The organism is Chryseobacterium indologenes (genome assembly GCA_016025055.1).
Taxonomy (GTDB): Bacteria; Bacteroidota; Bacteroidia; order Flavobacteriales; family Weeksellaceae; genus Chryseobacterium; species Chryseobacterium indologenes.
In genome coordinates, this window is sequence record CP065590.1 from 519,042 (window position 1) to 576,712 (window position 57,671).

Genomic DNA, 57,671 nt, shown 5'->3' on the forward strand with positions numbered 1-57,671 from the left:
GGACATCCACGGGAAAACAGGAAAATAAACATAAGCAGGATAATCGGTACTAAAAAGAAGATCAAGAATATAATTGATCACCGGTACATCTGCATTAATGCCGCTCACCTCTCTTGAAACGAGTGCTACCAGCAAACCAATTACCAGAATGACATACTTATTTTTAACATACTCTCTAATAAAACCAACAAAAAGCAAAGACATTCCCGCCAGCTGTAAAATATCACCCAGTTGCACCAGATACACATATTGTTGTTCTATCGGGGCATTCCATCCGTATTTCTGAATAAAATTATCAGGAGCAAAGCCAAAGATGAAAGGGATCATAAACTTCATAAAGTTCATAAAAAGTCCGGCTAGTACAAGTAAAACTCCCCGTTTTAAAGCACTGCCGAGGCTTTGGTGGCTTGAAGTCATAAAGGTAATTCCCATACAAATCAGAAAGATAGAAGTCCCTCGTCCAAGGAAAACGATAAAACTTCCTATAGTGGTTTCCGATTGTGATTTTACATTGGCATAAATAAGCAAGGTATGTATAATAATCATTCCCAATACACTCATCCCCTTTATTAAGTCCAACGCAAGTATTCTTTTATTGTATTGTTCCATAGTGTTTAGTTTTTTAAAAACAGATTGATAAATAATATGTACAGAGGTATTTCTCTTAACATTTTTTCATGTATTATTTTAAAATTTTATTTATTCTAAATAAAAACAAATATACAGATAAAATACACATCATTGATTTTTCGATTATATTTTCATAAAAAATTAATAAAGCTCTCACAGAAAGAAGCACCAGTCACTTGTTCTTTCCTTTTGAATCATCTATCTTTGAACTTACCTAAATCACTTAGTTGAATGAATGCAGACTTACAAGCTTTCAGAAAAAATATTCCATGGATAATCAGCGACTCTGATCATTTGGAGTTTTCAGAAATGGAAAAAGGAATTACATTATCTGAAAAATTTACAGAGACATTTCCTGTTCTTACCAATCTCATCAATAATGCAAGAGTACTGGACCTAAAGATTAACGGCCAACCTTATTATCTCCTGTCATGGACTAATAAGGATAATGAGAGCTGTGGTTGGTTAAATAAAATTGAACAAGATTCTTCTCCCTTACCGTTTATCGAAGAGCATCAGTTATTGTTAAATGAAATAGGCGGTATTCAGGAATCTTATCAGCAGCCGGACCGGGCTTTTACCAATAATCAGAATTTCCTGTTTCTCGGATCTGCCTGTTCAACAGGAATTGAAGGTTGGGAGAATTATTACGAAGAAACCTGCGGTCAGGATCAGAAATCACCTATTGACTACAATAGCCTCATCAGTTTTGCGGAAGAAGTTAATGGCAATTTAACATTATATGATCCAAAAACAAAGAGAATTTTACTTTTTGCTCCTGGTCATGCTTTTGAAAATGTTAAGTCTTTGAAAAATCAACCTGAGTATACATTTTATACCATTAATTCCGTCCCTACTTTTGTAGATTACGTAGAAACTTTAGCAACTGAATGGAAAGAAGAAATCAGAACAAGTATATAAAAAAATCTCCTGCTTAATACAGGAGATTTTCAAATCAATTATTTAGTCGTTTTAGGCAATTCCGGCGGGCGCATTTTATATTTGTAGCTGTTCAGAGTTTTCAGAAATGCTACAATATCAAAGACCTCATCGTCTGTTAAATTAAGTTTTTCAATCATTCCGGATTTATGTGGAAACTTCGGATCATTTACCTGGTCTCCTTTCGGAGTTTCCCTTCCCATTCCAGCGTTGTACATCATAACAATATTGGCCAGCTCAGGGAAAAGTCCATTATGCATATAAGGCTTATTCTCTGAAACTTCTCTCAGTGTAGGTGTTTTAAACTTTCCTACATCTTCATTTTTTTGGGTTACAATATATCTTCCCAGGTCTTCATATTTCTTTCCATAGTAGGTAAGTCCTAAGTTATGAAATTTCTGATCTGAAAAATAGGATGTATTGTGGCAGTTAATACAGTTTGCTTTGGTTCGGAATAAGTGAAGTCCGTTAAGTTCAGAATCATTTAAAGCATCTTTTTTCCGGATACAAATTTGTCAAATTTTGAAGGTGGGCTTATCAAAGAACCTTCAAATGTGGCAATAGCTTTGGTGATCTTCTCTTCTGTAACTTCTCCATTTCCGAAGGCTTTTTCAAAAAATGGCTTATATCCCTTAATTTTCCTGATATTTCTTGTAGCAAGAGACATATGAAGATTCATTTCCACAGGATTTTCAATGGGTGCTTTTACCTGTTCTTCCAATGTTCCAGCGCGGCCATCCCAGAAAAAAGTTTTAGCATATCCAATATTCACCAAAGTAGGTGCATTTCTAACTCCCGTCTGACGATCATGACCGAAAGAAACCCTGCTTCCATCTGACCAACCGATTTCAGGATTATGGCAGTTGGCACAGGAAATCTGCCCACTCTTTGAAAGTCTCGGATCGAAGAAAAGCATTTTTCCAAGCTCCATCTTATCTTCTGAATACGGATTATCTTCAGGGAACTTCATTTTGGGTAATGGCCCGATATCCTGAAAACCATCTTTGGCTTCCGGAAATAAATGAGGTGCTGGCCATTTTGACTGGTCACCACTGCTATATAATGTACGCAGTTCTTCAAGGCTATATCCGGTAGGCTTCACCGAAGTATAACTTAATAAACATACTGCTCCTATAATCGCTAAGAAAGCGAGATACCTGTCTTTCATTTCTTTTTAGTAATAAACATTCAGTCCTACAGAGGCCATCTGATTGGCAGCTCCATTGTAATCTACTGCATTTTTATAAGTACTGTTCATTATCCAGATTTGTGTGAAATTTCCAAATAATTCATACCTGATTTTACCGTGGTCAAATATATATCCGGCATTAAAAGCAAGTCCTAACTTAGATGTTGCATCATATGCAAAATCGGGTTGAGCAATCTTTGTTACAAAGATATTCTCTTTTGAACTTTGATAAGGCTGATAATTGAATTCTTTTTCTAACGGAAGATAAAGGGTTTGTGTAATTCCCACAGACAATTTATGAGATGGCATCAGGACAAATTCCTTTTCAGCTCCCAGTCTATAATTAACATAAGAAAGTCTTCTATTCATAACCACAGAAATATCTTTCACATGATTTTTTCCATACGTTGCATCTAATCGAATTTTAAAAGCCTCATTTTTATGATTAAACCATATCACGCTATTCTGCCAGTTCAGATTTTGTTGCTCCAGTCGATAGCTTCTGTATTCTAAAGGATAATTATAATTGGTATCCAACTGATCCATGTAGGTTACCGAAGAGGCCCATTTTTTACCATTATAGTTTCCTAAAAAGTTAAGATAGAAACTATGCAAATCTGTTTTTAACCCTGAATATTTTGTATAATCTTTATGATAAGTATAACTGGCATCCTGATATTCGTAGCCCCGATAAAAACGCTCGACTACATTTTTATAATCATATCCGACTGAGAGATGAGTATTATTACTATTAAAAGCATATTCACCACCCCAGATATATCCTGCTGTTTTATATTCAGAGTATTTATATTGTGTATTACCGATATACTGATTTCCGTACCCTTCATTATATCGTATATAAATACTGTCATTGGCAGGTACATGCAAATTAGCATTCACAAACATAATATTAATGTTTTTATAATGGTTGAGATAACTCATTTTACCAAAAATAGTATGTTGATGCCATTTTAGTCCCACTTTTCCGAAAGCTTTATAGGTATAGTCATCTACCTGAGGTCTCGGGTCAGCATTTTGCCGATAGGATTTGGCATACCGTCCTTCTGCTCCTACCTGGAGGATAACAGGTTTTACAGGATTATAAGCAAACTGTCCGTTGATAAAATAACTTTGTTTCTGCCATCTGGCCGAACGAGGTGCCCAGTAGTAAGAAGGGTTATATATAAATGAGGCATCGGTAGTCCTTTCATCACTCAGGATATAAGGAACATTATCTTCTGCTGTTTTATCAGCCATTAATCTTCCAGAAAGTGCAATTTTAGAATTCAGTTTATAAACTCCTTCAGATCTAAAATTAAAGCTTGTTATTTTATCGGGAGATTGAACTCTTTTAAAGTTTTGTTTTAGTGTGGAAAATTGAAAACTAGTTTGTGAAAAATCCAGTGGTTTAAAAAAAGAAAGATAAGGATTGTCTATCCTGATATTCTTCTCTACCGTACTGATATTGATACTGTCCAAATGTGATGTCTGTGCATAAAGGAACTGACTGCCAAACACAGCCAATCCCACCATCAGGTATTGAAAAACTTGTATCGTTGCTTCTTTCTTATTGCGCATATCCTCTAGGGTTTGCTTTAATCGTTACAAAATCATTGGCTGAGTTATTAGTATCCTGCAAAATAACACGTCCATCAATAATTTCTTTTGTTTTTCTGATCACAGAAAGTCCGGAATAATTGCCCGCTGCCAACCCTAATTTATTGACTACAAATGTTCTGGATGCATCGATATCAAAAGGGAAGTCTTTAGGGGCTTTCTGTTCATCATCTGTGATATCCACTCCATCAATAATGTATTTTTTAGGAATTTGTAAAGTCAAAGAACCTGTGGTGGGAGATTTAGGATTAGCTATTTTCCTCCAGCTGGCAACTTCAGCATCAGAAGCTCTTACAATCCCGATTCCCAACATGGAATTAAGATTAAGCAACAAATCATTAGAAGCGCTTCCCCAATATGTAATCGCCATATCCGGAACCAAAATATTCTGAATATCCCATGCATAAGGCTTTTTACCTATACTTATGTTGTAATCTCCCAGATAAGTTTCAAAATCAGCCTGACTGAGATCAACTGTTTCGTCAGGGTTTTGTATGGCAACGGATTTCCCGTTAATATCATCATATGGGGCTTTATGGTTCACTGCTGTTTGTGCAATGACAATGCTTTTCCCTGGTAAAATCGGATATTGAGATCCTGCACCGGGTATTTTAATAAATGTATTGGCATATACATAATCCGTATTGGCTGAAGAGCCACCTCCTGCAGTCAAGCTCCAGTCAAACTGACCATTAGGCAAAGTATAATTCGTTACATTATTATTAATATTTCCTTCCAGTAACACTACATATAAGCCATCCGCATATATAATCTGGTCAGAGTTGTTATGAATTTCAATAAACTGATCCCTGAAACTGGCTCCGGTTTTGGCATTTGACCCTGCATAATAGTATTGTTTGATAACCAGATCCCCAAGGTTTCCACTGGAAATTCTTACTAAAGCAGCGGAAATATTGGCATTAACCGTTACTTTCTCCTGAAACCCTCCGAAGTGTACAATTTGATAGCTTGTCTGTTCTCCAACCTCTGTTTCATATTCACTTTTCTTCAATTGCAGTTCAGCCCTGATACTATAGTTTCCCGGTAATACTGCATCCAGTTTCAGATCTCCGTTGGCATCTGTCTTTCCTATAATTTTATCGCCGGTAGCAGCATTTTCCATCGTTACGGTTGCATTGGCAACACCTTTATTGGCAACAGCAGGATATTTTGATGCATCATATTTAATATTTACGGTAAATGGTACTGGTTTAATTTCATTCTTTCCTCCGAAATCATCATCTCTGCTGCAACTTATAAGCGCAAAAAACGGAATTATTAACAAAAATATTAATCGTTTCATTATATTCATTTTTATATTATTAAAATCGATATGAAATATTTCCCCCAAAAGAAGTGGAGGTAAAATTACTGTAGACGTATCCTTTTTCGTCATATGCTTTCAAGTTGAAAACATTACTCACATACACGGAAAGCCTGAAGCCACTTAAAAAATCCTTAGTTACTCTCAAGTGAACATTGTGTAGCGTTTTATTATATAAACCTGATAATTTTTCGGCAGTAGGTTTTCTGAAGATATTCTGATATTTGATATTATCTCTTTCCCCCTCTGCAATCATCGTGATCTTTCCGTCATGATCCATGTATCCGACCGGGTAAATATCGTTAGCATTCGTAAAATTACGGTCTGAAAGGAAATGATCGGTTCTAAGGCCTATGATCAATCCTGAAGCGGCCAAGTGGTAATCAAAGCTAAAACTTGCTCTCGCCATGGATGACTTATTTCTGGTGTCATTATATATTCCATACTGAAAAACAGGGTCATTTACTTTAGGATCCTGAAATGTATAAATATCAGAATCCTTTTTACCTGAAGTTTCTACATAACTTGCATTAAAACCTATGACCAGATTGAGTGCTTCTATCTTTTTGAAACTGGCCATAAGCTCAAGCCCTTTATCTACTGATGTAAAGCCATTGACAATTCTGTTCTGGAGATAATTATATTTTTCAGTTCCAACGATCTCGAAAGTAGGTACTTCCGTTCCAGTTATATTGATATTTACTTTAGCCTTATCCATCATCTTAGGAACACTCATCGTTGTAAAACCATCAAATAATCTGTTGTAGTATCCGGTAAGATTAAATGTGGCAAATGGAAACTTGTAATCAATCCCTATTTCTGTTTTCCAGCTTCTTGATGGCTTTAAGTCCGAGTTATCTCCCGGTGTAACAACCGTCTGCATAATAGCTGCTGAATAATATCCGGGCAAACGATAATCTCCCAGCAAAAGGTCATAATATCTTGGAGCAGTGTAAAGCTGATTGAGGGAAGGTGCTTTTGAGGTTAAACCTACTCCTCCTCTTATGGAAAGATTTCCCATCTGATAAGAAGTATTCACCCTGGGCGAAAAAGTTGAAAAAGAATTCTGAAGATCATAACGAAGTCCCAGATTAGCTCTGAAAATATGCCGGCTGGCAAATGCCTTGGTAACATTATCCTGAATATAAACTGCATACTGCTTGCTTGCAAATACATTATCCCGATAATTATAATCCCTCATCCCATTTGAACTTTGCCCGGCTGCCAGAATGGTATTAAATTGTCCTGCTGTTCCATACCTTCCTTTTCCTAAATTATTTCCATATCTGAAATTAACACCTACACTGTAGGAATGCAACCACTTGGATTGGGTTAAACGGGTTCCATCCACGCTAAAATTCGTATAAATATTAAGTGGTTTTCCGTCTGCATATGCCTGATTTTCATAATTTGGTGGTGTATAAGGAGCATAATACACCTGATTACCTGTAGCATTTCCATAAGGACGAGCTCCCTGATTCATCCAGTACCTTCTTTCGGTAAATTGTGTTGCATAACTGATTCCCACATCCCCGCTGATCATTCTGAAAAAGGCTTGCTGCCATTACGCGCAAAGGAATAACTCATATTATTCCCCAGTGAAAAGCTTTTGTTATCTACATTGATAATAACTCCTTTAATATCATCCGGATCCTGTTTACCTTTACTTGTATTGGTAGAAAATGCTGCTGATAGTTTATTTTTAAAACCGCTTTTCCCGTTGGAAGACCAGAGAAGATTTAAAGTAGTTCTGTCATATCCCACCAGGCTTGTTCTTGGATCTGAAAGCGAGTTCATATAATCTGCAGAGACATTAAGGGCATTGTTTTTATTAATTCCAAAACCTTTTGTTACGCCGATCTGGTAAGTTCCTTCTCTTAGTGAGGCATTCAGTCGGAGTGGAGAAGACTTTGCAGTAGTAATTACTTTGATAAGTCCTGAGGTTAAATCGCCATATTTGGCATCAGGAACACCTTGTATCACCTCAATGCTTTCAATATTATCTGTAGGAATTTCTCTGAGATCCACACCGTAGTTGGGCTGTCCGGGCATTAAGTTACCTCCGTTCGTTGAAGTATTAAAACTTAATCCAAACGCGGAGCTGTTCGCAGAGTCATAGCTTTGCATATTTTCGTTGTTGGATAGAGCAATATCGTTAACCATCAACTGTACTCCAAATGCTCTGTTTCCAAAATCGTCACCTCCGGGTATACTTCCTGAACTGGTTACAGAAGAACCGCTGGCTGTTCTGAATACAATATTTTTAAACTGGGTATTATCAAATTGTTGTACATATTGACCCGGAAGTTGCTGAAGCACATCACCAATAGAAAACGACTGAAGATTCTGGAGGGCTTCCTGCTGAATAACAATTTCAGAAAATTGCTTTTTTCTTGCCGTAAGCTGTACGCTTTCAATTCTGATTTCTGATTTTTCCCGGGAAGAACTTTTGGGAGAAAGTATTTTAAGTCGCAATTCATCACCGTCCTTCAGTGTAATGGTTTCTTCCTGATTATGATCATTACGAAAGGTCAATTGACATTTTCCTCTCAGAACTATAGAATGATCATTTTTAGAAAATTCTTGGCACTCCTTCACTCCACCATTAATAAGTTCTACTTTTTGAAGCTTGCCATTGTGGAAGAGCTCAACGGTCTGAGCCGACAACAATCCTCCTGTTGCAAAAAATACAACACCAGCTAATAACGATACTTTCACCCTTAGAATATTTAGAACGGCAAAATTAATTATAATTATTCTAAATAAAAAAAGAAATATAGAATTATTTTAGTTATTATTTCTTAAAACAAATAAAAGTAACTATACAATTCCCTCTATGAAGAATAAAATAATAAAATATTCAAAGGAGGAAACCGGATGATAGGGATGAAAATTATTCTGAGCGGAAACTTCTATAATACAAAACCCCGCAGCAAACAAAGTTTGCTGCGGGGCTTATCTTTATACTTAAAGTGTTCCTTACACTTATTTATTATTTTACTTCTTCGAAGTCTGCATCCTGTACATCATCAGCACCCCCTGCATTACCTCCAGGATTTTGTCCTGCTCCTGCATCAGCACCCGGCTGTTGACCCGCTGCATATAATTCTTCAGAAGCTGCCATCCATGCTGCGTCTAATGCTTCAGTTTTAGCTTTTACGTCATCAACATTTTTAGCTTCGAAAGCAGTTTTCAATTCTCCGTGAGCCGCTTCGATTGCTGCTTTTTTATCAGCAGAAAGTTTTTCACCGAATTCTTTCAATTGCTTTTCAGTCTGGAAGATCAATCCGTCTGCTTTATTGAAGATTTCAACTTCTTCTTTTTTCTTGGCATCCGCTGCAGAGTTTTCCTGAGCTTCTTTTTTCATTCTTTCGATTTCTTCGTCAGAAAGACCTGAAGAAGCCTGGATTTTGATAGACTGCTCTTTACCAGTTCCTTTATCTTTAGCAGATACACTTAAGATACCGTTAGCATCAATATCGAAAGTTACTTCAATCTGAGGAACTCCTCTTGGTGCCGGTGGAATATCTGTAAGGTCAAATCTACCGATTTCTTTATTATCGTTGAACATAGATCTTTCTCCCTGTCCTACTCTGATGCTTACAGCTGGCTGGTTGTCAGAAGCTGTAGAGAATACTTCAGATTTTTTAGTTGGGATGGTAGTATTCGCTTCAATTAATTTTGTGAATACAGAACCCATAGTTTCAATACCTAAAGAAAGTGGAGTAACGTCAAGAAGTAATACATCTTTCACATCACCTGTTAATACACCTCCCTGGATAGCTGCACCAATAGCTACAACCTCATCCGGGTTAACTCCTTTAGATGGTTTTTTACCGAAGAATTTTTCTACTTCTTCCTGGATGATCGGGATTCTTGTAGAACCACCTACCAAGATTACTTCGTCAATATCAGAAGTTGATAAACCTGCATCTTTTAATGCTTTAGCAACCGGCTCCATAGATCTTCTTACAAGATCAGCAGATAATTGCTCGAATTTAGCTTTAGTTAAAGTCTTCACTAAGTGCTTAGGACCTGTAGCTGTAGCTGTAATATAGGGTAAGTTGATCTCAGTCTGTGGAGAAGAAGACAATTCGATTTTAGCTTTTTCAGCTGCTTCTTTCAATCTTTGAAGAGCAATAGCATCAGTTTTTAAATCTACTCCTTCTTCAGCTTTGAATTCGTCAGCCATCCAGTTGATGATCACATCATCAAAGTCATCACCTCCCAAGTGAGTATCACCGTTTGTAGACAATACTTCGAATACACCGTCTCCCAAGTCAAGGATAGAGATATCGAAAGTACCACCTCCAAGGTCATATACTGCGATTTTCTGATCTTTATGATTTTTATCAAGACCGTAAGCTAATGCTGCAGCTGTAGGCTCGTTGATAATTCTTTCTACTTTAAGACCAGCAATTTCACCAGCTTCTTTTGTAGCTTGTCTTTGTGCGTCGTTGAAATAAGCAGGAACAGTGATTACCGCTCTTGTTACTTCTTGTCCAAGATAATCTTCAGCAGTTTTCTTCATTTTCTGAAGAGTCATTGCAGAAATTTCCTGTGGAGTATATTCTCTATCGTCAATTTTTACTTTTACAGTATCGTTTGGCCCGGAAACCACTTTATAAGGTACTCTTGCGATTTCTGAAGCATCATCTTTAAAGTGTGTTCCAATAAATCTTTTGATAGAGTAAACAGTCTTTGTTGGATTCGTTACAGCCTGTCTTTTTGCAGGATCACCTACTTTTCTTTCACCATCTTCTGTGAAAGCTACAATCGAAGGTGTTGTTCTTTTACCTTCTGCATTCGGGATAACAACAGGGTCTTTACCCTCCATCACAGCAACACAAGAGTTGGTTGTTCCTAAGTCAATTCCAATTATTTTACTCATAATATTTTATATTTTTTTCTAATTTTTAATTTAATTTACACTCTCAATTTCTCAATATCTGTACCATTCAAAGTTTTGTGACAAAATGACACAATAAAAATAAAAACCCCGCTTATACCGGGGTTTTGAAATCAGATTCAGGCAAAAACATCATTTTTTTGAACAGGGATATGCCAATCTTCACTCTGAGTTATTTACTTTCTTTTAAAACCTGAATGAGAAAATATCCAACATCAGGATCTACCGGATATATCCTTCCCGTATTGATACCAATACCCATTCCATTCGTGCCAAAACCAACTCCGTCTATACCCAAGCCTGAAAAACTATAAAATTTACTAAACTGTTCCGGCTTCCATTTCACCCACACAGCCATTCCCGTGATCCCTCCTTTTACAATCTTCACTTCTTCACTTTCTTTTAAAGTGATTTTCATAAATGTGTTGTCTCTCACTTCTTTTTTTTCTCCGTTTACTTTAAATTTTGAAGTTTTATCAGTATTCAAAACCGGTTCTCCAATAATATAAACATTGTTTTTTTCAACCCAAAGACTCTGTTGTTTGATATCTGAATCCTCAAGATAATAAGTATCCAAAACCAGTTCAGCGTCATTTTGGTTATCCGCTTCCTTAAAACTTACGACATGATAGGCATTAGCTCCTGATCGTTTCGCCTCATCAGCGATCGCTGTAAACAAATGTCCAAGATACGTGTTGGGGTAATGAGCTTTGTACTGTGCTACAAATGAAGACTTATAGTTGGCTTCGTTCTTTAAAGGAATCATAAATTCCCGGGGAGTCAGATTCTCCAATTTCCCTTTTTCTATTATATCTACATATTGGCTGTAGTTCCAGGTAAACAACTGCAAAAGAAGCACGGTAATAATTTTTTTCATGATTAATTTTTTTTTTGGTTTTCTGAAAATGCTGTTTCACGCCTGGTAGATAAAACATCAGAATTTCTCACCCTGGCCGTCCGTTTTTTCCAAATAAATATATTAAAAAAACATTGATATTCAGACACTTTAAAAAGACACCATTATCATAAAAAGGAATAATTCACAATCCTCTCTAAAATTAATCAAAGTTTAACCTTAGAAATAGGGGTAAAAACTTTGCGAATTCTTATTTTTGATAAAATATATACATTTAAGAATGTCTTTACACTTTAATCCAAGAGATATTACATGGCTTGCCTTTAATGAGAGAGTTTTACAGGAAGCTATGGATGAAAAAGTTCCTTTGCATTTAAGAATACGTTTTCTCGGAATCTTCTCCAACAACCTCGATGAATTCTTCAGAGTACGTGTTGCCGGATTAAAGCGTGCCATGGATTTTAAGGAAAAAGTGATTGCTGAGTCTTTTTATCAGCCTCCATCCAAAATCCTTCAACGAATCAATGAAGTGGTCATGAGGCAACAGCTTAATTTCGACAAAACCTGGAAAAAGATCCAGACCGAAATGGCTGAACATAAAGTTTACATTAAAAACGCCAAAAATCTGACCGCAAAACAGAAAGAGTTTGTCAGAACTTACTTTGATGAAGTCGTGGAATCTAATGTAATCCCTATTCTCCTTCATGAAAACACTCCCATGCCTTACCTGAGGGACAAAAGTCTCTATCTGGGGGTAGCCATGAGAAAAAAAGACTGGCAATATTCCAGTAATTATGCTATTATTGAAATTCCTTCTCGTTTTGTCGGAAGATTCGTATTGTTGCCAACAGAAGATCCTGAAGAGAAAAATGTCATGCTTCTTGAAGATGTAATTACCTTTAACCTGCCTCACATTTTTTCCTATTTCGGGTATGATGAGTTTGCAGCCAATGCTTTTAAAGTAACAAAAGATGCGGAACTGGATCTGGATAATGATATCCGCACCAACTTCGCAGAAAAAATAGAAAAAGGACTCAAAAACAGAAGAAAAGGAAAACCTACGCGTTTCGTTTTTGACAAAGATATGGATAAAGCCCTGCTGGAGCTTCTCATCCGAAAATTGAACCTGACCAAAAAAGACAGTATTATTCCGGGAGGAAAAATCCATAATTTCAAACATTTCATGGATTTTCCTGATGTTTTTGAAGCCTATGCAAGACCCGTGGAAAGAACCTCCTTTACTCATCAGGCTTTTGAGCACGGTGAAAGAGTAACGGATGTGATTCTTAAAGAAGATGTACTGCTCACGTTCCCTTATCACAAATATAACCCGGTCATTGACCTTCTTCGTGAGGCCGCAATGGATCCCGATGTAAAGTCAATACAAATCACCGCATATCGTCTTGCAAGCAGCTCAAAGATCATCAATGCCCTGATCTATGCAGCCCGAAACGGCAAAGAAGTTACGGTAATGCTGGAACTTCAGGCAAGATTTGATGAGGAATCCAACCTGGAATGGAAAGACATGTTGGAACCGGAAGGAATCACCGTACTTGTAGGGCTCCCGAATAAAAAGGTACATGCCAAATTATGCGTTATCAAAAAGAGGGCTCACAACAAAACCATTCAGTACGGGTTTGTAAGTACCGGAAATTTTAATGAAAAAACAGCAAGAATCTACGGTGATCATTTGCTCCTGACATCAGACCGTGGCATTATGGCAGACATTAATAAAGTATTCAATGTATTAAAAAAACCGAAAGATGACTTCATTTCAGTTTTGAAAACATGTAAAAATTTATTAGTTTGCCCTCAGTTTATGCGCGAAAAGATTGTTCACCATATCGACAAGGAAATCGAGGAGGCCAAAGCCGGAAGAAAAGCTGAAATCATTGTAAAAGTAAACTCTCTAAGCGACCGTCTACTGATTGAAAAATTATATGATGCCGCCACCGTGGGCGTCACCATCAAACTTATTGTCAGGGGAATTTATTGCGCAGTAAATCAGAAAGAATTTAAAGAAAAAATAAAAGCGATAAGTATTGTAGACGAATATCTGGAACATGCCAGGGTGATGTATTTCTATAACAAAGGTTCGGAGGATCTGTATATTTCCTCGGCAGACTGGATGACCAGAAATCTTGATTACAGGATTGAAGCAGCTGCTAAAATCACTGATAAAAACCTGAAAAAGGAATTAAAAGACATTCTTGACATTCAGCTCAGAGATAATGTAAAAGCCAGAATTTTAGATAAAAAACTGAGCAATGAATATATCAGAAACGATAAAAAAGAATGCCGATCACAAATTGAAACCTATATATATTTAAAAGCTAAAACCAACAAAAAATGAAGATAGCAGCGATAGACATAGGAAGTAATGCAGCCCGACTTCTTATCAATGAAGTAAAAATAAATAACAGAAAACCTGAATTCATCAAGCTCAACCTTCTGAGAATCCCTCTCAGGTTGGGAATGGATGTTTTCACCATGGGTAAAATCGGTCACGAAAGGGAGAAAATGGTCATTGATTCTATGAAAATCTTTAGTGACCTGATGAAAATCTATAAAGTAGACCATTACAGGGCCTGCGCTACAAGTGCCATGCGTGACGCAGCCAATGGAAATGAAATCATCAGGCAGGTAAAAGATACATCGGGAATCAACATAGAGATCATCTCCGGTGACGAAGAAGCAAGTTTGGTTTTTGAAAACCATATAGCAGAAGGTCTCGACAAAGAATTCGCCTATTTATATATTGATGTGGGAGGAGGTTCTACAGAGCTTACGTTCTATGAAAACAATAAAATGGTATACGAGAGATCTTTCAACATCGGAACCATCCGTCTTCTGAATAATCTGGTTACTTTAGATAACTGGAAAGAAATGAAAGATGAGATCAAAAATAATATTGTCAGCAAAAAACCGATCGTGGCCATTGGTTCAGGAGGAAATATCAACAAAGTATTCTCCATGAGCAAAACCAAAGACGGAAAACCGATGTCACTTTCTCATCTTAAAAAAGTATACAAGGTTTTTAATGAGCTTTCTGTGGAAGAAAGGATGACCAAATACTCTCTCAGAGAAGACAGGGCTGATGTCTTGGTACCTGCGTTGAGTATTTTCAATAACGTCATGTCCTGGGCGGATATCAACAGAATCTTTGTTCCGAAAATATCTGTAGCAGACGGTTTGATTCAGAATATCTACAGCCAGCTGCAACATAAAAAATAAGTTTTCAAGAGATCAGTCATATGGAAGCCGGCATCATTGTCCGGCTTTTATTTTTCAGGAGCTGTTTCCCGCTTTCCGCTATATCTTTTTCGCCTCCCCTTTCCTCTCAGAAAAAGGATGCCGCTGCAATCGGGGCTATTTAAACAAAGGTCGCTGATTGAGTGGATAAACCCAGAAGGTTTCTGAAATCTGACAGGTTTGTTTTGATAACCATCTTATAATGTTAAAATACCTGCCGGCAGTTAAAGAAACCTCGTTATTTGACGATAAATTTTGGCTAAAGCCATTGGATGCTTTCATTTTTATTGAAAGGGCTAAAGCCCGCTGCTCCTATCTGTGATCTAATAAAAGCCTTCCTTCAGTCTTAAGCAAAAAAATTCATAACTTTAAAGTAAAGTACTTCTGTCAATCGTTATCTAACTAATAACATCAAAACAATGAACTCAATTAAAATAATTCTGACCGGTGCTACCGGAATGGTAGGAGAAGGAGTTTTAATGGAATGCCTGGAAAACCCCAATGTTTCTGAAATCCTTAGCATCAGCAGAAAACCATCCGGAAAAACTCACCCAAAGCTGAAAGAATATATTATATCCGACTTCTTGTCAATGGATTTCAATGATGAAGCCATAAAAGGATATGATGCCTGTTTCTTCTGCGCCGGAGTCAGCAGTGTTGGAATGAATGAAGAAGAGTATACCAGAATCACTTACGATACCACCATACATTTTGCCGGAGCCGTTTTGAATCAAAATCCTGAAATGGTTTTCAATTATGTCTCCGGAGCTCATACCGATCGCACAGAAAGTGGAAAGGTCATGTGGGCAAGAGTGAAAGGCAGAACAGAAAATGCTTTAAAGAAAATGAATTTCAAAGCAGTTTACAATTTCCGTCCCGGTTTTATGAAACCGGTTGAGGGTCAATTGAATGTAAAATGGTTTTTTAAACCTTTTATTTGGTTTTTTCCTGTTTTTTTACCGTCAAAATCACTAACTTTACACGAAGTGGGTAGAGCAATGATCAATGCCGTGCAAAAAGGATACCCTACCTCCACTTTAGAAATTAGAGATATTAAAAATTTAGCGATATGAGAGACATGTTAAAAAGAATAGTTCTGGTTATTTTTGTACTCTTACTTCTGACGGCCATTTCAGGATTTTTTTACATGCAGAAACATCCGCTGGAAGGAACCAAGTCAGGGAAGATTTTAAATTTTCTGGGTCAGCCTGCAAAATAACCTATTCTGAAAAACACTGTGATCTATTATTTCGTTATCGATTTTTTATTTAAAAAAAACTATTTTTTAAACATTTCTTAAAATTCCATTAAAATAGTTGCGAAACATAAAGTTCATTTTTGTATTCATATAATTGAAGTAAAAAATGATCAACAACTACCTTTTAAAAGGGTCTGTCATTGCCGCATTCTTTTTTCAGAGCGGGCTTTTCGGACAGACACTTATTCATTACTGGAATTTTAATGACAATACTTCCGCAGCTTCTATAACTGCGCCGTCCTCTACGTTGGCAAATGGTTCTATGGTAGCCATTGCAGGAGGTACCAGTGACATAGATTTTGCAGGCGGTACCGGACAGAATTTCAATATCAGTAATTCGAATGCGAGAAACGGAGACCCTTCCGGAACCCATTTAAGATTCAACAATCCTATTGGTGGAGCTTTGCAATTTAATCTGCCAACAACGGGCTACCAAAATGTTGCGGTAAAATTTACTACAAGAAGGTCCGGACAGGGAGCAGGAACCCAGTCCTGGTCTTATTCCGTCGATGGAAATACTTTTATTCCTTATCAAACCGTAAATCCTCAGGATGCAAATCCCCAGCTGATTTCGTTTGACTTCTCTGCCCTTTCAGGAGTGTCCAATAACCCGAATTTCAAATTAAAAGTGGAATTCTCGGCTACAGGAGGAGGAACAGGCGGTAATAACCGCTTTGATAACTTTACGGTAGATGCTACTTCAACGGGAGCAACAGACACAACTCCCCCTACAGTCACTTATCTTCCCATCAACAACACAAATAATGCCTCAACAACCATTAATCCTACCATTTCTTTCAACGAAAATGTCAGACTAACGGATAATTCCTCGATTAACGATTCTAATGCACAAAATCTTGCAGAGCTCCGTCTCGGAAGTTCTACAGGTACCCAAGTTCCCTTTACCACTACTTTCAGCAACAACACCATCACTATTGTTCCGACTTCCGGATTGGTGCCCGGGCAAACCTATTATCTTGCCCTTAAGCCCAATATGGTTGAAGATTTTAGTGATAACGGTATAACAGCCGTTACTTCCAGCATTTTCACCACTGCCGGAACAACGGTTTCTCTGGATAAAAACTTCATTAAAGTCAATGAAAATTCAGGAAATCTGGCATTCAAGATTAATGTAAGTAATCCTTCTTCTGCGACCGTCAATCTCGTTGTAAAACCTGCTCCATACAGCACGGCTGATCAAAATGATTTTACATTAACCAATCAGACCATCACGATCACTCCTTCCACTTCCAGTTATACAGTCAATATTCCGATTATTGATGATACCCTTGAAGAGCAGCAAGCCGAATATTTTGTGGTAAGCCTTGAAAACCCTGTCGGAGCAAGCATTTCAGGAGATAATTCATCAACAGTTTATATTATAGACAATGATAAAGCCGCTCCGGTTCCTTCTCATCAGATCCAATTGAATTATATCGGAAGCTTTGATCCTTCCGGAACGAATAACAGTTCGACGGAAATTGTTGTACATGATCCTTCCACTCAAAGGTTATTTACGATAAGTTCCATTACCGACGTTTTTGATATCATTGATTTCAGTAATCCAACATCTCCATCGGTAGTTAAAACTGTAAACATGGCTCCGTACGGTGGAATCACCAGCATTGCCATAAAAAACGGAATTATTGCCACCGCTTCGCCCAATACCGACCCGCAGCAAAATGGTTCTGTAGTATTTTTTGATACTAATGGAAATTTCCTTAAGCAGGTTACCGTAGGTGCTTTACCGGACATGATTACCTTCTCACCGGACGGCACGAAAGTAATTACAGCAAATGAAGGAGAGCCAAATAATGCTTATACTGTAGACCCTGAAGGAACTATAAGTATCATCGATATCTCAGGAGGTATTGGCAATCTTACCCAAAGCCATGTAACGACACTCAATTTCAATAATTTTGATTCACAGGTTGCTGCTCTTACTGCTACAGGGTTAAGGAAAGTGAGATCCAACAATAGCCTTTCCCAGGATTTAGAACCTGAGTACGTTACCGTAAGTGCAGACAGTCAGAAAGCCTGGGTTACCCTTCAGGAAAACAATGCCATTGCTGAAGTTGATCTTACTTCCAAAACGATTACAGGTATCTGGGGATTAGGTAAAAAAGACATGAGTCTGCCTGGTAATGGCTTTGATGCATCAGATAACAACGGTGAAGTTTTAATTGCCAACTGGCCTGTAAAAGCCTACTACATCCCCGATGCCGTTCAAAATTATAAAGTCGGAAATACGAATTACATCATCACCGCCAACGAAGGAGATGAAAAAGACCTTCCCGGATATAGTGAGAGGACAACAGTGGGAGCTGGCTCCTATATTTTAGATCCTGCTATTTTCCCGCAGTCTGCCTTATTAAAAGCATCTTATAACCTTGGAAGATTCAGAGTATCATCTGCTACGGGAAATACGGACGGAGATGCAGAGTTTGAAGAAATGGCAGCACTGGGAGCACGCTCATTCTCCATCTTCAATGCCGATACCAAACAACGGGTTTACGATAGCGGAGATCAGTTTGAAAGATATATCGCAGCCAATTACCCGCTAATTTTCAATGCAGATAATGAATCCAATACCATTAAAAGCAGAAGCCGTGCGAAAGGTCCTGAACCGGAAGGTGTGGCATTGGGAACCATAGGCGGACAAACCTACGCTTTTATTACCCTGGAAAGAACGGGCGGCGTAATGGTTTACAACATCACTGATCCTACTAATGCTATTTTTACAGATTATAAACATTCCCGAACCACTTCGGCGTATGGTGGCGATAATGGTCCAGAAGGGCTTATCTATATTGCTCCGGAAAACACAACTACAGGAAAAGGATATGTTATTATCGCCAACGAAATCAGCGGTACGCTATCGATGTATGAAGTAGCCCCGTCGCCTACACTAGGAACCGGTGAAACAAAAGACAGTCGTCCGACCTTCAATATATTCCCTAATCCTGTGAACAAAGGAAACATTCTGTATTTTAACAGAAAACAGGATTACGAATTGTTTGATATGTCCGGAAAACTGATCGGAAAAGAAAAAAATGCACTCACCATCAGTACAGCAAATCTTTCTACGGGAGTTTATCTTGTAAAAACTTCAGAAGGGCATCTCAAGAGGATTATAATAAAGTAAAACAAATAGTCTTTCTTTTTATTCAAAGCTTCGGAAATTCCGGAGCTTTTTTGGTAATAATACCGTATAATTTTAAGATCATTTAACTTTTAAACCCGGAATGGAAGATCATTTTCTTCTTATATTTACCTGCAACAAAAACCAAAATCAATATGAAAAGTATTAAAACAGCAGGAATCTTAGTCATTCTGTTCCTTGGGACCGGGACCGCTTTTTCTCAATCCAGAAAAACAGAATCTATCCATGGTGTAGAAAAAACAGATAATGACAAAAAAATACAGGTGGAAGGAGTTGGTCACAAACTTAATTACACGCTTAATGGCGGAGTTGTAGAAGTCGAAGGTGGCGACAATACTGTTATGATCAAAGGAAGTGCGAAAAAAATATCCGTTTCGGGGACTGGTAATAAAGTATACATCGATAAAGTAGATAAAATCGTTATGGAAGGTGGTAATAATACCGTCTTCTATAAAACATCCGGAACCAAAAGCGGAAAGCCTGATACGTCACTAACCGGAGTAGGCAATAAAGTAGCAAAACAATAAAGTAAAGCTTGTTGACCTATTGAAATTCAAATTCAACAATACAAAAAATATTTATTTATAAAGATTAGCTTCAGAAAATTCTGAAGCTTTTTTTATTATTTAATTCAAATTAAATCACTTTTTTTTGATTTTCATAAATTAAGAATATCACTAAATAAATGAGATATAAAAATAAAATAAGTCAAACAAAAACCACATTAAAAACAAAATATCTAAGCATATATTACAATAATTTAACTATAAAAAAGCAATAATTACATGTAATTATTCTTATTTTTAATAAAACAAAAAAAATGCAAGAAAAAAATTTCATTCTCCTTTGCATGTTCTTTTTAATTTTCGGCCATGCTCAACAAGGAGGAGTAGGGATTGGAAATACCGCTCCCAATTCGTCTGCGATCCTCGATGTCACTTCAACAAATAAAGGTTTCCAGCTTCCGGTTGTTTCTCTCACCTCAACAGCTGATATTTCTACGGTTCAGGCTCCTAAACGGGGTTTTGTCATCTATAATACAGCCGTTGCGGGTACAGGAATGTCGAGTGTCAATAAAGGATTGTATGTTTTCAACGGAACTGCCTGGGAAAAGATGTTTACGAAAGCTAATATTATAACGGAGGTTGAAAAAATTCCTTTCATTACCCCTGTTTTTGCGGCCAGTAATATTGCTACATCTTCAAGTATAGCTGGAGGTACAACGACCGGCCTTACTTTCAATACCCTTTTCAAAAACCTGCCGGCAGGTGTACAGGGTCCTGCAGGAGCCTATACCGGTTATCAGATCAAAGAAAACGGAATGTACGTGATCACTTACAATGTAGATACCAGAAACACGACAGGAGATATTAACGGCAGCTCTGCCCTGTTTGTTCAAAAGAACGGAGCTACCGTATGTACGTATGCTATGGAAAGAGATTACCAGTTTGCAGGCTTATCCAGTACCTGTACTTTAGAGCTCGTCATTGGAGATACTATTTCCTTCAGTGTTCAGTCTAACGGTACGAATTATCAGATAGGCAACACCAATGTATCTATTTCTAAAATATTAAACAACTAAATATGGTAATTATGAAAACACGTCTTTTCTGCCTGTCTTTTCTGCTGTTTGTTTCACAACTGTATTTTGGCCAGTTTGTCATAGGATCTACCAATGTTTCACCGGGAGCTATTGTAAAATTAGATGCTAATAATAAGGCTCTGAGAATTCCTAACCTGGCTATAACGGCCCGAAACAGTACAACGACACCCATTACTGCTCCTGCTCTAGGGGTGATGCTTTATAATACATCCATGGATATTAATAATGATTTAACTCCTTCCCTCGCTTATTGGGGAAGTGATAATCAATATCATTCACAGGCAACATCCACTGCTACTGAAAGTATTATTTCCTCAGCTAATATCCCATTGTTGATTTTCTCCGCAAATATAGGCCAAAAGCCTTATACTGTATTAGGTACTGCCAGTGGAGGAAGTGCCACTCCACTTACTTTAACTTCCCAGGAAATTCTTGTGGACAAATATTCAGGATGGAACCTGGGAACCAGTCAATATACAGTTCCTTCTACGGGAATTTATCTGGTAGAATTTGTATCGGTTATGTCTAATACTGCAAATTCAGGGGGAACCAGTACTAACAGGCTGTTGGATAACGGATCATTTATTGGCTTTGTTTCGGGCAGATTTGTACTCAACAGAATGTACACTACTTTAATTAATACCCGAAATCTCACTGTAAACCATCTTCTTAGCTTTCAATATTCTTATACAGCAGGTAATTACAGAATGGAATCAGGGACAATAAACATTTATAAATATTAAAATATGGGCTCAAAATATAAATTTATATATATACTCTTGCTTATCAGTACCGGTTTAGCAAAAGCGCAAGTAGGAATAGGTACTTCAACGCCTGATCCGGGAACAATTTTAGACTTGGTAAGCCCTAATAAAGGATTATTGATTCCGAGGGTACAGTTATCCGGTAGTAACGATACCTCGACCGTTCCGGTTATTTCATCTGCAACATCAACGGATCAGGGACTGCTGGTTTATAATCTTCAGAATTCCGGTACTGCACCCAATAATGTCCTTAAAGATACTTTTTATATTTGGACAGGGACTCAATGGGAGCCAATCGCAGAGGTAACAGATACCCGTACGGAAATCAATAACCGAAATATTACTGAGCTGGTATTTACCGGAAGCCCCAGCGCCTCGACAACAGCCTACACTGCCACTGCTTACTCTCCGTGGACTACTTTAGACTTTGCTACAGAACGTGTTGATATCGGTAATGTACATACTGCAGGCACATTTACAATACCTACTACAGGATTATATTCGTTTTCAGGAATTGTTCAACTGGGAATATCCACAACTTCGGGTACAGCAAAGACCTTTGCAGCGCAGATCATTAATACAAGTACTTCCACCGTATTGGCGACATCCTACTTTGGAACCGGTGGCGGAGGGAACGGAGGGAGTATGCCACTGTATTGGATGGGAAATCTTACAGCCGGAACGCAAATCCAGATTCAATACAGAATGCGGGACACCACCAGTAGTAACTTAAGTGTCAATGTTATCTCCAATATTTCATTAAGAAATCATTTTAATTAAAATAAAACGACAAGCTTTTTAAAAGGAGCTTAATTATATTTTTCATCAAAAAAAGACAGGCCTTGCAAAAAGCCTGTCTTTTAAAAATATATCAGATATAATTTTATTCTACGTTAACTACCTTTTCGATTTCCGGAGCATGTTGTTTAATGGTATTTTCTACACCTAGTTTTAGGGTTGAAAAATTCAAAGAACATCCGGAGCAGTTACCCAAAAGTTTTACAAAAACCTGATTATCTTTCACGTCAATAAGCTCTATATCACCTCCGTCTTTATTCAAAAACGGTCTGATGCTTTCCAGAGCTTCCATTACTCTTGTTACAGTATCTTCGTGTGTTATGTTTGTTTCCATATTTTTTCAGTTCAATTCGGTTTTTTCAAATGTAATTTGAAATGTTATTATTTTGCTTTTGGAGAACATCCGGCCATTGTTGAGATCTTCACAGCTTCAGTAGGAGGAAGGTTTTTATTTCTTTCCACCAAGCTTTCCACCATCTTTCTTGCAGTTTCTGTATAGATTTCCGCAATTTTAGAATCTTCCTGCAGTGCAGCCGGTCTTCCTACATCTCCTGCTTCTCTGATATTTTGGATCAATGGTATCTCTCCCAATACAGGAATACCTAAATCTTCTGCCAGATATTGTGCTCCCTGGTTTCCAAAGATATAATATTTATTGTCAGGCAATTCTTCCGGTGTAAAATACGCCATATTTTCGATTAATCCAAGAACCGGAATATTAATGCTTTCCATCTGGAACATCGCAATACCTTTTCTTACGTCTGCCAAAGCAACATGCTGAGGTGTACTCACAATCACAGCACCGGTTACAGGAACTTCCTGGATAATAGACAAATGAATATCACCGGTTCCCGGAGGAAGGTCAATCAACAAAAAGTCTAATTCTCCCCATGCAGCATCTCTGATCATCTGATTTAATGCTTTCGAAGCCATTGGGCCTCTCCACACTACCGCTTGGTTAGAGCCTGAGAAATATCCGATAGACAGCATTTTTACCCCATAATTCTCGATAGGTTTCATCAGGTTCTTACCGTTTACTTCTACCGAAATTGGTTTTTGCCCTTCTGTATCGAACATGGTAGGAACTGAAGGACCATAAATATCAGCGTCCAATAATCCTACTTTAAAGCCCATTTTAGCCAGAGTCACTGCCATATTTGCAGAAACTGTAGACTTCCCTACTCCTCCCTTACCGGAAGCAATAGCGATAATATTTTGAATTCCGGGAATTTGCTTTCCTTTGATCTGACTTTGCTGAATTTCACTAGGTTCCGGAGAAACGATTTTAAGTTTTAAATGAATATCTTCTCCAAACTCACTGGCAAAAGCCTGCTTCATAGCGGCTTCCAGCTTTTTCTTTTCGTGCATGGCAGGCGAATGGGCAGTCATGTCAATATATACATCATTACCCATAATCTGAAGATTATTCACCAAGTCGTCTACTTCTATTTCTTTAAGGAAATCTTGAACCTTTTCTTTCGTCAACATACTAAATATAAATTGTTCACAAATTTACGCTTTTTTTTGATAATTTAGAATCAATAAAATCTATAACATCAGGTGATAAATAAGATCAGTAAAAATTTTATCCTGCTATTTTTTACCTTAGTCAAACTAACCCTACCTTAAAACAAAACCAATGAAAGTCAATACATACCCCTCAAAACAGGCAGTTCCAAAAGGAATTTTCAATGTTGGCACCACCAGCTTCAAGTGGTATAACCTGGCAGAAGATCCTGATCAGGTTTCAAAACAAGATATTAATCATGCTAAAATATGCATTGAGAATGCTCAGGAAAAATTCCAGGACATTGAGGATCTAGGTTTTGTCATTATGCACCGGTGCGGAGAAAAGTACCTTCTCTTAGTCTGCACATGGCGAAGCGAAAATGAATTATGGGAAAGTGTTTATTACGACGGTTCCGGCCGGTTTGAAGTCTGGGACAGAAATAAAAATCATCATCCTACCTATTGCGTCTGGGAGATGGGAATTGTCTATCATGAATCTCAGGCATGGAAAAAATATCTCGGAACGGCCAGAGAAAAGGAAAATCAGAAGAATTACCTGAACGACTTTTTTTGAGGGCGAGGTATAAAGAGTGGAAAAAGCCGGAAGCAGGAGGCAGGAAATATTTTCCGCCTCCATTCTCCCTTTTCTAGTTTACTCTGTTCTTCTCATCGAATTTCACATTACGGTCTGCTCCTTTTACTTTTTTATTTCCGAAAGTATAAGTAGCCGATACCGTCAGCCTTCTTGCATCATAATAATTGTTGAAAGAGTGCGTTCCGCTGGTATAAAAGATCTGTCCCAAACTTTTGGCTTGTTTGAATATATCAGAAACCGTTGCATTGATCTGTAAATTTTTCTCCATCAAACTTATCTTTATTCCGGTAGTAAAGTTGCCCAGATATTCCCAGCGTATATTCCCGGAATTGGAAGGCAGGCGCATCCAATAGTTGGCGATCAGCTGAATGGTTTTACTTTTATTTAAGGATATATTGTTCTGAAAATTAAATTCATATCCACTTCCCTTCCTTGAGGCAGCATCCGTAGCAAAAACGTTGGTTTCCATATAGGATAAATCTGCCGCATAATTCAGTTCCCACAATCTGAAAAAAGTGTCAGAATAATTGATGGTCAGGCCGAGGCTGTTTTGGTTATAATAATTTTCGAAAGTACTGATTTTGTTTTCATCTTTCAGATTCGTAAGCTGTCCAAACGCATCCAAAGACCTTTGAAAATAAAATGAGGTTGATAATTTTCCCTTATAAACATGAGAAAACTCAAAATTATGATTAATGGAAGGCTGTAGAAACGGATTTCCCGTAAAATAAGAGTTGATATTGGTGTACCAGCGATAGGGATTGATGGCCCGGAACCCCGGTCTGTTGATACGTTTTGAGTAGCTCAGGTTAAAAGTATGATTCTCATTACTTTTATACGAAATATAGGCGGTAGGGAAAAATTTACCGTAGGAATTTTCTGTTTGCTGCCCCGATATCAGCGAATATCCGGTTATTGTAGAATATTCATACCGGAGCCCAGCCTTTGCTGACCATTTTTCGTTGAACGACTTTTCAAAACTGATATAGGCTGCATAATTTTTCTCCTGGTATTTAAACTCGTTGCTTTTTACCGGATCTGTTACATACTTTCCATCGATAAAATTTTGATAGGATATTTGTGAATTGTTATCAAAATTGGTGAATTTCACCCCGGCTTCCGTTTTAGCAAGCTGAAAAGGCAAGGTAAGATCTGCCTGGCCTGAGTATATTTTATAGTCAACCGTTGAAGGTGATTTTACAATAGATCCCTGTCCGGAATTTTCTCTCGTCACAAAATCAATGGTTGTTTCCGGATTATTTGAGAAATAATTTCCTGTGATGCTTAGTTTATGCTCTTGTTTTCCAAATTTTATATCATAATAGGCGCTTATCGTTTGCTGGGTAGTTTTTGCCCTGTGTTCTGCAGACGTTAACAAGGTATTGGTGTAGTTTTCATTCCTGAAATAGTCTGACGTATTGATAATATCCATATTAGAATGTCCGAATCCGTAGTCATAGATAAATCCTGCATTAGATTTAGAATTCAGCTGATAATCAAGACTAAAATTGGCACCTGCACCGTCCCCGAAATCTCTTCTGCTATCTGAACTTCTGAGGCCTTCGGCTCCTTCTATTCTGTAATTTTCATAAGAATGTTTTTCACTTTTATTCTGTCTCAGTTTTAGTGAAGAACGCATTTTTTCATTCTGATAATTGATTGTGGCACTGTTTGAGGTTCCCGTGTAGGTTTGTTGCTGAAGTGTGGTTGTAATACTACCGCTCCATCCAAGGTTTTGATTTTTCTTCAGCACAATATTGATCAGGCCGCTGTTTCCCTGTACCTCATATTTTGCAGGAGGAGTAGTAATTACTTCTATCTTTTCAATATTTTCGGATCGGAGACTTTTAAGATAAGTGACAAGCTCGGCCCCGGATAAATTCAGTATTCTCTCGTTGATCATGATGGCCACTCCGCTTTTCCCGGCAATTGAAACGCCTGAATTATCATCTACTTTCACCAAAGGTGTCGTAGCCATTGCATCTGCCCCGTCCATCCCCTGGGAAGCCACTGAATTGGCTACATTAAAAACCAATCGGTCTGCCTTTCTTTCAATTAATTTTTTTCTGGCTGTAAGCGTCACCCCTTCGATTTGCTTTTCTACCTTTTTTTCAAGGAAAAAATCCTGTTTTACATCCCCCTGTACCGAAATATCCCTTCTGGATACTTCTTCACCATCCCTGATAAGTTTGAGAATATAATTTCCGTTTTCTGAAAGCTTAAGGGAATAGCTGCCTTTTTCATCAGAAATAGCCGTCTGATTTTTCTGATCTTTTGTCACTACCACCTCAACATAGGGAGCTATATTTCCGTCATGTAAAATTTTTCCCGTAATACTCTGTGAAAATGCGAGCACCGGCAACACCATTAGCGCAATACCTATTGTTTTCTTCATTGATTCTACTAGTTTGTAATATGACAATCCATTTGCCTGATTTATTACGTCAATCTTGTTGTTTTTCGATATATTCGCTTTTACAAAATTGAAATATGAAAAAAAAGCTGGTTATATTTTCTTTGTTTATGACTCAGGTGATATGCGCTCAAAATTATTCACAATATGTCAATCCATTGATCGGAACCGGAGGCCATGGACACACTTTTCCCGGAGCTACAGTCCCTTTCGGGATGGTGCAATTATCTCCCGATACCAGAATAGACGGGAGCTGGGACGGATGCAGCGGTTATCATTATTCGGATTCTGTTATCTATGGTTTTTCTCATACTCACCTCAACGGAACGGGAGTTTCAGATTACGGAGATATTATGCTGATGCCTACTATGGGAAATCCCGGTCTCCATCCTAAAGATTATTCTTCCAAATTTTCACACAAAAACGAAAAAGCAACGGCGGGTTTTTATGCTGTCAGATTAGATAAAAACAATATTGATGTCCGTCTTACCACAACCAAAAGAGTGGGATATCACGAATATACTTTCAATAATCCGGGAAATGCTAATATTATTTTAGATCTCAACCATCGGGACAAACTTCTGGAGGGTGAGGTAAAAATTATTGACGACAAAACGGTTGAAGTATTCAGAAGAAGTGAAGCCTGGGCCACCAATCAATATATCTATGCCAGAATTGAGTTTTCAAAACCTATGAAAATTTCGAAAGCTGAAGCCAACGGAAAGCAGGAAAGTAAATATTTCGCAGGCACAAAACTCGCTTTGGCATTCTCAAGCGATGTTAAAAAAGGAGAAAAGATCAGTGTAAAAGTAGCGCTTTCTCCTACAGGATATGAAGGAGCCGGAAAAAATATGCTGGCAGAAGGAAAATCATCAGATTTCGGAGCGATAAAAAAGCAGGCTGAAGCAGATTGGGATCAGGAACTTTCAAAAATAGAGGCTAAGTCTAATGATAAAAATAAATTAGCCGTTTTTTACACTGCAATGTACCATGTTTTCACGCAACCCAATATCAATATGGATGTCGACGGAAGATACAGAGGAAGAGATAATAAACTTTATACAGCCAAAGATTTTGATTATTATACCGTATTTTCTCTTTGGGATACTTTCAGAGGTGCACATCCACTGATGACGTTAATCGACAGAAAAAGAACGGCAGATTTCATCAATACCTTTATCAAACAATACGAACAGGGAGGAAAACTTCCGGTATGGGAACTGGCATCGAATGAAACAGAATGTATGATCGGGTACCATTCCGTTTCAGTGATTGCTGATGCTATGGCTAAAGGGATCAAGGGTTTTGATTACGAAAAAGCATTTCAGGCTTCCAAAAGCTCTGCCATGCAGGATATTTTCGGTCTAAATGCCTACAAACAGAACAACTACATCAGCATGGATGATGAGTCTGAAAGTGTCTCCAAAACCGTAGAATATGCCTATGATGACTGGTGTATTGCCCAGATGGCAAAGATTTTGGGCAAAAAAGAAGATTACCTGTATTTTATGAAACGTTCCCAAAACTGGAAAAATCTTTATAATCCTAAAAACGGGTTTATGCAGCCAAGAAAGAATGGCAACTGGTATGAGCCTTTTGATCCGAGAGAGGTGAATAACAATTATACGGAAGGAAATTCATGGCACTATTCTTATTCTGTACAGCAGGATATTCCGGGACTCATTACAGCCCACGGCGGAAAAGAAAAATTCGAACAGTTTATTGATGCTATTTTTACTGCACCGGACAAAACCACAGGGAGAGAACAGGCCGATATTACGGGATTAATAGGACAGTATGCGCAGGGAAATGAACCGAGCCATCATATTGCTTACCTGTATAATTTTGTAGATAAGCCGGAAAAAACAGATGCCAAAATAAAATATATTCTGGACAACTTTTACAAGAATACTCCTGACGGACTCATCGGAAATGAGGATTGCGGCCAGATGAGTGCATGGTATATTCTGAGTGCTATGGGGATTTATTCTGTCACTCCCGGACTGCCTGAATGGGAAACCACTACGCCTTATTTTGATGAAATTAAAATACATCTTGAAGACGGTTCTACCAGAACCATTACGAAAAATACCGGCAGGGCAGAACTAAAAAGATTGGGATTTGAAAATATGGTACCTGTGAAGGATTTAAAATATACCCAGCTTATACCTTCTCCGGTGATTTCCGCAGACAGAATCTTTGATTTCTCCACCAAAGTAGAAATTGCGCCATTGGACGCAGGAGACAAAGTCTATTATATGACAATCGATGACAGCGATGCGAATAAAAGAAAGACATTCATTCCTTACAAGGGCCCCTTTTCTATTACCAAAAGTACCCAGGTCCACGCCTATGCTGAAAGAAAAGGAGAAAAAAGCTCAGTAACGGTAGCCCACTTTAACAGAAGACCAAATTACTGGGAAATCAATACCCTATCAAAAGCTACTCCCCAATATACTGCTAATGGCAAGCTGGCTCTTATTGACGGAATCAGAGGAGATATTAACTGGAGAAAAGGAGAATGGCAGGGATATCAGGGGCAAAACTTTGAAGCGGTCATAGATTTTAAATCTCCCCAGCAGATTACCAATATATCGTCTACCTATCTTCAGGACAGCAAAGCATGGATCCTGATGCCCAAAAAAGTAGAATATTACGCTTCGATGAATGGCAAAGATTTTATTCTGCTCAAAACCATCGATAATACAATTGATCCGAAAGATGAAAAAGTACAGATTAAAGATTTCTCCGGAGATATTCTTCCTACAGAAGCACGATACATCAAAGTAAAAGCTTACTATTCCGGTAAACTTCCGGAATGGCATCAGGGAGCCGGAGGTGAGGCCTATATTTTTATTGATGAAATTTCTGCCCATTAAGGAAAATCGAACAGTGAAACCTGAAGTTATTACTTGAAAAATTACTTTTTAAAGTCAACTTATAAAAATTTTCAGGTTTGGATACATTGATCAGATATACTGATATTGATCCATAGACTTTCAGTACTTCCTTATTCAGCATTCAGCTTCTTATAAAAAATTGCCCTTCGAAAATTCGAAGGGCGATTTTTTATCCATTCATTTTTTCAGACCATTTCAGGGCTTCAGGAAGTTCCATATCAGAAAATTCTATGTGTATTACCCTTCTCTTCTTACCGTTGGTTGTCCTGTTGGAACCGTGAAGAGTAAGAGGTTTCATTAGCATTATTCCGCCTTTCCGCACATTGCAGATATTTTCTGTTTCTACCTTCCAATCGATAGTCTCGGGTCGGTAAATACCTTTAGAATGAGATTCTGGAATCACTTTCAGTGCCCCATTATTTTCGTCGGTATCATCCAGATGAATCCTGATGGTATAGATATTTTCCAAAATATCCATTGGAGGTTGTACTGCAAACTGATTTTGCTTGGTTGTCCAGGGGCCGAAACCCTGCAATTCCATCTTTTTATCCACAGAAATGGTGAGGTCCTGATGATAGGCTACATACCAATTGGAAGTTTCCGGTTTATCAAAGTAGATGCTTTTTACAACAAAATATTTTTCACCAAAGATTTCCCGGATAACCTTTTTAAGATTTTCAGTAAAAATCAGTTCTTTAATGTCCGGGATTTCTTTTTAAAAACTGTCTTATCGCAAAGAGGTCTTCAGATTTTCTGAAATTCTCTCTTGACGTATCTATGCTGCTGAGAACATTAATTATTTCTTCAACTTCATCATCTGAAAACACTGTATTGATAACAGAAAAGCCATATTTGTCAATATGGCTTTTGTATAGTTCTAAGTTTTTTACACTCATTGTTGTTTTAAACTTTATCTAACGGTTCAGTTAATTGTCCTTCCCATTTTGATACGGCAGATGTCGCCAGTGTATTGCCTAACACATTGGTCATACTTCTTCCCATATCACAGAAGTGATCAATTGGTAAAATTAAGGCAATTCCCTCCGGTGGAATTCCGAACATAGAACAGGTCGCTACAATAATCACTAAGGAAGCTCTTGGCACCCCTGCAATTCCTTTTGAAGTAAGCATTAACACCAGAAGCATCGTGATCTGCTGTCCCAGAGTCATTTCAATTCCATAGATCTGTGCGATGAAAATAGACGCGAATGTCATATACATCATACTTCCGTCAAGGTTAAAAGAATATCCTAACGGCAGGATAAAAGATACAACTCTGCTGTTACATCCGAATTTTTCAAGTTCTTCTACCAGTTTAGGGAATACTGCTTCAGAACTTGTCGTGGAAAAGGCAATCAGTAAAGGTTCTTTAATTCTCTTCATTAAGTCGAAAAGACGGTTCCCCAGGATCAGGTATCCCACAATCAAAAGAACGATCCAAAGAACTCCAAGGGCAAAGAAGAAGTCTCTAAGATAAATGGCATACACTTTAAATATTTCAAAACCATTGGTTGCCACTACAGCTGCAATAGCTCCCAATACTCCAAACGGAGCAAACCACATGATATATCCTACCATTTTAAGGATAGCATGGGCAATAATATCAAAAAGCTTCACAACAGGCTGCGCATACGCTTCTCCAAGATTAGCCAAAGCAATCCCGAACATAATAGCAAATACGACAATCTGCAAAACTTCGTTGGTAGCAAAAGCTTCAAATAAACTTTTAGGAATCATATGTTTCACGAAATCTTCCATAGAAAAGCTTTTACTGCTTTTAAGAAGGTCTTCCGCTGAAGAAACATCCTGAATAGGGAGTTTTGTTACATGTCCCGGCTCCAGCCAATTCACCAGCATCAATCCGATAAAAAGTGAAACCAAAGAAGCCGAAATAAACCAAAGCATTGCTTTCGTTCCTACTCTTCCGATCATTTTGATATCACTCATTTTAGCAATTCCCACTACCAGAGTTGTAAAAACCAAAGGTGCTATTATCATCTGTACCAGCCTGATGAAGACTGTTCCCAACAATTTGATATTCTTGGAAAAAGGTTCTGCACTTTCCGGATATTTTACGTGTACTATGCCTCCGATTCCTACTCCCAGAACAAGGGCAATGACAATCGCTATAAAAAGTTTATTCTGTCCTTTCATATATATAGTTCAATTTGCGCAAATATAATGGTTTTTCAATTGACACAAGATTTTATTCAAATTAGGATGTATAAGGTATTCCGTTTTGAAACATAAAAATTAATTAGCTGGTTTAGAAAATATTGTAAAAAAATTAAGAAACATTTATTGAATTTTTATTCCTTTGGTATAAATTTTATTGTTACATTTGATTGTATAACAACATTAATAAATATACAATATGAAAAAAACTATCGCAATGGCTGCATTAGCTGTAGCTGTATCTTTCGGAGCGGTTTCTTGTAAAAAGAAAATTTCTGATGCCGACCTTCAGACTCAGGCTACTACTGTAGTAACTTCTAATCCCGGTGCTTCTGTTGAAGTAAAAGAAGGTGTAGCTCACTTAAGCGGAACTTTTGCTGACCAACAGTCTAAGGATGCCACGATTGCTAAACTAAAGGCAATCAACGGAGTAAAAGACGTAATGGATATGTCTACTATAGCTGCAGCACCTGCACCAGTTGAAACTACTTCTGCTGTAGATCCTGCTGTTCAGAAAAAAGTTCAGGATGCAGTGAAAGATTTCCCTACTGTAAAAGTAGAAGTTGTAAACGGACAACTGACTCTTACAGGAAATGTTTCTGCTCAACAGGCAAGAAAAATCAAAGAATCTGTAGATGCTTTGAAAATCGGAAAGTATAACAATAACCTAATTGTAAAATAATTTAAGATGAGCGAATTACAAGATAAATATTCAAGCGTAGTTTCTGCAGCACAATCTGCAGGGATTTCAAATCTTCAGGTTCAGGAGCAGGACGGAATTCTTTATGTTTCCGGAAATGCATCCAATACTTCTGCTAAAGACGCTGTTTGGAATGCTTTAGGAGCTATTGATTCTACCTATTCTGCTTCAGATATCAATATCGATGTACAGGTTGCTGGTCTTGCGTCAGGAGCATCTTTAACGGTAGCGACTGACGAATCTAACCTTAACATCAGACAGGAGCCTTCTACGGAAGCTGCTGTTGTAGGTAAAGCTGCCAAAGGTTCAGCCGTAACTTTAATCGAACAAACTTCTGATGACTGGTGGAAAGTAAAAACTGCTGACGGTCAGGAAGGATATGCTTATTCAAGATATTTGAGAGCATAATTTTGCAGAAAATCTAATTTTCAAGAAATATTTTAAAAGAAACATCCCTATGTTGGGATGTTTTTTTATTTTTAGCCGTTGGAAAAATGACGCAATGAAGAAAATCTTATTATTTTTGATCTTGGTATCCACACCATTTATTTTGCATGCTCAAAAACTACATATTGACGGCAAAGTATCGGATTTTGATAAAAAGCCTGTAGAAAATGCCACGGTATATTTGTTGAAAGAAAAAGACTCTTCCATTGTTAATTATACGTCCACCAACAAAGAGGGGAGATTTTCTCTTAAAACGGACAGGATCAGCGAACCTTCTTTTCTGAAAATTGATGCTGAAAAATTATCTTCCTATTCAAAAAAAGCTGGACAACGTCACAGAATCATTATCCTTGGAAGATATTCAGCTTGATAAGAAAACTATCATCAACAAGATTGATGAGGTAAAAATCACAGTATCTCCCGTTAAAATAAAAAAGATACTATAGAATTTAACGCATCATCTATCAAAGTGCGTCCCGACAGCAAAATTGAAGAACTTCTGAAACAGATCCCCGGTGTGGAAATCAGCAATGAAGGTAAAATAACAGCCAACGGAAAAGAAGTTGACCAGATTATGATTAACGGAAAACCCTTCTTCGATAAAGACGGCAAATTAGCCCTTCAGAACCTTCCGGCAGATATCATCAAAAACATTCAGTTTACCACCACCAAAACCAAAGAGGAAGAACTGAGCGGAAAAACACCCAAATCCAAGAATACGACCATCAATTTTAATATTGATGAAAAGAAAAATAAAGGATTGCTCACCAGAATCACCGTCGGATATGGTTCGGATAAACGCTATGAAACAAGTGGGTTGATCAGTTATTTTAAAGGAGATACTAAAATCAGTCTGCTGGCCTCTTCAAACAATATCAATTCTCAAGGATTTTCTCGAGATGAAGTTTTTGACAGTATGGGAAGCGGAAGGAATTCCTGGATGGGTTCCGGAGGTTCCGGAAGCAGCCAGAATGGAGGAAATAAGGGAATTCAAAAATCTTCCACCATAGGCCTGAATTATAGTGATAAATTGGGAAAAGATGCGGACCTGGACTCGTTCAGTCTAATGTATAATGATTCTGATACAGAAACTAAATCCAAAGTTTCAAGATCTACTCTTCTTCCACAGTATACCCTTCAGACGCAATCCGAAAATGAAGGCAATAATGAATCCAGACAATATAGTTTTACTTCTTCGGCAAAAATAAAACTGGACTCTCTGACGAATATTTATATTTCTCCCGGGTTTACAAAAAACAGAAGCCTTGCGGTTACCCGTTCAAAATCATCAACTTTAAGGGGCGATGCTTTAGTGAATGAAAGTAATTCGTATTCGAGCAATGAATCGGAAAACAATGCTTTTACACCGAGTATTTATTTCTCCAAAAAATTCAAGAAGGAAAGAAGGGTAATTTCTTCTTCCATCAACACTACCATTTCAGAATCCAAAACGAATAATCTGAGTCAATCTACGAATTTATTTTATCAGGATTCCGGAAATACTTCTGACAACAGAGACCAATTAACAAAAAATAAAAATCAGAATAATAATTTTGCTTTTACTGCAGGTTATACCGAACCTGTTTCTGATTCGGCCACAGTAAGTTTTGAGGTAAAGTATGAAAACAGGGGGACTAATGAACTGCGAAATGTAAATGATTTTGATAATGCCACCGGCCAATACTCGAAATATAATATGCTTTTGTCTAAAAGTATGAAGCAAAGAATTAATCAGATTTCACCTGAAATGACTTTTCAGCTCAGCAAAAGAAAACTGAATCTATGGGCATCGGTGAACCTTGATGTTTCGGATATGAATGTAAATTCCGTTTTCAATGGCCAGCAGTACAGTCTTCAGAAAAATTTTGCTCTTCCCGGATATAATCTTAATTTTTACTATCAGTTTTCTGAAGGCAAAAGCTTTAGCATCTATAACTACTCCAATTTCACTATCCCCAGCGCAGAACAACTGACTCCTTACCGGGATGAATCAAACCCCTTAAGCACCTACACCGGAAATCCTGATTTGAAAAATACATGGACCAATAATTTATCATTTTATTTCAGCAATTATAACAGGATAAAGAATATAAGCTATTACATCAATGTAGGTTTTACTTACAGAAATAACGATATTATCAATTATTCCAAATATGATGACGCCGGGAAACAGATTGTCACTTATGATAATGTGAGCGGAAACAAAAATATCAATGCGGGCGGAGGCTTAACGAAAACCTTTAAATGGAAAGATTATAAATTTTCCATTAGTCCAAGATTTACAATGACTTATAATTATAACAATGGCTTTATTAACGGACAGGCCTATACCAGCCATTCTTACAACCTCAATCCGGGAATGAATCTTGTGTATGAAATCAAAGACAAGATGACTATAAAGCCTTCATATCGTCTTGGATACAGCTTTTCCAACTACCTCAATTACAATGTTGACAGGGTCAACACAGCCAATCAATCTTTGAAACTGGAATTGACTAACTATCTGTTCAAGGGAAGATTTGTTTTCGGAAATGATTTTGAATACAATACCAACTCCAATATTGCCCCAGGTTTCAAAAAGGATTTCTATTTCTGGAATACGAGCTTAGGATATTCGTTCTTTAACAAACAATTCACTGCAAAAGTTAAAATTTATGACATTCTGAATCAGAATCAAAGCGTGAGAAGAACCATTACAGATTCTTATTTCGAAGACAGGGAAGATCTTATCTTGAAACGATACATCATGTTCTCGATCAGTATGAAGCTGAATAAATTTGCAGGTAAAAAGATGTAAACACCATACTTTTATATATTTTCTGATTATGGCCGGGATTTTTCCGGCTATTTTTCTATCTGCTATGCGGGCCGTAAGCGAAGCCATCTCATTCATTAAGTATATAAATTTCCTTTGCATGAGCCTGTTCCTATCATTTTGATACAATGATTCTCCATTTCAATCATAGATTTTATGAAAAATATTGATCAGATTTACCCATGAATGCATAATCATATTCCGTTTTTAAAGGAAGATTCACAGAATAAGCGATAATAAGAGCATTTTTATTTCTAAATTAGCCGTAAATTTTTTTTATGAAAATCCATATTTCAATTTTATTTATTTTATTTTTCCTTTTGGGGAAAGCACAAAATACCGAGCAGAAAGACAGCTTTGTAAAAGATAATTTCACCAAAAAAGAATTTTATATTCCAATGCGTGACGGGGTTAAACTTTTCACTTCAGTTTATATTCCAAAAGATATTTCCAGCAAAAACAAATATCCTTTCCTGATGCAGAGAACCTGCTACAGCGTTGCTCCTTATGGGGAAAATGAATACAAGTCCAAAATTGGTCCTAATACCTACCTGATGAAAGATAAATATATTTTTGTCTATCAGGATGTACGGGGAAGATACATGAGCGAAGGAACTTTTACCAATATGACTCCGCAGGTAGAACGCAAAACAAAGAAAGATGTTGATGAAAGCACAGATACCTATGACACCATTGAATGGCTTTTAAAAAATGTAAAAGATAATAATGGCAAAGTAGGTCAGTTCGGAACTTCATATCCTGGATTTTATACCGCTGTAGGAACTCTTGCACAGCATCCTGCTTTAGTGGCATCCTCTCCACAGGCTCCGATTTCTGATTTCTGGAATGACGACTTCCTCCACAACGGAAGATTTATGCTGGGGTATTTCAGAACTTTTCCTGTATTTGGCGTTCAAAAAACAAAACCGGAAAACAAAGGCTGGTATATGGATTCTTTTATCAAACAAACTTCTGAGGACGGATTAAAATTCTACAGGGATCTTGGAACCCTGAAAGAAGCCTATGAAAAATATTACAAAGATAATTTCTTCATGACAGAAATTATGAACCATACCAATTATGACGAATTCTGGCAAAAAAGAGGACTACTTCCTCATTTGAAAAATATCAATCATGCCGTCATGACTGTGGGAGGATGGTTTGATGCTGAAGACCTTTCGGGGCCTTTAAATATTTATAAAACCATTGAAAAGACCAGTCCTAAAGCTAAGAATACGATTGTAATGGGACCTTTCTCTCATGGCGGATGGTCACAGGAGCAAGGAAAACATTTCCACAGCGAAACTTATTTTGGAGACAGCATTGCTACCTATTATCAAAAAAATGTGGAAACAAAGTTCTTCAGTCATTACCTGAAAGGAAATACCAAAGAAGATGCAGGGCTTCCTGAAGCTCTGATGTATGATACCGGAGCTAAGGTATGGAAAGAATTTGCTTCATATCCTCCAAAAAACGCACAGAAAATCAATTTTTATTTATCTGATAAAACCTTACAAAAGTCTTCAGGTCAGGGGTATTCAGAATACTACAGTGATCCTGACAACCCGGTCCTGAGTTCTGATCATTTAAAAGATTTCAATGGATTTACTCCTAAAAATTATATGTCCGAAGATCAGAGATTCGCAGTGGGAAGGCCAGATGTTTTAACTTTCACTACAGATATTCTGACAGATGATATCACTTTTGCCGGAGAAATCATGGCCAAATTAAATATCGCCTCTTCTTCTACGGATGCTGATTTTGCTGTAAAATTAATTGATGTTTACCCTGAAGATTTCAAACCTGCAGAAAAGAAAGATGGCGTTATTTACGGAAATTACCACCAGATGGTAAGAAGTGAGATCATGCCTGCCAGATTCAGAAATACAAAAGAAAAGGGGAAGCATTGGTTCCCAATCAAAAGACAGCTGTAAATTTCAGGCTTCAGGATGTGGTTCATACTTTTAAAAAAGGACATAAAATCCAGATTCAGATCAGCAGCACGTGGTTCCCGTTGTTTGCGATCAATCCGCAAAAATTTTTAGACAATCCGAATTTTGCAACAAAAGAAGATTATACTAAAGCTTTTATAAAAGTGTATGGTGACAGTTCGATTGAAGCTGATATTTTAAAATAAATAAAAAGCTGTCCGTTTGGGCAGCTTTTTTTATTTTTCGCAGGTTGAGCTGATGGTGTAGAAATTTGCGGAAATTTTTTATTCTTCAATGGTTCTGAAAGTGAGGTTTATTCTCGGTGTGGTCACTTTCGTAGTGGGTGGAAGCCTATGAAGCCAGTTGTCCTGGGTTGCTCCTTTCATAATTAATAGACTTCCGTTTTCCAGAAATATTTCAACCTTTTCTTTAGATGTTTTGTGTTTGAATAAAAATTTTCTTTCAGCACCAAAAGTCAGAGAAGCAATTGCGCCATGCTTTTTAAGATCCGTTTCTCCGTCGCTGTGGTAAGCCATCCCCTCACTGCCATCATGATAAAGATTCAACAGGCACGAGTTATAGGTTTCTCCTGATACTTCTTCACATTTCCGTTTTAATTCCAGCAATTCCGGGGTCCAGAATCTGGCATATTTCGTTCTTTTGGAATAGGTATATTCAAAAGCTTTTTCCCCAAACCAGGCTACTTTACGCTTCGTTAAGATCAGTTTTCCATAGATCATCGCTTCATCATGTTCCCAGGGAATCTGATTCAGTAAATACTCATAGTAGAAGGCAGATTCCTCTTTGGAAAAAATTTTACCATAATAGTGAACAGTTCCATCATGGGGAAGAATATTGAAAGGATAATCTGAAATATTTTCAAATAGACTCATCATAATTTTTAATTTGTAAAATGTTATGACTTTATGATCAAACACAAACTACACCCATATCTTCGGGAATAATCCGATCGGTTTTGCATCATCAATCGTTCAATCAGAACAATTGATCCGGTGGTTTTAGCAAAAAACATTATCAAATGTGATTCTGACAAGGATGTTTATGAGTAAACGTGTGAACTTTCCCAACCCACAATCAATTGCTTCCTATCACTTCCCCATCGGTAGCCTCCAAGATGTCCTGTAGACTGAATAACACGATGACACGGAATAAGAAATGCTACCGGATTACTGCCGATGGCCGTTCCCACCGCTCTGGAGGCTTTCGGATTTCCTATTTTTTCCGCTAAACTTCCATAGGTAGACAGTTTTCCCATTGGAATCGTCAACAGGCTTTCCCAAACTTTAAGCTGAAAATCGGTGCCTTTTAAGTGAAGTTTGATTGTATTGAGTTTTGTCCAATCTTTGTTGAATATAGACAATGCATTTTTCTGAAGCACATCCTGTTTTTCAAAAAAGAAGCATTAGGGAACTTATGTTTAAGGTTCCCCAATGCTGTTTCTTTATCGGTTTCAAAAGCCATATGACAGATTCCTTTATCCGTGGAAGCCACCAATAAAGCTCCAAAAGGGCTTTCGGAAAAGCTATAATTGATAGCAAGGCTTTTGCCCCCGTTTTTATACTCTGCAGGAGACATTCCTTCTATCTTTACAAACATATCATGAAGTCTGCTTGTACTGGATAAACCAGTCTCGTAAGCGGTGTCAAACAAGCTCGCTCTTTCTTCCTTAAGTAAATTTTTAGCATGTTCAAGACTGATGAACTGTAAAAATTTCTTCGGACTTGTTCCTGCCCAGTCCGTGAATATTTTCTGAAAATGGGCGGGACTCAAGTGAATATTCTCTGCCACTTCCTCCAAACTTGGCTGAAGCCTGAAATTGCTCTGGATATACTCTATCGCTTTGGCAATTCTGTTGTAATCTATTTGATTTTGTGTGGACATTTTTATTCTGTTTTACCTCACAAATTTCCAAAGAATATACGGCAGAAAAAATCCGATTCTTGCGGAATATTAGTTGTTGTTATAAATATCGTTATAAGCAAGCATTTTATAATATAGCTTAGCCGCAAGGAAAGCTGTTGGCTTAGCCATAGGAGAATCCATTAATTCTACAATATCAAATGCCACTACATTACATTTTTCGAATACTTTTCTTAATAACTCCAATGTTGGATACCATTGTAATCCACCCGGTTCAGGAGTTCCTGTAGATGGAGCAATAGAAGGATCGAAAGCATCTAAATCAATCGTGATGTACACATTTCCTGATACTTTTTCCAATACGTCATTGATCCAGTTTTCATTATTCGCAATTTCGTGAGCAAAGAATACTCTTCCTTCCGGTAAGTACTGAGCTTCTTCAGCATCCATAGAACGGATTCCCACCTGTACTAGGTTATGTTTCTGATTAGCTTCAAATACAGCACAAGCATGGTTAGAAGTAGATCCGTGGAAATCAGGACGCAAGTCTGTGTGGGCATCTAACTGAAGAACGGTAAGGTTTTCATATTTCTCACCTACCGCACGGATAGAACCGATAGAAACAGAGTGCTCTCCTCCAAATAAAGTAAATACCTTCCCTTCATTGTTCAAAAGCTCTTTTGTTTTCTGATAAACAGCTTCTGTCATTGCTTCAGGTGTAGAATTTTCAGAAACCTCTCCAGCCAAATATACCCCCTGAAGATAAGGCTCAGTTTGTGTTTCAATGTCGTAAAGCTCCATATTTTCAGAAGCGTCTAAGAATAATTCAGGACCTTTATCAGCTCCTTTTCCCCATGTTGAAGTTCCGTCGTAAGGAACTGTTACCAACATTATTTTCGAATTCTCCAACGTTGCGTTTTCTTCAGGAATTCCAGCGTATGTTCTCATCTTTTATTTTAAAATTTTAATGTTCTAAGATTGAAATATTGATTGCAAAGATACGAAGAAGTTGAGAGTTGAAAATGGAAAATTGAAAATTGCGAATGGAAAGAAGACCGAAAACAACTTCAGGATCCCGACATATCTTCCGGTTAGCCTGTTACGCAATTTTTTCTTACTACTATTTTCAAATTCGGCTTTCCTCTTTCAACTCAAACTCCTATTTTTGTGAAAAAGTAAAAATAATGTCTTTAAAAGCTGTTCTTTTCGATATGGATGGGGTAATTGTAGACACAGAACCATTGCATAGGAAAGCCTACTTCAAAACGTTTGATGAACTGGAAATTGCAGTTTCCGAAGATTTATACACTTCTTTCACGGGAGCTTCTACCAAAAGAGTCTCTGAAACGTTAATCAATGAATTTAATTTAAATCAGACCTACGAAACCATTGCTGGCATCAAAAGAGCTCATTTCAAAGATTATTTTGATAATGATGATGAGTTTGATTTAATTCCCGGTGTAAGACAATTGATCCATCATTACTACGAAAACGGAATAAAACTGATCCTCGCCTCTTCGGCAACGATGACGACCATCAATATGGTATTTGAAAAGTTTGAATTGGAAAAGTATTTCAGCGGAAAGATCAGTGGTGCTGATCTAAAGGAATCGAAACCTCATCCTGAAGTTTTCTTACTCGCTGCTGAAATGGCCGGTGAACCTGTTGAAAACTGCATGGTGATTGAAGATTCCACGAACGGAATTTTGGCTGCTCACAGGGCTAAAATTTTCTGTGCGGCTTACAGAAGTCCACATTCTAAAAATCAGGATTACACTTTGGCAGATACAGTCGTTTCTGACTATGAAGATCTCGAACTGGATAAAATTTCAAAATATTTTTTAAATAAAAAAAGCTCTCAGAATAGAATCTGAGAGCTTTTGCTTTGTATGTACTTTGCCATCTGAACGAGGTAAGATCCCTGACTTACTTAATTCTTAATGAAAAACTTAACGGTTACATTTTAAAACAGTAGATCCATTAAGATTGCTTCGTCACATTCGTTCCTCGCAACGGCAGATTAAGGTCTTATTTATATCCAAGAAGTTTCAGGATATCTTCCGGTTCCTGTTTTTCGCGGAAAATTTCGTATTGTAACTCTCCGTTTTCATCTTTCTGAATCAGGACGTGTCTTGGCTGAGGCATCAGACAATGGTGTACTCCACCATAACCACCGATTGTTTCCTGGTAAGCACCTGTATGGAAGAATCCGATGTACAAAGGTTTTGTATCACTGAAAACCGGTAAATAGATGGCATTGGTATGCTGCTCAGAGTTATAATAATCATCCGAATCACACGTCAATCCTCCTAAAAATACTCTTTCATACGTATCTTCCCAACGGTTAAGAGGAAGCATGATGAAGTGTCTTGAGATCGCCCAAGTATCCGGAAGTGTGGTCATGAAAGAAGAATCGATCATGTTCCACTTCTCTCTGTCGTTCTGACGTTTCTGAGAAATGATTTTATAAAGATTGGCTCCACTTTCGCCTACGGTAAAGCTTCCGAATTCAGTATAAATATTAGGTTCTTCTACACCTTCTTCTTCACAGAATTTTTTAATCTGAGAAACGATTTCTTCCACCATATACTGGTAATCATAATCAAAATTCAAAGATGTTTTGATTGGAAAACCTCCCCCGATGTTCAATGAATCTACTTCAGGAGCAATTTTTTTCAAACGTGCGTATACTCGAAGACACTTATATAATTCGTTCCAGTAATAGGAAGTATCCTTGATCCCGGTATTGATGAAGAAGTGAAGCATTTTCAGTCTTGCATTCGGGTGCTCAGCAATTTTCTGGCTATAATACGGAATGATATCTTTATATCCGATTCCTAATCTGGAAGTATAGAATTCGAATTTCGGCTCTTCTTCTGAAGCAATTCTGATTCCGATATTAAATGTAGAATCAATGCTTTCTGTAAGTTTATCAAGCTCACGGTAATTATCCAGAATCGGGGTAATATTCTCGAAACCACTGTTGATCATATCTGAAATTTTTGCCAGATAATCATCGGTTTTGAAACCATTACAGATGACTTCGATATTTTTATCTACTTTTTCTTTTTCATAAAGAGACTTTACAATATCCATATCATATGCAGAAGAAGTTTCTATTGAAATATCATTTTTCAACGCTTCTTCCAATACAAAATTGAAATGACTGGATTTTGTGCAGTAGCAGTAGGTATAACTCTTTCTATATTCGGTTTTTTCAAAAGCTTCTTTAAACCAGCTTTTTGCTTTCTGAATATTTTGAGAAATTCTCGGCAGATAGCTAATCTTTAGCGGAGTGCCAAATTGTTCAACTACGTCCATCAGTGGAACGTCGTGAAACAACAAATTGTTCTCAGAAACATTAAATTCCTCTGTAGGGAAATATAATGTCTGATCAATAAGTTCCGAGTACTTTATTTTCATTTCTAAACAAGTGAATTAAGAAATGCAAAATTGCTAAAAAAGTTTGATTTTTGGGTGTTAAAATTATTATAATTTTCTATAATACCCTGATATTGTATCCCTGTGTTTTTTAACCCTGATAATCAGTAGGTAAACTTTTCAATATATTCTTTTCTTTTGCTTTCGGAAATTCCCAAAGCCTGTTGTATATAAGCATCTGCTGAACCATACTTTTTACTGATCTCTCCAAAAGTGGCGTCAAGATACCTTTTTTCTACCCAACTCAACTTTTCCAAAACCTGTATATCCATTTTAGGGTATAGAAAATGCAGGGTATTGGCTAACCGAAGCCTCTTCAGAACAAGATCTTCCCTATAGTTATTGGACAAAAGGTATTCGTTATAAATTGTTTCTTTATCAAACTTCAGAATGGTCAGAATCAGTGCCGTAATAATTCCGGTCCTGTCTTTACCGGCAGTACAATGATACAAAACCGGGGTTTCAGAATCTAACGTTTCTGTGATAATTTTCTTTATAACTTCGGGATTTCCGGTCACATATTCCTGATAAAAGCTGATCATTCTTTTGTCTGCATCAGGGCCTTTTACTTTACCTTTCAGCACAAGTTTTTTAGCCTGATCGAGCTGATCTCCCTCATCTTCAAAAGCAGAATAATTTTTATAGGTGATTTCTTTCGGGAGATGATCCGGCTTTTGGGCTATTTCTTTAGAATTTCTAAGATCGATCACCTCTTTGATTTTTAAGTCTTCCAATTGGTCAAAAGAACCTTTCCTAAGTTTATAAAGATGTCCGCTTCTATAGAAAAATCCCGGTTTTAAAGTTCTGCCTTCTTTATTTTTAATATTTCCTACCGTCCGGAAGTTGTACACTTTTTCAACTTTTATAGTTTTTTCAGTATCATTTTTACCATACTCAGGGGTTTCAAAGTGTTGTGTTTTACAGGAGAAAATACAACTTAATGAAATCGTTATCACTGATATTTTAATGAATGTATTCATCATTTTTTTGTTTCACCACAAAAGGTACTAAATTTTTAAGACTTAAAAATGTCCGGCTTTTTTAAAGTACTAAAGATTTGTGACCAAATCTTTTATGTTTCGGCTAAAGCCGATGGATTGATTTAATTTTTTTAATAAAACGGATCAGGTATACAAATTGGGACTAAGCAAAAAATCTTATCATATAAATATAAAAAACATCGTGTCCTTTAGCTTTATTCTGAAGTTTTACAAAACGCAAGGCAGGATACTATTGCTTATTGATGAGGGAGCTAAGAAAGAATCAATGAAGTTGATTCCAACCTCTCCAGCTTTTATGACTGGTCCCATAAAATGCTGCTCAGATCAAATCACAGATAATTTTTTCCAAGAAAAATCAGCAGGTCACCGATTCCGTATTCAATAGATACCTCGTCCTCAACAGCAAAATTTCTTGTTCCGATTTGTGATGTGATCCTTAAACTGCCGTTCATTAAAGGCCAGTTTAGCCCTTTTGTCGTAATATTTTCGGCAAAAGGAAATGGATACAATGAAATCATTTTATCTTTTACTCCATTTATCACAAAGCTTTTTGGAATAAAATAATATTCAGAAAACTCATCATAGAATTTCAGATTCATTTTATCTTTAAAAGCATAGGCGACTGTGAGGTTACCCAGAAAATGATCTTGTTCTCCACCGCTTCCTCCGAGTACGTCTACTTCTTTATATCCCCTTTCAACAATAATATCCAATGCCTTATGAAAGTCTGTTTTATTCTGATCGGGTGTATGAATAAATCTTTCTTCATAAATATTTTCATCGGATCCGGAATGCGAGTCAAAGTCGCCTGAAATAAAATCCAGCTTATCCAAAGGAAATCCCATTCTCTTCAAATAATGAAAAGCACCGTCTGTGCAGGCAACCAGTGCATAATCTTCTGGATCGGGAAGTGATTTCGGAGCATCTCCGTTGATAAAAAGCAATACTTTATCTCTCATTCGGGTTCCAGTATTCTTCCGGTTCATTGTTTAATTTTGAAACATACCTCGCCAATACAAAAAGATAATCTGAAAGTCGGTTTAAATATTTGATTAATTCAGGACGTACTTCTTCTGATTCATTCAAAAAGACTAATGAACGCTCAGCTCTTCTGCAAATAGTTCTTGCCGCATGCAAAAAAGTTGCAGACTTTCCACCTCCGGGAAGAATAAAATACTGCAAAGGCTCCAGTTTATCTTCAAAAGAATCCATCCACTGTTCCAGTTCTTCAATCTCCGTTTCAGAAATAATGATGGGAAGACGCGATTTTCCGTTAGCCAGCATTAGCTTATCTGCCGGTGTAGCGGCTTCTGAACCTACTGTAAACAGGTCAAACTGAATTTTCTTTAATTGTTTTAAAAGCTCTTCGTCTTCAATATGGCTTTTTGCAATTCCGATGAATGAGTTTAATTCATCTATATTTCCGTAGCTGTCTACTCTTGCACTTGCTTTGGAAACTCTCGTTCCGCCATATAGAGCAGTCTCGCCTTTATCTCCTGTTTTCGTATAAATTTTCATAGTACTAAAATACTTTTTTTTTACACAATGTAAAAAGTAAAATGTAGTAATAGCTTCCTGTTCTACCTGAAAAAATAAAACAGACATTAGAAATTAATGTAAGTTTGTATATGTGGTTCTTATATCGAAGTTGTGTAAACTTTTATATTGATTATTTTTAACCACAAAAGATTAAACACTTAAGTTTTTTTAGAGTCAAGCTTTATGCATAAGGAGTACACCTAAGTTGTAAGAAATTCTTTGCTTTTCATCTTGGGTCAACTTTTCTTCGGAATCATGTTAAAATTACTTAAGTGTGGTTATGTAAAATTTAACCAATTTTATCTTTGGATTATTTTCCCTTTGTTAAGCATGATAAAGCAATGTCAGTTTCTTTATCTCAGGTTAAAAAATATAATTGACATTGAGCTGAAAAGTTGTACCGTTAAACCCAAACTGATTTACTTCCCACGGATATCTGAACCTTCCTCCAAGATCTGTTACTATATCTCCTTTGGTATCTATTACATCCGGATAAATATTGAATAAATTATTTACGACTCCGGAAATTTTAAGGTCTTTCGTGATTTTATAGGTTAAAACGACGTCTGTAACTACCTTACCGGAAAATGTCTGATCTTTGGCAGGATCAGCTGCGTGCTGCCAGGTTACAGAACCAAAATAAGTATTATTTAAGTTAAAATTAAACTTTGTAATGTCATACGAAAGGCTAAGAATAGTTTTTGTTTTAGGCCTTGCTGAGGTAATTCTGGATTGTTCTTTTCTATCAAAAAAGTTTTCCGAATAACCATTTTTAGCCAAAATAGGCGGAACGGCAATATTATCAACGATTTTAGTTTCGTTATAATTGAAAGCTGCGATTACTCCCAATTTCCCTTTTCCAATGGCAGAAGTATAATAATTAGCTACGAAATCTATCCCTTCAGTAACTGTATTTACGGCATTGGTGAAAAACTTCAGGGAGGTTATTTTATTGTTATCTAATATTACTTCCACAGGGTTTGTTGTGTCCGGGTTACCAGGAGTACCGGTTTTGTAACCAATGTCTCCTGAGAAAAGTACGCGGTCTTTAATTTTTATCCTGTAATAATCTGCTGTAATAGTCAGATTATTAAAAGGTTTCACAGCCAATCCACCGGTAATATTAAAGGCTTTTTCAGCGTTTAATTTTGGCACCCCCAGATCAGATCTTACAATTTGAGAATCATTATTAAAGGTTCCCTGATTAGCTACAGTGTTGCCTGTAATTTTGGTCTGAACATTGGAATAATAAATCTGGTGTAGTGAGGGTGCCCGAAATCCTGTAGAAACAGACCCGCGGAAGACTAATTTATCATCCAGGAACTTGTATCTTGCATTTCCTTTCCAGGAAACATTATTTCCAAAATCACTAAAGTTTTCATATCTCACAGTTCCTCCAAGCAACAGGTTTTTTGTAACATCCCATTCAGCATTTATATAAGCTCCAACATTCTGGCGATTTTTATTAATTTCATTTTGAGGCTGCAATCCCGGAAATGATTCTGCACCACTTCCTATATAAGATGACTCTGCCCCTGCTTTCGCCTGATAATTTTCGTTACGCACTTCAGCTCCAGCTCCCAACACAAGCGCACCAAAATCGCGGCTGATATCTATATTCCCTATAATATTACTGAACTGATGGCCCCCTGCTTTAAAACTGGTTGGTGAATTTGCGCCCAAAGAAACATTAATGGTATTTCCTACAACATAATCTACTGCATTAGAGCCAAAGGTTGCACTCCCGTCAAAATTCCACTTTCCAAACATGCCTTTCCACCCTGAGGTTAAATTATAATCGTAAACATCTGTTTTAAATTCCGGCTGAAATCCATTGTACGGCTGTCCTTTTGGGGTTAATAAACCAAAATCTGAAGGCACCCAATAAGGTGTTCTATACAAACCGTAACTGGTCCCGTTTCTGTAAGTTGTACCCCCAAAAGCATAAAATTTTCCCGTTTCACTTGTGGGCAATTCAAAATTGACGAACATATTGGCAACTTTTGTGTCGGGTTGCCCGATGATCATTCCTAAACCGGGATTAGCCTGCGTCCAGGCATTATCAACACCAAAAAGTTCATCTTTTGTAGCAGAACCTGCGCGGTTAGTTTTATTTTGGGATGAAAATCCCAGGGTAAGATTCAGGCTTCCATTTTTTGCAATCCTGATTCCTGTATTAAAATCTGCTCCGATATTAAAGCCGTCTCCTTTTGAAGTAATCCCTGAAAAAACATTGACGGTGCTTTTTCCAACGCTGTTTTTAAGAATAATATTGATTACACCTGCAATAGCATCGGAGCCGTATTGTGCAGATGCTCCGTCCCTCAATACTTCTACATTTTGTAAGGCGGCCGACGGGATACTTTTCAGATCTGTACCTACTTCACCTTTTCCCGGTGTATCATTGACATAAATGAGAGCGCTTTGATTTTTTCTTTTATTATTAACCAACACTAATGTCCGCGATGGTCCCAATCCTCTTAAATCTGCCGGATCAAAATGAGCCGTTGCATCAGAAACAGTTTGCTGGGATGAATTGAAAGATGGAACAGCATAAGTTAAAGCTTTATCAAAAGTAATTTGCCCTGTGGATTTTAATTGTGCAGCAGAAATATTATCAATGGGAATTGCTGAGGTAATGATGGTTCTGGGTTTAGTTCTACCTGTTGTAACCACAACTTCATCTATTTTATTTTGTTTTATGCTATCCTGAGCATATCCCATGGCACCGGCTCCGCTTAATACTAATGCACACATTTTCTTATTAAATAATTCTTTTTTCATATCAATTAGTAATTATTTAATAAATCTAATAAAAATACCAATATTAAATACAAAAATAAATCATATGTTATGAATAATATCCATCAAATCACAAAAATAGTATTGATTTATAAACTGACAACAGATTTTCAGACATCAAATAGCCTGTTAGTAATCTGAAAAGAAATGTAGTAATAATGATAGTTTACAAAAAATGGCCGGTAAAAACCGGCCATATCCAAATTATTTATTTACCTCTACATACTGTAATACGGTCTTATTTTGGGGGTTGTAGATTAAAGTACTACTGTTGGGAAATCTTTTAAGCTTGTAATACTGAATATTTTTATCAGTCTTAATTTCCTCTATAAAACTTGTATCAATAACATTCTCCGGAATAAACTTTGATACAAAATCAATTTTGTCGATGATGCTTTGACCATCAATTTTTCGGGCTGTTTTATCAGACTTGGTTTCGTCGGACGTTGGCTGACCTTCCAAAAAGGGAAGCAATACAGCGATATCGGCTTTATATTTAAAAATATACCCTTCCGAGCCGGAAGGAAATTTAAACTTCTTTCCTTTTTCTTCTGAAACAACCGGCGCCCCGGCACTAGGGAATACATCATTAAATTTAACATCCTGAGAATTTACCAGAGAGTTGATAGATTCGCTGACTGTTCTTTTTACCGTCTCCTCTACTGCCTGTTGTGCCTTTTGCTGGACCGTTTCTGTTGTTTTTTGAACAGTCTGGTCAATTTTTTCTTCGATTTTATTACATGATATTAATAAAAGCCCTGTTATTACAGGTAAAATATACTTCTTCATAATTCTATTCTAATCGGATCAATTTCTTTTTATTAATTCACTTTTCTTTTAACGGAAAAGTAGGTACAGATATTTTAGCAAAAAATAAAATATTTTTCATTGGTGAAAATCCTGCTGACAAACTGTTGTCATCATCCGGTCTTACCTTTGTATCAACAACAAACAAAAACCATACAATTATGACAACTACAGCTACAGCCACGAAACAATTCATGACATCTGATCAATTATTAGAAGATTGGCAGGGGCACAGAAACCTTACAAGAAGAGTTATTGAAGCTTTTCCTGAGAAAGATTTATTTGAATTTTCAATAGGCGGAATGAGACCTTTTGCAAAGATGGCAACAGAATTAATCAGCATTGGAGGACCTGCTTTAAAGGGAATCATTGAAAATAACATGAAAGCCTACAGTGAAGAAGGCTTCCATCCGACTACCAAAGAGGAAATCTTAAAAAAATGGGATGAAGAAACAGAAGTCATCAATCATTATTTCCGTCAGATTTCGGAAGAGCGTTTCCAGGAAACATTCAACCTGTTTGGAGAATATGAATTCCCGGTGTACCAGAACATCCTTTATTTTATCGATAATGAGATCCACCACCGTGCCCAAGGCTATGTGTACCTTAGATCTTTAGGTATCGAGCCTCCTTTCTTCTGGGAAAGATTTTAAAATAACAGAAACCATTTCAACTATTGTCAACAAAAGTCACTTTAACCTCAGCAAAACTGCTGGGGTTTTATTGATGTCTTTCTGACATTTGTGTCAGTAGTTCCCTGAGTCTCGTACGAAGGCTTTCAGGTTCCAGAACCTTTGCATAGTCTGCAAAAGTGATAACCCATCTCGGAAATCCGTCATTGATCCATTCTGTTTCAAAGGTCAATTCTACTCCTTCAGGGGTTTCAGCTTCTTCAATAAGACCATAATATTTCTTGGAATTTACCAGGTGAGACATGATTTTTTTATCTACTAAAAGTCTGGCTTTCTCTTTTTGGTTGTGAGATTTTTTCCGATAGTCATTCACCTGTCCATATTCCTGTAAAAACGGATTCATCGTTTTGGAAATTTTTAAAATCCTGTCGATTCTGAACTGCCTGAAATCACTCCTCAATGTGCAATAGGCCATGATATACCAGAAATTAAATTCAAAGAATACTCCCACAGTTTCAATAGTTCTGGTCGTCACTCTGGAGTCTACTGTCTGATACTCTATCGTCAGTTGGGTTTTATCGGCAATGCTGTCTAAAATAATTGGAATGACATTTTTCAGCGAATCTTCGGGTTGGGTATGAAAATTAAAGACATCAATCTGTTTTTCAATATTCTGAATTAAATTTTTATCAGAATGCCGCAATACTGACCGTACTTTTTCCATCGCAGTCTGATAATGATCTCCTAAACTCTGGTGTGAAAACTTTTGCATCAGTTTTTTCTGCAGTAATGAAGCTCAATACTTCTTCCTTGGTAAACATTATCGGCGGAAGTTTGTAACCATCCATTAGAGAGTAACCGTTCCCGGCCTCTCCAACGATCGGAATTCCGGCATTTTCCAGTGTTTTTACATCCCTGTAAATTGTTCTGATACTGACATCAAACTTTTCAGCTAAATCCTGTGCTCTGACAACGGACTTAGACTGGAGCTGGGTAAGGATCGCGGTTACCCGGTCGAGTTTCTTTAAATAGTGATCATTCATAATTGCTACTACAAAACTAAAAAATCTTTTGTCAGATCTGATTTATCAATGCAATAGTTTTTTCTAATTTTCTTTAAACGTATTGACCAATTTATCAAGATTCAAACTTCTTGCAGATGCATCAAAAATTTCACGGTAAACCCCGTCTCTGTTATAAAGTTCGTCATGCGTTCCATTTTCCACGACTCTTCCCTTTTTCATTACATAGATCGTATCTGAATCTAAAATCTGGGATAATGAGTGGGAAATAATGACCACTGTTCTTCCTTCTTTTATTGCATCCAGAGAATTTTTGATCTGCTCTGTAGCGATAGCATCAAGACTGGCGGTAGGTTCATCTAAAAAGATAATCGGAGGATCTTTCAAAAACAATCGGGCAATGGCAATTCTCTGCTGCTGGCCTCCTGAAAGCTGGGTAGCATCGTGCTGGTACTGATCCGGCAAATCCATAATTTGCTCATGCAGATACGCTTTCATCGCTGCTTCCTGAATTTCCTCAAAAGTGGCATTCATATTTCCATATCTGATATTATCTTCAATACTTCCCTGGAAGATGTGGTTTCTCTGAAGAACTAACCCAAGATCGCTCCTGAGAAAAGTATTTTCAAAATCATTTAAATTAACTCCGTCCAAGACGATTTCTCCCGAATCCGGAAGATAAAATTTACACAAAAGATTAATGACCGTTGATTTGCCCGCACCGCTGAGCCCAACCAGGGCAGTAGTTTTTCCGTTTTCGATCTTCATCGATACATTATGTAATGCCTGAGTACCATTAGGATAAGTAAAATCAACATTTTTTAATTCGAAAGTCCCTTTAATATCTTTTTCAATGAAATTTCCGTTGGGTTCTGTTTCATTGTCTGCATTTAAAATATCAAAATATCCTTCAGCATAAATCATTGCATCATTCATATCATCGTAAATCCTGTGCAATTGACGGATGGGAGCTGAAACATTGTTAAAAAGCATGATATGAAGCATGATGGCCCCAATTGTCATTTGCTGGTCCAGGACGAGATAAACTGTCAGAAGAATAATTAAAACGACTCCAAACTGCTCGATAAAAGTCTTTAAACCATCATAAATAAAGTTGGTTCTTCTGGTAAACATCTGGCTTTCCATCAGCTGCATCTGAAGATCATACTGTTTTTTGCCCTCAAATTTTTCACGCACAAAGCTTTTGATAACCATAATAGAATTGATTAAATTCAACAGCCCGGAAGTCTTCTTTTCTCTTTGGTTTCTCAACTGCCTGCGTACTCCGCTTAATTTTTTTGCCTGAAGAGCACTGATATAAAAATAAATAGGAACAATAACCGTGGAAACCAACCCGACATAAACATTCTGCATGTACATAATGATCAACGCAATAATTGCATTGGAGAATAACGGAAGAATATCAATGAAAAAATTCTGAACCAGCTTGGTTAAACTTTCTATTCCCCGGTCTATTCTGATCTGTAGTTTGCCGGATTCGTGATTTTCGTCGTTAAAATAGGCTACTTTATAGGTTAAAATCTTATCTATTGCAGATTGCGCCAGCACAGAACTTATATTGATCCTTATTTTTTCTCCATAAAACTTCTGTCCGAAATTGATGAAGATATTCAACAGTTCTTTTCCCAATAAAATAACAGAAATTACAATTAAAATATGGATTCCTTCGGACATCGGGTGAGGAAGATGAGTCAGGTTAGTGACCTCATCAACGGTATACTTCAACACAATAGGGTTGACCTGCGCAGCCAATGCTCCCAAAAACGTAAGGAACAGGGTTCCGTAAATCATCGGTCGGTAAGGTCTGATAAATGGAACAAGCTGTTTATAAATGCCGAATAAGGTAACGGTTCTGTTAAAAGGTTTAGCCATAGAAATCATATTTAAATAAAAACGTACCGCTTTCAAAAGAAAAAGGTACGTTTTTATTATTATTTTAAGCTCGTTAATTTATTATTTTAGCTTTTATTTTTTCAAAGTTCCATCACCATTAATATATTTAAACTGAAAATCCGGATGGGCAATTGCTCCACCCATAGTTACAAAGCTTTCCCATAATCCAGACCAATCCTCAAAATCTTTTTCATCAGGAGTATCCCAAAGAATGATTGTAGAAGATTCGTGCTCTTTACAATTAGTTAAAACACCGTATTCCTGATCAAGAATAACCTTCGATCCAATTGTAATATTCTGAATAAAGTCTTGGATTTTATCCTTCATACATATAAGTCGTAAGATAATGTAATTCTTTTTACTGGCTTCCTTTGATTCAGCTTCTGCCTGCTCTTTCGAATATTGCGAATTGATTTCTTTTTTCTGGAAAACAAATGAATTATTGGCATTCTTATCGACCACATCATTAAAAATATGTTCAATTTCTGAATTTGCCAGTGATGCAAAACTGATATCTTCAAATCCGTACATCAGCCTAAGGTCGTCAAACTGTTTGAAGTTTTCATTTACAAATCCCTGGAACTGGGCTTTAGAATCAAAATTACCTGCCCAGATATTGTAGGCATATTTTTTATTTTTGGGTTTATCTAAAATACTCTGGTACACGAAATTCTCTCCAAGATAAGCTTCTCTTACCTGCGGATCGTTGGCAAGCTCTTCGGGAAGTCCTTCTTTAAGGATCTTTCCTTCAAACATGATATATGTTTTGTTGGTAATTGCTAAAGTCTGCTGTACATTGTGATCGGTGATAAGGATTCCGATATTTTTGTCGACAAGACTTCTCACGATTTTCTGGATATCTTCAACAGCAATAGGGTCTACTCCGGCAAAAGGCTCATCCAAAAGAATAAAGTTCGGGCTTGTCGCAAGGCAGCGTGCTATTTCTGTTCTACGTCTTTCTCCTCCGGAAAGAAGATCTCCCCTGTTTTTGCGGACATGCTGTAAGGAGAACTCCTCAATCAGCTCATCACATTTGATTTGTTGTTCACGCTTTGAAAGATTGGTCAATTGCAACACTCCCATGATATTCTCTTCCACAGATAATTTTCTGAAAACAGAAGCTTCCTGAGCGAGATACCCGATGCCTTTCTGGGCTCTGCGATACATCGCATCTGTAGTGATCTCCTGCTTATCCAGAAAAATTTTTCCTGAGGTGGGCTTAACCAACCCTACGATCATATAAAACGATGTGGTTTTACCTGCTCCATTGGGACCCAGCAAACCAACAATTTCTCCCTGTTGAACCTGTACAGAAACGCCTTTTACAACTTTTTTAGGACCGTATTCTTTGATTAAGTTTTCTCCGCGTAAAATCATAGGGCAAATATATCAAAAATATAAATTCACTTTATATCAATATAAGTTTTGTTTATCTGAAATTCAATTCCCGTCTGCTTCGTACGGTGTAACATTTGATGATTTTCAATTACTTATACTATTACGGAATCCTTTAAAACATTAAGAAATGGAAAATTACGGCTATACTAAAACAGAAAATACCGCCAGTCAGCAAAACGATATTCCTTACCGCTCAGAAAAGAAACTTCCTGCGGCCCTGTTGGGAATTCTTGTAGGTTGGCTGGCTTTAAATAAATTTTATCTAGGATATACCAAAGAAGGTATTATCCAATTGGTCCTGAACATTGTGACTTGTGGCATTGCTTCTGTCATTCCTTTTATTGAAGGGATTTTATACCTGTTTATGACTGACAAACAATTTGATGACACCTATGTATACGGAAGAAAAGGCTGGCTATAGATGAGTGTTCAAATCAATGTGATATATTTTATTTAATTTAGATCAACTCACTCAATAAAATATTCACTCATGAAAAAATTAACAAAAAAAGAATTAAAAGGAATCAAAGGAGGTTATTATTATACCTATCCTGATAAAAACGGAAACTGCTTTCCGGGGTGGTATCTGTGTCCGACAAAAATTTGTCTTTTAGATCACCCTGAAAATCCCATACGCCCGGAAGATCCTTTCTGTCAGGGTTGATAATGAAAGATTATCCCAGATTATTATTATAAAAGGCTGTCTCCTGAGACAGCCTTTATTTTTATAGGAAATTATGCCTTATTTATTCAACAATATGGCGGCTTCTTTAGCAAAATATGTAAAGATCATATCTGCTCCTGCTCTTTTGAAACACGTAAGACTTTCAATAATGGTTTTATCATTATCCAGCCAGCCGTTTTGAGCTGCAGCTTTTACCATTGCATATTCTCCACTTACATTATAAACCGCAATAGGAAGATCGATCGCTTCACGCACTTTAGAAACAATATCAAGGTAAGGAAGCCCCGGTTTGATCATGATCACATCGGCACCTTCGTCGATATCTTTATAGACTTCGTTTAAAGCTTCACGGGTATTGTGGAAGTCCATCTGATATGTTTTTTTATCCTTCGGAATTTCCATGTCGTCTTTTGGAGCGCTGTCCAGAGCACTTCTGAAAGGTCCGTAGAATGAACTTGCATATTTAGCTGCATAGCTTACGATTCCTACATCTGTAAATCCGCTTTCTTCCAATGCTTCTCTGATCACAAGCACTCTCCCATCCATCATATCACTAGGTGCTACCAGATCAGCTCCTGCTTCCGCATGGGATACTGACATTCTGGCCAATGCGTCATTGGTAGCGTCATTTAAGATTTTTCCGTTTTCAATGATTCCGTCGTGTCCGTAGATAGAATAGGGATCTAAGGCCACATCCGGCATAACAACCATTCCCGGAACGGCATCTTTAATGGCTTTGATGGTATTTTGCATCAATCCGTCTTTGTTCCAGGCTTCTTTTCCTGTATTGTCTTTCAGGTGATCAGACACTTTCATGTACAAATTGACCGCTTTTACGCCTAAAGAAAATAATTCCTTACATTCCTTCACTGTTAAATCTATGCTTCGCCTGAAAATTCCAGGCATCGATGGGATCGCCTCCTGCATGTTTTCGCCCTCCATTACAAAGATTGGCATTACAAAATCATCAGTTGTAAGAAGAGTTTCTCTTACCAAACCTCTGATAGATTCATTAACTCTAAGTCTTCTATTTCTTGAATGTATCATTTTGGAATACTTTTTGAATAAGTTTGTACAAATTTACTACAAGTTCTGTAAAAAAGTATTGTACGAGATTGTAGATTTTTTTATATTTGTTATAAACATTCGAGAAATTATAAATTTGATGAAAAAACTTTTACTTTTAATTTTATTTTTAGGCACTTTTGTTGGGTTTTCCAACAATATGCAAGCTCAGCTAAAAGAGCCGGGATCCATCACTCAGAAAGCTGATGATGGTGTATTGCTTGCCTATCCAAATCCTGCAAAGGATTTCCTTATCATTAAGGCAAAGGATTCTTCTTTAAGAATCAAAAGCGTGACTTTTTATTCAATTTTGGGTATGCAGGTCGCCAATTATACAGTCAATATGAATTCCGGAGAGATTAATATTGAAAAATTAAAACCCGGAAAATATCTGATTCGCTATATTTTAAGTGACAATACGCAAAAAGTTACTCAAATCGTGAAACAATAAATTAAAATCCTGATAATCATCAGGATTTTTTCTTTTACATGAATTCCTTCTAATAATTCCGTAACTTTCAGGACTTTTTTATACTAATTGTAAAAGAACATTTAATGTTAAAAGCTGAACATATTAAAAAGACCTATAATGCCGGTAAAAAGGTCGCCCTGGATGATTTCAGCATCCACGTTCCCAAAGGCAGCATTTATGGCCTTTTAGGACCCAACGGAGCCGGAAAGACATCCTTTATCCGTATTATCAACCAAATTACTCAGGCAGACTCAGGAGAAATCTTCATTAATGGGGAAAAACTGAATCCCACACATATTAAAGATATCGGATATATGCCGGAAGAGAGAGGCCTGTATAAAAATATGACTGTAGGTGATCAGATCCTTTACTTTGCAGAACTTAAAGGAATGCATAAAACTGATGCGCTGAATGAAGCCAAAAAATGGTTTGATAAACTTAATATCGACCAGTGGTGGAAGAAAAAGCTATCTGAACTTTCTAAAGGGATGGCACAGAAGATTCAGTTTGTAGTCACAGTACTTCACCGGCCACATCTTCTGATCCTCGATGAGCCGTTCTCAGGTTTTGATCCTGTAAATGCTAACCTGATTAAAGATCAGATTATTGATCTTAAGAACAACGGCACCACCATTATCCTTTCAACCCACAGAATGGAAAGTGTGGAGGAAATGTGTGATTATGTTGCGCTCATCAACAATTCTAAAAAAATTATAGACGGAAGAGTCTTTGATGTAAGAGAAAAATTCAAGAAAAATATATTTGGGATTACCCTTTCAGAAATCAATAATGAGCAATTTGAAAATTTCAGGGAAAGGTATGAGATATTCAATTTCTCAAATGAAAATAACCTTGTTTCCTTTGACCTGAAAAATGAGACTGACCAGAATCACATTCTTCTGGATCTTGTGCGTGTAGGTAAGGTGAGATCATTCGACGAAAGGATTCCCAGTATGAATGAAGTGTTTATTAATGCCGTAAGTAATCATTCTTAATTTTTATGAATAATATTTTTTTAATTACAAAGAGAGAATTTCTTACACAGGTTAAGAAAAAATCTTTCATCATATTGACATTGCTTGCACCTGTTCTGATCATAGCTTTCGGAGCGGTGATCGGACTGATGTTTAAAGCCAACGAGTCTCACAGTATTATAGAAGTTGTAGACAAAAGCGGACTTTTTACCAACCAGTTTAAGTCTAACGATAAGGTTGATTATGCATTT

Annotated in this window: 41 protein-coding genes and 8 pseudogenes (2 of these 49 cut by a window edge); 23 read left to right on the forward strand and 26 right to left on the reverse strand. The window is 37.2% G+C overall.

All coding sequences use genetic code 11. The features are described from left to right. Nucleotides 1-609 carry the 5' portion of a DUF1624 domain-containing protein gene (locus tag H3Z85_02385; GenBank protein QPQ52365.1) on the reverse strand. The gene continues 495 nt to the left of window position 1, outside the view, so the window shows 609 of its 1,104 coding nt (coding positions 1-609); it begins with the start codon at nt 607-609; its stop codon lies beyond the left edge, outside the window. A gap of 252 nt (nt 610-861) precedes the next feature. On the opposite strand from H3Z85_02385, the gene H3Z85_02390 reads away from it, so the two are divergent. Further along, a complete protein-coding gene (locus H3Z85_02390) occupies nt 862-1,551 on the forward strand; it encodes a hypothetical protein (GenBank protein ID QPQ52366.1) in 690 nt (229 codons plus the stop codon). Between the two features lie 38 nt (nt 1,552-1,589). Here the strand turns inward: H3Z85_02390 and H3Z85_02395 are convergent. The 6 genes and pseudogenes from H3Z85_02395 to H3Z85_02420 form a co-directional block, all read right to left on the reverse strand. After that, nucleotides 1,590-2,737 (reverse strand): annotated as a pseudogene (locus H3Z85_02395) (c-type cytochrome). Nucleotides 2,738-2,743: 6 nt separating this feature from the next. Next, nucleotides 2,744-4,336: a hypothetical protein gene (locus H3Z85_02400; GenBank protein QPQ52367.1), complete on the reverse strand. Its 1,593-nt coding sequence runs from the start codon at nt 4,334-4,336 to the stop codon at nt 2,744-2,746. Beyond that, on the reverse strand, nt 4,326-5,678 hold the full coding sequence (locus H3Z85_02405; protein QPQ52368.1) for a DUF4876 domain-containing protein: 1,353 nt from the start codon (nt 5,676-5,678) through the stop codon (nt 4,326-4,328). Before H3Z85_02405 ends, H3Z85_02400 begins: the two co-directional genes overlap by 11 nt. A 19-nt stretch (nt 5,679-5,697) precedes the next feature. Continuing rightward, nucleotides 5,698-8,369, reverse strand: a pseudogene (locus tag H3Z85_02410) (TonB-dependent receptor). A gap of 322 nt (nt 8,370-8,691) precedes the next feature. After that, entirely contained in the window at nt 8,692-10,590 is a 1,899-nt protein-coding gene (gene dnaK, locus H3Z85_02415; protein QPQ52369.1) for a molecular chaperone DnaK, read from the reverse strand. A 190-nt stretch (nt 10,591-10,780) separates the two neighbouring features. Next, nucleotides 10,781-11,485 (reverse strand): hypothetical protein, encoded by a 705-nt coding sequence (locus H3Z85_02420; protein ID QPQ52370.1) that lies wholly within the window; start codon nt 11,483-11,485, stop codon nt 10,781-10,783. 259 nt (nt 11,486-11,744) lie between these two features. Here H3Z85_02420 and ppk1 point away from each other — a divergent pair, with 259 nt between their 5' ends. From ppk1 to H3Z85_02465, 9 genes are all read left to right on the forward strand, one after another. Then, the gene (gene ppk1 / locus H3Z85_02425; protein ID QPQ52371.1) at nt 11,745-13,817 is read left to right on the forward strand and encodes a polyphosphate kinase 1; all 2,073 of its coding nucleotides are present in this window, start codon (nt 11,745-11,747) and stop codon (nt 13,815-13,817) included. Beyond that, the gene (locus H3Z85_02430; protein ID QPQ52372.1) at nt 13,814-14,698 is read left to right on the forward strand and encodes an exopolyphosphatase; all 885 of its coding nucleotides are present in this window, start codon (nt 13,814-13,816) and stop codon (nt 14,696-14,698) included. Before ppk1 ends, H3Z85_02430 begins: the two co-directional genes overlap by 4 nt. A 437-nt stretch (nt 14,699-15,135) precedes the next feature. After that, a complete protein-coding gene (locus H3Z85_02435) occupies nt 15,136-15,789 on the forward strand; it encodes an NAD-dependent epimerase/dehydratase family protein (protein ID QPQ52373.1) in 654 nt (217 codons plus the stop codon). Next, complete coding sequence (locus H3Z85_02440; protein ID QPQ52374.1) at nt 15,786-15,935, forward strand: hypothetical protein; 150 nt, start codon at nt 15,786-15,788, stop codon at nt 15,933-15,935. Before H3Z85_02435 ends, H3Z85_02440 begins: the two co-directional genes overlap by 4 nt. Before the next feature lie 145 nt (nt 15,936-16,080). Then, nucleotides 16,081-19,119, forward strand: a complete 3,039-nt coding sequence (locus H3Z85_02445; protein ID QPQ52375.1) for a choice-of-anchor I family protein — start codon at nt 16,081-16,083, stop codon at nt 19,117-19,119. A 152-nt stretch (nt 19,120-19,271) separates the two neighbouring features. Then, entirely contained in the window at nt 19,272-19,664 is a 393-nt protein-coding gene (locus tag H3Z85_02450; protein ID QPQ52376.1) for a DUF3060 domain-containing protein, read from the forward strand. Between the two features lie 293 nt (nt 19,665-19,957). Further along, on the forward strand, nt 19,958-20,719 hold the full coding sequence (locus H3Z85_02455; GenBank protein QPQ52377.1) for a hypothetical protein: 762 nt from the start codon (nt 19,958-19,960) through the stop codon (nt 20,717-20,719). A gap of 11 nt (nt 20,720-20,730) precedes the next feature. Next, on the forward strand, nt 20,731-21,483 hold the full coding sequence (locus tag H3Z85_02460; protein ID QPQ52378.1) for a hypothetical protein: 753 nt from the start codon (nt 20,731-20,733) through the stop codon (nt 21,481-21,483). A 36-nt stretch (nt 21,484-21,519) separates the two neighbouring features. Next, the gene (locus H3Z85_02465) at nt 21,520-22,284 is read left to right on the forward strand and encodes a hypothetical protein (protein QPQ52379.1); all 765 of its coding nucleotides are present in this window, start codon (nt 21,520-21,522) and stop codon (nt 22,282-22,284) included. Between the two features lie 103 nt (nt 22,285-22,387). Here the strand turns inward: H3Z85_02465 and H3Z85_02470 are convergent, their stop codons facing one another. Both H3Z85_02470 and H3Z85_02475 read right to left on the reverse strand, forming a co-directional pair. Then, nucleotides 22,388-22,636, reverse strand: coding sequence for a NifU family protein (locus tag H3Z85_02470; GenBank protein QPQ52380.1), 249 nt, complete (start codon nt 22,634-22,636; stop codon nt 22,388-22,390). Nucleotides 22,637-22,683: 47 nt separating this feature from the next. Next, complete coding sequence (locus tag H3Z85_02475; protein QPQ52381.1) at nt 22,684-23,790, reverse strand: Mrp/NBP35 family ATP-binding protein; 1,107 nt, start codon at nt 23,788-23,790, stop codon at nt 22,684-22,686. 151 nt (nt 23,791-23,941) lie between these two features. Here H3Z85_02475 and H3Z85_02480 point away from each other — a divergent pair, with 151 nt between their 5' ends. Then, on the forward strand, nt 23,942-24,385 hold the full coding sequence (locus H3Z85_02480; GenBank protein QPQ52382.1) for a hypothetical protein: 444 nt from the start codon (nt 23,942-23,944) through the stop codon (nt 24,383-24,385). Between the two features lie 73 nt (nt 24,386-24,458). On the opposite strand, the gene H3Z85_02485 is transcribed toward H3Z85_02480, so the two are convergent. Further along, nucleotides 24,459-26,801 (reverse strand): TonB-dependent receptor, encoded by a 2,343-nt coding sequence (locus H3Z85_02485; protein ID QPQ52383.1) that lies wholly within the window; start codon nt 26,799-26,801, stop codon nt 24,459-24,461. Nucleotides 26,802-26,896: 95 nt separating this feature from the next. Between H3Z85_02485 and H3Z85_02490 the strand changes: the two genes are divergently transcribed. Further along, nucleotides 26,897-29,698 carry a glycoside hydrolase family 92 protein gene (locus tag H3Z85_02490; GenBank protein ID QPQ52384.1) on the forward strand — a complete coding sequence of 934 codons (2,802 nt, stop codon included), beginning with the start codon at nt 26,897-26,899 and terminating at the stop codon, nt 29,696-29,698. Nucleotides 29,699-29,888: 190 nt separating this feature from the next. Here H3Z85_02490 and H3Z85_02495 read toward each other — a convergent pair. Together H3Z85_02495 and H3Z85_02500 are read right to left on the reverse strand one after the other, a co-directional pair. After that, a pseudogene (locus H3Z85_02495) lies at nt 29,889-30,615 on the reverse strand (phytanoyl-CoA dioxygenase family protein). A 7-nt stretch (nt 30,616-30,622) separates the two neighbouring features. After that, complete coding sequence (locus H3Z85_02500; protein QPQ52385.1) at nt 30,623-31,873, reverse strand: cation:dicarboxylase symporter family transporter; 1,251 nt, start codon at nt 31,871-31,873, stop codon at nt 30,623-30,625. Between the two features lie 220 nt (nt 31,874-32,093). On the opposite strand from H3Z85_02500, the gene H3Z85_02505 reads away from it, so the two are divergent. From H3Z85_02505 to H3Z85_02520, 4 genes and pseudogenes are all read left to right on the forward strand, one after another. Further along, nucleotides 32,094-32,576, forward strand: coding sequence for a BON domain-containing protein (locus H3Z85_02505; GenBank protein ID QPQ52386.1), 483 nt, complete (start codon nt 32,094-32,096; stop codon nt 32,574-32,576). 6 nt (nt 32,577-32,582) lie between these two features. Beyond that, the gene (locus H3Z85_02510; GenBank protein ID QPQ52387.1) at nt 32,583-33,002 is read left to right on the forward strand and encodes an SH3 domain-containing protein; all 420 of its coding nucleotides are present in this window, start codon (nt 32,583-32,585) and stop codon (nt 33,000-33,002) included. 94 nt (nt 33,003-33,096) lie between these two features. Beyond that, a pseudogene (locus H3Z85_02515) lies at nt 33,097-35,838 on the forward strand (TonB-dependent receptor). A 296-nt stretch (nt 35,839-36,134) separates the two neighbouring features. Next, nucleotides 36,135-37,993, forward strand: a pseudogene (locus H3Z85_02520) (CocE/NonD family hydrolase). 78 nt (nt 37,994-38,071) lie between these two features. Here the strand turns inward: H3Z85_02520 and H3Z85_02525 are convergent. From H3Z85_02525 to speB, 3 genes and pseudogenes are all read right to left on the reverse strand, one after another. Further along, nucleotides 38,072-38,680, reverse strand: a complete 609-nt coding sequence (locus H3Z85_02525) for an alpha-ketoglutarate-dependent dioxygenase AlkB (protein ID QPQ53825.1) — start codon at nt 38,678-38,680, stop codon at nt 38,072-38,074. Nucleotides 38,681-38,847: 167 nt separating this feature from the next. Beyond that, a pseudogene (locus H3Z85_02530) lies at nt 38,848-39,689 on the reverse strand (methylated-DNA--[protein]-cysteine S-methyltransferase). 69 nt (nt 39,690-39,758) lie between these two features. Further along, nucleotides 39,759-40,616, reverse strand: a complete 858-nt coding sequence (gene speB / locus H3Z85_02535; GenBank protein QPQ52388.1) for an agmatinase — start codon at nt 40,614-40,616, stop codon at nt 39,759-39,761. 236 nt (nt 40,617-40,852) lie between these two features. Here speB and H3Z85_02540 point away from each other — a divergent pair, with 236 nt between their 5' ends. After that, nucleotides 40,853-41,542, forward strand: a complete 690-nt coding sequence (locus tag H3Z85_02540; protein QPQ52389.1) for an HAD family phosphatase — start codon at nt 40,853-40,855, stop codon at nt 41,540-41,542. A 154-nt stretch (nt 41,543-41,696) separates the two neighbouring features. Here H3Z85_02540 and H3Z85_02545 read toward each other — a convergent pair whose 3' ends face one another. The 6 genes from H3Z85_02545 to H3Z85_02570 form a co-directional block, all read right to left on the reverse strand. Beyond that, on the reverse strand, nt 41,697-43,091 hold the full coding sequence (locus H3Z85_02545) for an arginine decarboxylase (protein QPQ52390.1): 1,395 nt from the start codon (nt 43,089-43,091) through the stop codon (nt 41,697-41,699). Nucleotides 43,092-43,213: 122 nt separating this feature from the next. Continuing rightward, nucleotides 43,214-44,089, reverse strand: a complete 876-nt coding sequence (locus H3Z85_02550) for a tyrosine-protein phosphatase (GenBank protein ID QPQ53826.1) — start codon at nt 44,087-44,089, stop codon at nt 43,214-43,216. Between the two features lie 350 nt (nt 44,090-44,439). Next, the gene (locus H3Z85_02555; GenBank protein QPQ52391.1) at nt 44,440-45,069 is read right to left on the reverse strand and encodes a thiamine diphosphokinase; all 630 of its coding nucleotides are present in this window, start codon (nt 45,067-45,069) and stop codon (nt 44,440-44,442) included. Next, nucleotides 45,059-45,628: a cob(I)yrinic acid a,c-diamide adenosyltransferase gene (locus H3Z85_02560; GenBank protein ID QPQ52392.1), complete on the reverse strand. Its 570-nt coding sequence runs from the start codon at nt 45,626-45,628 to the stop codon at nt 45,059-45,061. Before H3Z85_02560 ends, H3Z85_02555 begins: the two co-directional genes overlap by 11 nt. Nucleotides 45,629-46,012: 384 nt before the next feature. Then, nucleotides 46,013-48,433: a TonB-dependent receptor gene (locus tag H3Z85_02565; GenBank protein ID QPQ52393.1), complete on the reverse strand. Its 2,421-nt coding sequence runs from the start codon at nt 48,431-48,433 to the stop codon at nt 46,013-46,015. 222 nt (nt 48,434-48,655) lie between these two features. Further along, nucleotides 48,656-49,240 carry a hypothetical protein gene (locus H3Z85_02570; protein ID QPQ52394.1) on the reverse strand — a complete coding sequence of 195 codons (585 nt, stop codon included), beginning with the start codon at nt 49,238-49,240 and terminating at the stop codon, nt 48,656-48,658. Between the two features lie 179 nt (nt 49,241-49,419). Between H3Z85_02570 and H3Z85_02575 the strand changes: the two genes are divergently transcribed. After that, nucleotides 49,420-49,911, forward strand: coding sequence for a DinB family protein (locus H3Z85_02575; protein QPQ52395.1), 492 nt, complete (start codon nt 49,420-49,422; stop codon nt 49,909-49,911). Between the two features lie 67 nt (nt 49,912-49,978). Here H3Z85_02575 and H3Z85_02580 read toward each other — a convergent pair. The 4 genes and pseudogenes from H3Z85_02580 to lptB all read right to left on the reverse strand — a co-directional run bounded on the left by H3Z85_02580 (nt 49,979) and on the right by lptB (nt 54,203). Next, nucleotides 49,979-50,933 (reverse strand): annotated as a pseudogene (locus H3Z85_02580) (YafY family transcriptional regulator). A gap of 63 nt (nt 50,934-50,996) precedes the next feature. Further along, nucleotides 50,997-52,724, reverse strand: a complete 1,728-nt coding sequence (locus H3Z85_02585; GenBank protein ID QPQ53827.1) for an ABC transporter ATP-binding protein — start codon at nt 52,722-52,724, stop codon at nt 50,997-50,999. Nucleotides 52,725-52,898: 174 nt separating this feature from the next. Then, nucleotides 52,899-53,153: a hypothetical protein gene (locus H3Z85_02590; GenBank protein ID QPQ52396.1), complete on the reverse strand. Its 255-nt coding sequence runs from the start codon at nt 53,151-53,153 to the stop codon at nt 52,899-52,901. Beyond that, nucleotides 53,143-54,203, reverse strand: a pseudogene (gene lptB / locus H3Z85_02595) (LPS export ABC transporter ATP-binding protein). Before lptB ends, H3Z85_02590 begins: the two are co-directional and overlap by 11 nt. Nucleotides 54,204-54,351: 148 nt before the next feature. On the opposite strand from lptB, the gene H3Z85_02600 reads away from it, so the two are divergent. Both H3Z85_02600 and H3Z85_02605 read left to right on the forward strand, forming a co-directional pair. Further along, a complete protein-coding gene (locus H3Z85_02600) occupies nt 54,352-54,645 on the forward strand; it encodes a TM2 domain-containing protein (GenBank protein QPQ52397.1) in 294 nt (97 codons plus the stop codon). A 69-nt stretch (nt 54,646-54,714) separates the two neighbouring features. Further along, entirely contained in the window at nt 54,715-54,888 is a 174-nt protein-coding gene (locus tag H3Z85_02605) for a hypothetical protein (protein QPQ52398.1), read from the forward strand. Between the two features lie 78 nt (nt 54,889-54,966). Here the strand turns inward: H3Z85_02605 and hemB are convergent, their stop codons facing one another. Then, nucleotides 54,967-55,956 (reverse strand): porphobilinogen synthase, encoded by a 990-nt coding sequence (gene hemB, locus H3Z85_02610; protein QPQ52399.1) that lies wholly within the window; start codon nt 55,954-55,956, stop codon nt 54,967-54,969. A gap of 118 nt (nt 55,957-56,074) precedes the next feature. Between hemB and H3Z85_02615 the strand changes: the two genes are divergently transcribed. From H3Z85_02615 to H3Z85_02625, 3 genes are all read left to right on the forward strand, one after another. After that, nucleotides 56,075-56,425, forward strand: coding sequence for a T9SS type A sorting domain-containing protein (locus tag H3Z85_02615; protein QPQ52400.1), 351 nt, complete (start codon nt 56,075-56,077; stop codon nt 56,423-56,425). Between the two features lie 104 nt (nt 56,426-56,529). Further along, entirely contained in the window at nt 56,530-57,441 is a 912-nt protein-coding gene (locus H3Z85_02620) for an ABC transporter ATP-binding protein (GenBank protein ID QPQ52401.1), read from the forward strand. A 5-nt stretch (nt 57,442-57,446) separates the two neighbouring features. Next, a protein-coding gene (locus tag H3Z85_02625; protein QPQ52402.1) for an ABC transporter permease crosses the window boundary here: on the forward strand, nt 57,447-57,671 show its 5' end (the start). It continues 1,086 nt past the right edge of the window; only the first 225 of its 1,311 coding nucleotides appear in the window; the start codon lies at nt 57,447-57,449; its stop codon lies beyond the right edge, outside the window.

Bases quoted from the DNA above. Each gene is read 5' to 3' on its own strand.
- H3Z85_02390 (QPQ52366.1), top strand. From the start codon at position 862: ATGAATGCAGACTTACAAGCTTTCAGAAAAAATATTCCATGGATAATC.
- H3Z85_02400 (QPQ52367.1), bottom strand. From the start codon at position 4,336: ATGCGCAATAAGAAAGAAGCAACGATACAAGTTTTTCAATACCTGATG.
- H3Z85_02405 (QPQ52368.1), bottom strand. From the start codon at position 5,678: ATGAAACGATTAATATTTTTGTTAATAATTCCGTTTTTTGCGCTTATA.
- dnaK (QPQ52369.1), bottom strand. From the start codon at position 10,590: ATGAGTAAAATAATTGGAATTGACTTAGGAACAACCAACTCTTGTGTT.
- H3Z85_02420 (QPQ52370.1), bottom strand. From the start codon at position 11,485: ATGAAAAAAATTATTACCGTGCTTCTTTTGCAGTTGTTTACCTGGAAC.
- ppk1 (QPQ52371.1), top strand. From the start codon at position 11,745: ATGTCTTTACACTTTAATCCAAGAGATATTACATGGCTTGCCTTTAAT.
- H3Z85_02430 (QPQ52372.1), top strand. From the start codon at position 13,814: ATGAAGATAGCAGCGATAGACATAGGAAGTAATGCAGCCCGACTTCTT.
- H3Z85_02435 (QPQ52373.1), top strand. From the start codon at position 15,136: ATGAACTCAATTAAAATAATTCTGACCGGTGCTACCGGAATGGTAGGA.
- H3Z85_02440 (QPQ52374.1), top strand. From the start codon at position 15,786: ATGAGAGACATGTTAAAAAGAATAGTTCTGGTTATTTTTGTACTCTTA.
- H3Z85_02445 (QPQ52375.1), top strand. From the start codon at position 16,081: ATGATCAACAACTACCTTTTAAAAGGGTCTGTCATTGCCGCATTCTTT.
- H3Z85_02450 (QPQ52376.1), top strand. From the start codon at position 19,272: ATGAAAAGTATTAAAACAGCAGGAATCTTAGTCATTCTGTTCCTTGGG.
- H3Z85_02455 (QPQ52377.1), top strand. From the start codon at position 19,958: ATGCAAGAAAAAAATTTCATTCTCCTTTGCATGTTCTTTTTAATTTTC.
- H3Z85_02460 (QPQ52378.1), top strand. From the start codon at position 20,731: ATGAAAACACGTCTTTTCTGCCTGTCTTTTCTGCTGTTTGTTTCACAA.
- H3Z85_02470 (QPQ52380.1), bottom strand. From the start codon at position 22,636: ATGGAAACAAACATAACACACGAAGATACTGTAACAAGAGTAATGGAA.
- H3Z85_02475 (QPQ52381.1), bottom strand. From the start codon at position 23,790: ATGTTGACGAAAGAAAAGGTTCAAGATTTCCTTAAAGAAATAGAAGTA.
- H3Z85_02480 (QPQ52382.1), top strand. From the start codon at position 23,942: ATGAAAGTCAATACATACCCCTCAAAACAGGCAGTTCCAAAAGGAATT.
- H3Z85_02485 (QPQ52383.1), bottom strand. From the start codon at position 26,801: ATGAAGAAAACAATAGGTATTGCGCTAATGGTGTTGCCGGTGCTCGCA.
- H3Z85_02490 (QPQ52384.1), top strand. From the start codon at position 26,897: ATGAAAAAAAAGCTGGTTATATTTTCTTTGTTTATGACTCAGGTGATA.
- H3Z85_02500 (QPQ52385.1), bottom strand. From the start codon at position 31,873: ATGAAAGGACAGAATAAACTTTTTATAGCGATTGTCATTGCCCTTGTT.
- H3Z85_02505 (QPQ52386.1), top strand. From the start codon at position 32,094: ATGAAAAAAACTATCGCAATGGCTGCATTAGCTGTAGCTGTATCTTTC.
- H3Z85_02510 (QPQ52387.1), top strand. From the start codon at position 32,583: ATGAGCGAATTACAAGATAAATATTCAAGCGTAGTTTCTGCAGCACAA.
- H3Z85_02525 (QPQ53825.1), bottom strand. From the start codon at position 38,680: ATGAGTCTATTTGAAAATATTTCAGATTATCCTTTCAATATTCTTCCC.
- speB (QPQ52388.1), bottom strand. From the start codon at position 40,616: ATGAGAACATACGCTGGAATTCCTGAAGAAAACGCAACGTTGGAGAAT.
- H3Z85_02540 (QPQ52389.1), top strand. From the start codon at position 40,853: ATGTCTTTAAAAGCTGTTCTTTTCGATATGGATGGGGTAATTGTAGAC.
- H3Z85_02545 (QPQ52390.1), bottom strand. From the start codon at position 43,091: ATGAAAATAAAGTACTCGGAACTTATTGATCAGACATTATATTTCCCT.
- H3Z85_02550 (QPQ53826.1), bottom strand. From the start codon at position 44,089: ATGAATACATTCATTAAAATATCAGTGATAACGATTTCATTAAGTTGT.
- H3Z85_02555 (QPQ52391.1), bottom strand. From the start codon at position 45,069: ATGAGAGATAAAGTATTGCTTTTTATCAACGGAGATGCTCCGAAATCA.
- H3Z85_02560 (QPQ52392.1), bottom strand. From the start codon at position 45,628: ATGAAAATTTATACGAAAACAGGAGATAAAGGCGAGACTGCTCTATAT.
- H3Z85_02565 (QPQ52393.1), bottom strand. From the start codon at position 48,433: ATGAAAAAAGAATTATTTAATAAGAAAATGTGTGCATTAGTATTAAGC.
- H3Z85_02570 (QPQ52394.1), bottom strand. From the start codon at position 49,240: ATGAAGAAGTATATTTTACCTGTAATAACAGGGCTTTTATTAATATCA.
- H3Z85_02575 (QPQ52395.1), top strand. From the start codon at position 49,420: ATGACAACTACAGCTACAGCCACGAAACAATTCATGACATCTGATCAA.
- H3Z85_02585 (QPQ53827.1), bottom strand. From the start codon at position 52,724: ATGATTTACGGAACCCTGTTCCTTACGTTTTTGGGAGCATTGGCTGCG.
- H3Z85_02590 (QPQ52396.1), bottom strand. From the start codon at position 53,153: ATGAAGGATAAAATCCAAGACTTTATTCAGAATATTACAATTGGATCG.
- H3Z85_02600 (QPQ52397.1), top strand. From the start codon at position 54,352: ATGGAAAATTACGGCTATACTAAAACAGAAAATACCGCCAGTCAGCAA.
- H3Z85_02605 (QPQ52398.1), top strand. From the start codon at position 54,715: ATGAAAAAATTAACAAAAAAAGAATTAAAAGGAATCAAAGGAGGTTAT.
- hemB (QPQ52399.1), bottom strand. From the start codon at position 55,956: ATGATACATTCAAGAAATAGAAGACTTAGAGTTAATGAATCTATCAGA.
- H3Z85_02615 (QPQ52400.1), top strand. From the start codon at position 56,075: ATGAAAAAACTTTTACTTTTAATTTTATTTTTAGGCACTTTTGTTGGG.
- H3Z85_02620 (QPQ52401.1), top strand. From the start codon at position 56,530: ATGTTAAAAGCTGAACATATTAAAAAGACCTATAATGCCGGTAAAAAG.